Source organism: Cobetia sp. D5, from assembly GCF_035666195.1.
GTDB lineage: Bacteria > Pseudomonadota > Gammaproteobacteria > Pseudomonadales > Halomonadaceae > Cobetia > Cobetia amphilecti.
Genome location: NZ_CP142020.1, coordinates 1,553,737 through 1,611,407, shown reverse-complemented (window position 1 = coordinate 1,611,407; position 57,671 = coordinate 1,553,737). Strand labels below are relative to the sequence as shown.

Genomic DNA, 57,671 nt, shown 5'->3' with positions numbered 1-57,671 from the left:
AGATGCGCCGCCTGCAGCATGTGCTCGGCCATGGTCACCTCCTCGCCCAGATAGGAGTCCGCACCGTGCAGGGCGAAGATGTCCTCGATCAAGCCGACGATGCCCTCGGCGTTGGCAGGCTGCGTGATCATCGGGCGTTCTCCAGCAGATTGAGGGTGGAATACAGGCTGTCGAGATCGGCGTAGGCGCCCTGCAGATGACGATTGCCACCGGCCACGAAGGCGGTACGGGCATGCATCACGCGACTGTTGTCGAACAGCAGGCAGTCCCCCGGGGCAAGGCGCAGGCGCGTGGCCTGCTCCGGCTGACCGATCACGCGCGCCCAGTCGTGATAGGCACGATAGAAGGCGCGTTGCGCCTCAAGCGGCAGCGGCAGCGAGGCGATGGAGCGGTTGTTGTAACGCACCTGGCGGATGTTGCCCTTGTGGTCGGTCTCGATGAACGGCACCCAGCTTCTGAGATCGGCATGGTCCGCGTCATGAAAGCGGAACGGCACCCGCGTGCGCGTCAGCAGCGCGAAACTCTCGGGCGCCAGTTCGCGCAGGCGCTCGGCGGCGGCGAAGCCATCCACCAGCAGGGTCTGGCCGCCTTCCACCTCGTTGCTCAGGCAATGCAGCAGCTGGATGCTTGGCGCCGGGTCACGATAGGGGTTGTCGGTATGCGCCCCGAGTCCGAGATTGCTGAAGGCGAGATTGCTCGGCGAAACCTCGGTGCGGACATCGAACAGCTTGCCGTAATTGGTTTCGCGCACATACCCGAACTGCGCGATCACCTCGAGCACCTTGCCCGGCTCGACAGGCACGCCACGCAGGCACACCACCCCGGTGTCACGGACCCAGGCCAGTGCCTCGCGCCGCGCCTCTCCCCCGGCGATGACATCGGCCCACTCGACCCGGGCGACCGAGAACTCGCTGCCCTGCCACAGCGTCTTGTGCGCACTGCTGCGCTCATCGGGAAAGCCGGTACTCAAGGCGGCCAGCTCATCGACGCCGTAGCGAATCTCGCGTGCATTGCTCAGTGTCACTCGCAGGACGTCGCCCTCCTCAAGCGCCGCCTCGCTGATGGCGGCGTCCCAGTCGAGGTCGAGCACACTGTCCAGACGCTGGCCATTGGCATGGCGACGGGCGGGGTCATGGTCTTGCAGCCACAGCACATGCTGGGCAAGGGTCTGGCCATCATCCAGAGTCAGGTGAAGCTGTTCGGCGTCAAACGCGAGGCGAGGCATGCAGAGTCTTCCTGTCTGTCGAGTGCGATCACAAGCCGCAAGGCACGGCATGACGAACGGGTGTGGCTGGCGCTCATGTCAAACGAGCGATCCGCCAGTGAATGCCCGCCATGCTAGTGAACGCAGACCCGTGACCATAGCGAGACTTTCTGGCGGCGAGCCTTAGTTTTTATATGCGCACACTGTCACGTCATCGTCATGCACGGCTGCAAGAATGAGCGCCCGGCCGCGTGCCGCGGCAGGATCTGCAGTCATGGCTTCAGCACCAGCCGCCGATGCGGCGACTGGCTCAGTCAAGCTGGAGTTCTGCATGTCGCGTCCTGCCTATCACCCTTCCCAGCGCCTCGCTCAGCGCCTGCCCCCATTCAATGCCCTGACCGCCTTCGAGGCCACCGCACGCCTCGGCAGCCTGACCCGCGCCGCCGCCGAACTGTGCATTACCCAGGGCGCCGTCAGTCAGCGCGTCAAGCAGCTGGAAGACTTCCTCGCGGTCAGCCTGTTCGTGCGCCGCGGCAATCGCATCGAGCTGACCGACGAGGCGCATGCCTATCTGCCGCTGGTCAGTGGCGTGTTCGAGACCCTCAAGCGCGGCACCGCCACCCTCTTCCAGCACGATGAGCAACAGAGCCTGACGCTGCGCTCCAATCACAGCTTCGTCGAATACTGGCTGATCCCCAGGCTCAAGGACTTCCAGCGCCTGCATCCGAACATCCAGGTCACGGTGCTGCCGCACAACCAGGTACTCCCGGACGAGCAGCCCGATGTCGATATCGAGATCATCAATGGCTACGGCGGCTGGTGCGGGCGCGAGTACGAGAAACTGGCCGATGAGCAGTGGGTCGTCGTGGCCAGCCCCACCTTCCTGCATCACTCCCTCGCCCCCAATGCCTCACCCGCGAGTCCACTCGACGAGCTGGCCCGCGCGCCACGAATCGAGTGCATCGGCTACCGCGAAAGCTGGCTGGACTGGTTCCGACTGCAGAAGTTTCGCGGCCACATCCCGCCGGCCGGCCTCAAGTTCGGCAATGCCAGTCTGGCGATTGCCGCGGCACTCGAGGGACATGGCTTCCTGCTCGTCCGCCAGTCCTTCGTGATGGACCTGATCAAGAACGGACGCCTGCAACTGGCGCACGCCTTGCGCATGCCCAGCACCAGCAGCCAGTACCTGCTGGTGTCTCCGGAGCGCCGCCATGCCCCGGCGGTCAACGATTTCTGTGCCTGGTTGCGCAGCACCATGCACACCTCTCAGGCCAATCCTGTCACCAGCGAGATGCCCTCCCAGCCCCGCTAGCACGGGCAGGAAGACGCGAGCCTCAGAATTTCTAAGGCACAGTCGCAGTTTTTGTTACGGCCAACGGCCGGCATCTGTCACGGAAACGTCATCATCTGCGCCAAAGATGACGCCTCAAGACGACAGCGTTGACGCAGTTCGACCGTCCCGGCGGGCTGCGCCACGAGCCATCCAACGGCCTGCCTGTCGGCCTGACCCGGTTTTGCGGAACCTGCTTGCTGTCACTGATGACCGTACCTGACGACCGCCCCTGACCACTGTCCCTGACCACTGTCCCTGACGACCGTCCCTGACTATCGTCCCTGACCGTTGCCCTTGCCTGGAGCCTGACATGAAGAAGCCCTTGATCGCCGCCATCGGCCTTGCCGCCTTCGCCCAACTGGCCGTCCCCCAGCTGGCCCATGCCGAGACACTGCGCACCCCGCATTGGGTCGAGTTCAGTGGCAAGGAGTCGCTGGACCCCATCTCCCCGACGCGCTTCTACTCGGCCAACCAGCTGATCTACAGCCGCCTGGTCCGTCAGGGCAGCAAGGGCGAGCCGGTGTCGGACCTGGCCTCCGAGTGGCAGGCCAATCCCGCTGCCGATGAGTGGACCTTCACGCTGCGTGACGGAGTCAGCTTCCACAACGGCAAGGCGCTGAGCGCAAATGACGTCATCTACAGCTTCACGCGTCTGCTCGACCCCGAGCGCGATGCCCCGGCACGTGCCGCGCTGTCAGTCATCGAGGACGTCAGCGTCAATGAGGCCGGCCAGATCGTGTTCCGTCTCAGCCAGTCCCATGCTGACCTGCCGATTCTGCTGATGGATTACCGCGCCAAGATCGTGCCGGTCGGCTTTGATGACGACACCTCACTGCAGGGCATCGGCACCGGCCCCTTCAAGCTGGTCAAATTCGATCCGCAGGGCACCACCACCTTCGAGGCCTTTGCTGACTACTGGGAAGGCGCACCGAAGCTGGATGGCATGGACCTGATCGGCATTCCCGATGACAACGCCCGCACCCAGGCATTGCTGGCCGGCCAGATTGACTGGTCGGGCTGGAATGGCGTCAACGCCCAGCAGCTGCGCCTGTTCTCCAGCAACCCGGCCTACCACTACGACTCCATCGCCACCGGCGACTGGCGTGGCATGGTGTTCCGCGCCGACGACGAGGTCTTCCAGGATGTGCGCGTGCGCCGTGCGCTGCGTCTGGTGGCTGACCGTGAAGAGATGGTCAACCTGCTGTTCGGCAAGGGCGGCGCCACCATTACCTGTGACAATCCGGTCTGGAATGGCGATCAGTACAAGCTGGCGCAGCAATGCCCGCAGGACCTCGACACCGCTCGCAGCCTGTTGAGCGACGCGGGGTATGCCGATGGGCTGGAGATCGACGTTTACACCAGCGGCGTCGACAACTACTTCCGCCCGATGACGGAGCTCTACCAGCGTCAGGCAGCCGAGGCCGGCATCACCGTCAACGTGCACAACGTGCCCGCGGCGGATTACTGGAACACCGCCTGGATGAAGAAGCCGGCCTTCACCACGGCCTGGGGCCAGCGCCCGACAGATCAGGTGCTCAACGAGATCTTCCAGAGCGAGGCCAACTGGAACGAGTCGGCCTACAAGAATCCCGAATTCGATGCCCTGCTCGCCAAGGCGCGCGCCACTCTGGATGACGAAGCACGCACCGAGCTCTATCACCAGGCCCAGGCGCTGCTGACCGAGACCGGCGCGACGCTGATCCCCTTCCACCTCAACAACAACCGCGTCATGAAGCGTGAGGTGCATATCCCGGCAGTCGAACACTTCGCGATTCGCTGGCACCAGGTCGACAAGCAGGGAGAGAGCTGATGTCCCGCCCTGGCCTGATCCTGATTCTGATGGACGGCATCAGCAGTCAGCGCTTCGCCGAGACGCGGGCGCGCCTGCCGCATCTCGATGCCCTTGCCAGAGACGGCCTGCTGATCGAGCGCCTGGGTGCCGACACCAATGCCAATTCGATGCCCGCGCGAGCGGGCATCCTGACCGGGCAACCGGCTCAGGTGCACGGCATCTACTCAAACGGTATCTATTCCAACGGCATCCATTGCCCCGGTGCTGAGACGGAGACGGAGTTTGCGTCTGCTACAGGGACTGAGACGGATCGCGACAGTCACGCCTCAGACGCCAGCGCCACTGCAGGGCATTTTCGTCCAGCAGCGGTCGAGGACCTGCGTGGCGAGACACTGCTCGAGGCCGCGCGCGCGGCAGGACTGCGGGTGGCCAGCATCGGCTTCGGGCTGGCCCGCCCCGAGAGCTGTGACTGGTATCTGTCGCCCTGGTGGGAGGACGGCGACCTGCGCGCCAAGGGCATGACCGCACCGCGTCTGAATCACTGGGATGCCCGCAATGACGCCCTGATGCGCGCGATGAGCAATGACCAGCAACTGCTCAACGAGGCACTGTCGCTGATCGAGCGCGAAACGCCAGAGCTGGTGTTGCTCGAACTCAACACCCCCGATTACTGCCTGCATGTGCATGGCAATGATGACGCCCTGGTCGATGGTGCCCTGATGATGGTCGATGCCCAGCTCGGCAGCCTGCTGGCCGGCCTTGAAGCCATCAACAAGCGCGAGGCCTATCACCTGTGTGTCTTCAGTGATCATGGTCATGCCCCGGTCCAGCGGGCGCTGGTGGCAGACCGCCTTCTACCGGATGTCGCGCTGCAATGTGATGGTGGCCTGTTGCTGGTGGCCTGTGATGATGACGAACGCCAACGCGAGCAGGCCGCACGCCTGGCCGAATTCGGCGTCACGCCGCTCGCGGCATCCGACTTCCTGCCCCCGGACGTGAAGCATATCCAGCTCTATCAGGCGCCGCCGGGCATGAGCTTCGAACCCGCCTGCAAGCATGCCCATCACGCAGAGCTGGTGGCAGCCCCCAGCTATGTCTCCACGCACGGTTTCGGCCCCGGTGCCACGTCGGACCAGCGCTTCGCCATTCTGCACGGCCCGTCAATCACTGCGGGCGAGCGCCTTGAGCTCGAGTCACTGGCCCTCCACCCGCGCCTGCGTCAGGTGCTGGGCCTGCCGCCCCTCGGTGAGGCTTCGACGCCACAGCGGGCACCTGATCTTCAAGAGGTGAACTGAGATGTGGGCAATGCTGTTGCAGCGCTGCCTGTACGGCGGCTTCACGCTGGTCTTCGTGGCCTGCGTGGTGTTCTGGGTGATCGAGATGCTGCCCGGCGACTTCTGCGTCAACTATCTGGGACGCAGCATGACACCGATCAATCTCGCCCAGTGTCGCGCCGAGCTTGGCCTGGACACGCCGGTGACGACACGCTTCGTCAGCTGGTGGGGGCAGTTGCTGAGTGGTGATTTCGGCACCTCGCTGACCAGTCGCGCACCGGTCAGCGATACCTTGATGCCGCGTCTGGCCAATACCTTGCTGCTGGGCGGCATCGCGACCGTGATGGCCATTCCGCTGGCCATCCTGCTGGGACTGATCGCGGCGCTCAAGCGCGACAGCTGGATCGACTCCAGCCTCTCCAGCCTGGTGCTGATCGCCATGACGGTGCCGGAATTCATCAGCGCCACCCTGCTGACCCTGGCCTTCGCCATCTGGCTGCCGTGGTTCCCTGCCATCACCGTGGCCGGCGCCAATGAGAGCCTGTGGAACCTGCTGCCCGGTGTCTGGCTGCCCGCCATCACGCTGGCGCTGGTGGCCATGGCACACATGATGCGCATGACCCGCTCCAACACCATCAGCGTGATGAACAGTGACTTCATGAACATGGCGCGTATCCGCCAGCTGCCGCGCTGGCGACTGGTGATCCGTCATCTGGCACCGGCCGCCCTGCTGCCGACCATCAGTCTGGCCGCCATGACCATCGCCTGGCTGCTGGGCGGCGTGGTGATCGTCGAACAGGTCTTCAACTATCCGGGGCTGGGGCGCCTGATGATCTCGGCCATCAATGACCGCGACATGCCGGTGGTGCAGGCCTGCGCACTGGTGCTCTCCGTCACCTATGTGCTGTGCAATCTGGTCGCCGACATGCTGGTCATCGTGCTCAATCCCAAACTCAAGACAGCCTGAGTCACTCATGAACGCTTCTTCCTCGACGACCGCACGCGGCCCGCGACTGGCCCTGGCCAGCCTGCCGGGTCAACACACCCTGGCGCTGCTGTGGGCCAATCGCCAGGGCCGCCTGGGCCTGGTGCTGATCGGCCTGCATCTTCTGCTGGCCGTCGCTGGCCGCTGGCTGGCGCCCCATGACATCTCTGCGGGTGACAGTCTCGCTTCACTGCTGCCCCCCAGTGCCGAACATTGGCTGGGCACCGACCAGCTCGGCCGCGATGTCCTCAGCCGCACCCTGGCCGGGGGCCGCGAGGCCATCTATACCTCGCTGCCGGCCGCCGTGCTGGCCGTGGTATGGGGCAGCGCCTGCGGCATGCTGTTGGCCATCATCGGTGGGCGGGTCGAGAACATCGCCATGCGTCTGGTGGACGCCCTGCTGTCGATTCCCTGGCTACTGTTCCTGCTGCTGGTCATCGGCGTGATGGGCCCCGGCCCGCTGGTCTTCATCCTGACTCTGGGCATCTTCTATGGCGTGGCGGTGGTGCGCGTGATGGTCACGGCGTGCCGCGAAGTGCTGTGCCTTGACTATATACAGGCCGCACGACTGCGCGGCGACAGCCTGATGCGCCTGCTGTGGCGCGAGATCAAACCCAATGTGCTCGACACCATCCTCGTCGAGTTGGCGATGCGCTGGTCCTGGGCATTGCTGGCCTTCAGCTCGCTGTCGTTTCTCGGCTTCGGCGTCTCCCCGCCGACCCCGGACTGGGGGCTGATGGTCGCCGATGGCCGCGGCTTCATGTCGTTTGCGCCCTGGGCCGTGCTGCCGCCCATCGTGGCGCTGTCCAGCCTGATCATCGCCATCAATCTGGTCGCCGACACCCTGGCCAAGACACTGGGCATCGACCGTGCGGGGCGCCCCGAATGATTCCGAACTCCAAAGGTGACGCCATGACGGACAACGCCGTGATCCGCGTTCGCGATCTCAACATCGGCTTTCATGATCGCCAGCAGACCTGGCGACCCGTGCTGCGCGGTATCGACCTGAGCCTGGGCCAGGGCGAGATTCTGGGTCTGGTGGGCGAGTCCGGCAGCGGCAAGAGCACCTTGGCCACGGCCATGCTGGGCCTGTTGCGTCGGGGCAGCCTGGTGCGCACCGGCGAGGTGAGTGTCGCCACACCTGCGCCCGCCTCTGGCTCCACTTCTGCCACTGCCTCCACTTCTGCCACTGCCTCCACCTCTGCCATCGCCTCTACCTCTACCAGTCATGACCCTCTTCACGACGAGCACCGCCAGCTGAGTTTTCATCATCAACCGGGGCGCTGGCTGGGCGAACTCAGGCTCGGGCTGGTGTCTCAGCATGCCGAAAAGGCCATGACGCCCCATCTCACGCTCGGCAGCCTGCTGTGCGAGACGCTGCTGTCACAGGGCGTGAAAGGCAAGGCGGAACGCGAACAGCAGGCCGTGGCATGGCTGCGACGCGTCCACCTCCCTCACCCCGAAGTGCTGATGCAGCGCTATCCGCACCAGCTTTCCGGCGGACAGCAGCAACGCGCCAGTCTGGCGCTGGCCCTGGCGCAACGCCCACGAGTGCTGGTGATGGATGAGCCGACCACCGGCCTAGATGCCAGCACCCAGAATGAGATTCTGGCGCTGTTGGCCTCGCTGCGCGCTGAGCTGGGCATGAGCATCGTCTTCGTCAGTCATGATCTGGGCGCGGTATCTCACCTGTGTGACCGCGTCGCGGTGATGTACGCCGGTCAGCTGGTGGAGGTCGCCGCGACTCGCGACTTCCTGAACGGCCCGCGCCATCCCTATGGTCACGCGCTGCTGGCCGCGACGCCGGGCAGTCAGTGCTATCGACCTGACGCTGCGCTGGAAGGTACGCCGCCCCTGGTGGGAAGCGCCATCAAGGGCTGTGCCTTCGCACCGCGCTGTCCGCGCGCCAGCGAGACGTGCCGTGACAGCGTGCCGAGTTGGCAAGGGCGCTACGCCTGCCATCATGCGCTGGAGGGTCATGAATCAGTGGACAGAGCGCATGCGGAGAGCGGGGAAAGTGCGAAAAGTGACGCAGCAACCGATGAGCGGGCGGATAGCGTAAAGAACGACTCGCAGCCAGCCGCGTCGCTGGACGTCGCGCCGCTGCTGGACGTCGCGCCGCTGCTGGCGGTGGAATCGCTGAACCTGTGCTATCGCATGCCCGGCTGGCTGGCGCGCCTGCGCGGTGAAACGCCGGTGCTTACCGTCAGCGATGTGGCATTCTCGCTCCAGCAAGGCGAGACGCTGGCCTTGATCGGCGAATCCGGCAGCGGCAAGACCTCGATCCTCAAGGCGCTGGCCGGCCTGCTCTCCCCCGTCTCCGGACAGCTCAGTCTGCGTCAGGAGTCCTTGGCGGGATTGGTCGCCGAGCGGCGTCCGGTGCAGCGTCAGAAGATCCAGTACATCTTCCAGCATGCCAGCACGGCACTGAATCCTCGTCTGACCGTGTTCGAATCCCTCGCGCCGGTGCTGTCTCGCTGGTTCGATCTCAAGGGCGATGGCGCCCGCCAGCGTGCCCAGTCGCTGTTGGAAGAGGTGCGCCTGCCCGCGCTCTATCTCGACCGTCTGCCCAGCCAGCTGTCGGGGGGCGAGCAGCAGCGCGTCGCCATTGCCCGCGCGCTGGCCGCCGAGCCCGACATCCTGCTGTGTGACGAGATCACCTCGGCGCTGGATGTCTCGGTTCAGGCCGCCATCATCCGCCTGCTGCAACGCCTCAAGCGTGAGCGCGGCCTGAGCCTGGTCTTCGTCACCCATGACCTGGGGCTGGTCAGTCATTTCGCGGACCGCGTACTGGTGCTGCGCAATGGCCGCACCGAGCACCTGGGAGATGTCGCAAGCCTCGCCACAGGGGACCTGCCGCCCTATGTGCAAACCCTGATGGAGGCCAAGCTGGTCGCGGCATGACCCGGCTTTCTGTCCCACCATTCTGTCCCGCCCGCCTGTCCCGCCTGTCCCGGCTGCCTCTCCCAGCTGCGGATCATCGCTGCTGATTACCTTCATGCAACGAAAAAAGCCCACCAATGGCGGGCAGGGAATGTCGGGACAGGACATTCAGGACAGGAAAGCGTTTGAGCAAGGGCTCTGCAGTTGACGACGAGTGCGCATTTCCACACTGGCTTCCACTCAGCCAAAACACTTGCTCAAGCGTTCTTCTCTCTCACGTATTCTTCTCTGGGACACTGACCATCATGACGCGACACGATGGTCAGTGGGTCCATTCAGCAACTGACAGGGGCAAGTCGATGGCATATCGGCATCCTTGGCTGTCTTGCAGAGTCGGAGGATGTTCATCCGCCGACGAGAGATCATGCGCTTTCGTTCAAGGCATGCTCGACGCGTGTAGCAGAGACACTCTTGCCGGCATCGTTGACGTAATCAGCCGAATCGCTCGCCAGTGCACGGGTGGTGCCCTGGATGCCGGCGTTGCTGATGGACTTCTGGACGCGGCTGGCAGCGACACTCATGCCGGTTTCCACGGCGTCATCGTGATGCAGTGCGGCTTGCTGAGTCACCGGCTGTGCCTGGCCCATGATCACGCGATCACTGAGGGTGGCACGGACGCGGGCATCGGCTTCGCTGTCATTGGCAGAAGCCACGCCAGTGGCGGCAACGGACAGTGCGGCAATGGCAAATAGAGACTTGAGGGATTGCATGGGGGTTCTCCTGTCGAAAAAGGTCATGTCAGTGCAGACACCTGGCCTGCAAGCGCCTGACGCAGACGTCGGGCGTCTCAGACGTTGACGTCGCTCACGGCGTGACGAACACGGGTGCCGGCAACGCTATCGCCGGAATCATTGGCGACATCGAATTCCTGCAGATGGATGGAGCGATCATGGCCACGGATCTCGTCATCACCGGATGCCACCTGGAAACGGCCAGCAGCGGTGCTCATGCCGGTTTCCGCGAAGGTCGCCTGGGCGGTCGGAGCTTGCTGGGCAGAGCCATGGATGACGCTGTCACTGACGTTGTGCTGGACGCGCTTGGCAGCCGGGCTATCGTCGGCGGCGAAGGACGCAGTGCTGACGGTGGCGAGTGCGGCAGCGGCGATCAGAGTCTTGAGAGTGTTCATGGTGTATCTCCTCGATAAAAAGCAAAGCGATGATCAGACCCGGCAACCCAGGTCAGGCTTGACGATGGTTCAGACGTTGCTGTCGTTCAGGGCATGCTGGACGCGAGTCGCTGCGACACTCTTGCCGGCATCGTTATCGAATGCCTGGCTGGCAGTGGCCACGGTGTGCGAATGACCATGGATGCGATCGGCACTGATGGACTGCTGAATGCGACCTGCCGCGACGCTCATGCCGGTTTCCGCGAAGCTGGCTTGCTGGGTAGCGGCTGACTGAGCGGTGCCGACGACGACATCCTGGCTGATGGACTGCTGGACACGCTGGGCGGCCGGGCTGTCATCCGCGGCGAAGGTGGCGGTGCTGACGGTAGCGAGAGCGGCGGCGGCGATCAGAGTCTTGATGGTTTTCATGATGATTCTCCTCGATGAACAAAGTGGTCAGTGGGCGTGAGTGCCCGGGCAAGACGACTGAATGGCTCAGACGTTGCTGTCGCTCAGAGCGTGCTGAACGCGGGTAGCAGCGACACTCTTGCCGGCGTCATTGTCGAAGGCCTGCTCGCGGCTGACGGTGGCAACACCCTTGCCTTCGATGGCGGACTGATTGAGGGCAGTCTCGACACGACCTGCGGCAACGCTCATGCCGGTATCGGCGAAGGTGGCCTGGGCAGTCGGTGCCTGCTGGGCAGTGCCGACGACGACGTCCTGGCTGACGGACTGCTGAACACGCTGTGCGGCCGGGCTGTCATCCGCTGCGAAGGAGGCAGTGCTCACGGTAGCGAGAGCGGCGGCGGCGATCAGAGTCTTGAGGTTCAGAGTTTTCATGATGATTTTCCTTTGCTTGTCCTGGGCGATGTTGCCCTTGTGATGTCGTGTGCAGTCTCGGCTGCACCCGCCTAACTTGTTAACAGACTAATTATTATTGCGCTATCACACTAGCCATGTCGCTGGCAGCTCACTGTTTCCATCAAAGAACCAGATTGCGATGCCTTGTCATTGCCTCGGTACCCGTAAGTGGTTAAGTCCCTCACCACGCAAAACCCTTGCAAGCTTTTTGCATCACTTCTGTACAACCATGAAGGTGCATGTCGCCAGTGATCGAATGTCGATCAGTCACTCAGGTCTGCTCCGGTACCGCTGCCTGACACTTCAACTTTGGTCGCGATCATGAGGAAGGCATTCCTCAGCAGTATGTCTTTCTACCCTGCTGAAACCCTCACCGTTGTGCTTGTAGAGTCTTACGCTTGCGCCAACGGGTTGGATGCATGCCATCTTCAAAAAAGTGGAAGACGTCTTGACAGGCGCCAGCCATCGACCGAATCCAGACTGCCGTTTCGTGCAATGTGGAATGAGCGCATTGTGGACGAAACCCGCCACGCGAGATATCCCTCCACTGGAACAGCATTGATTCCAATCACGAACCAATGCGTCACTCACCTGACCCGCTGGACAGACGCTCATCTACGACTTTGGTAATAAGCATAGTATTATCAACCGCTTACGAAGCCCGTGGACGCCCTCTCAAGTCACCTGTTTCAAGCACTCCCTGCGCCTCTGCGCTCCCCTTGCATCGCGACGGGCGATGAAAATTGTTGTCCAGACACGAAAACGCGGAGCCATTGGAAGATGGCTCCGCGTTTTTTCATGCTGCTGCACCGCGCCTCAATAGCCCGGGTATTTCTCCCAGGCCCACTTTTCATCCTTGCCCCCACCATCGGTGTAGAGCTCCCAGCGGGGGCAGTCGTGCAGGTCTTTGGCGATCTCGCCGATGACGTCACGCAGTTCAAGGGGCGCCAGCCAGTCACTCGGTATCGCCTCCTCGCCCCATTGCGCCCCGAGCAGATTGCCCGTGATGGCCCCGGTGGAATCCGAATCCCCATCGTGATTGACCGCGAGCTGAATCGCAGAGCGGTAATCCCGGGCAGTGAGCGCGCAGTAGACAGCGATTGCCAAGGCTTCTTCCGCGATCCACCCCAGCCCCAGCAATACCACTGCGGCCGGCGCCGACGTTTCGGACTCGGCCAGCGCGCGGGCTTGCTCCAGGGCCTGCAGAGTGTCATCACAGCTCGGCTTGCGCTCGAGAATACGCAGAGCATGCGCGAGTGCCTGTGCCATCGAATCCCCCGCCACCAGACACTGGATCATCACCGCCAGCACGCCGCCGGTCAGCTGGCCGGTCACGTGCCCATGGGTCAGCGCACAGACCTCTTCTCCGAGTTCGAAGCACATCTCATGGGAGGCTCCCATCGCATGCGCGAACAAGCCGACAGGTGCCACACGCATCACCCCACCACAGCCCTTGCTGTCGTTTTGCGCCTTGTCACCGTAGGCACGCATCTGCTTGAGCGCTGACAGGCATGTCATGCCCGGGGCGCGCCGCGAATGGAGCTCGCGCTGCTTGATCAGCCAGCCACTGTCCAACCATTCCTGCTCGGTCTCCTGCCGCGAGCGTTCGCCTTGGGTGTAAAGCCAGCGCTCGTAGGCGCTGCTGACCAGACCACTTTGCGTCGTGATGCCTCTCAAGCAGCCACGCACATGACTGCGCAGCAGGCCCTCGGCAGTAAACAGCGTCATCTGCGTATCATCGGTAATCCGCCCCAGCCCACCATAGGCCGGTGCATAGTCGGCTATTCCATCACTGCCGAAGCGCGCCTGGATCTCCTCGTGCGACAGGAATTCCACCGCCGCCCCCAGGGCGTCACCCACCGCACCGCCCAACAGGCAACCACGAAACCGCGATGTCATCTCAAGCGTCATGTGCCTCTCCCCTGCGTGACCTTCAGGTGGCGTCAGCCACCCTCAATACGTCTTACGCTATCAGCATCTGCGCATTTGCTGAAAAGCAGGCTCAACCAGTGGTGCGCATAATCAGGCAGAACTGGATGGGCGCTCAGTATCGGCAGGCGTGAGGTTGGCAGCACCGATGACAAGGCCGATGACAAGGCCGACGATAGAGACCCTCATACAGGAACGGCCGCCCAGGGGCGGCCGTTCTTCTTCATGCAGTTGTGACTTTCCGCGGTGTGCTCTCAGCGATCACTCTACTGCTCGATCTACACGGAGGTTCAGTAGGCCAGCTTGAGGATATCTTCATACAAGGCTCTCGAAAGCGTGACGCCCTCTTCTTGATGCTTCTGGCGAGCTTTGAAGCGACGCTCGGAGGATAGCCTTGCGCCCTGCTGCTTCACGAGCTCGAACAGCCTTTCAGAGCGCAGCATGTGCTGCTGGGTGCTACCGCCAGTGAGGCGCACGGGATCTATCGCGATGATCAACTCCCCATGATATGGCAGGCTCCCCTTGCCCTGATCGTGTTCGCTGGACTCGATACTCAGCATGTCGCCGATCAGCGGCCCTGCAATCAACTCGATCATGATCGCCAGCGCAGAGCCCTTGTGATCACCGAAGGGCAGCATCGCGCCATGGTCCAGCACTTCTGTCGGGTCCTGTGACGGCTCGCCCGCTCGATCGACACCCCAGCCGAGCGGAATCTTGTCCCCTTGGCGACGATGCAGCTCGATATCGCCACGCGCGATGGCACTGGTGGCGAAGTCGAATACGTACGGGTTACCGTCCTCGCGCGGCCAGCCAAAGGCGAGGGGATTGGTCCCCAGCAGAGGCTGACTGCCACCATACGGGGCCATGTACGACTGGGTCGGATTGCAGGCGATAGCGACCAGCCCTTCACGCGTCAGCCGCTCGATCTCTACCCACAATGCCGTGCCATGCACGCAATGATTGATGGCCAGAATGGCAATGCCATTGGCTCGCGCCTTGTCGAGCAGCTCAGGCACGCCCTGCTGGAAGGCCAGCGACGAGAAGCCCCCCCTGGCATCCACCTTGACGATGGAGGGCGCCGTATCCTCGACGATCGGCACGGCGTCCGGCACCACACCGCCATTGTTCAGTGTCGCGACGAACCCCATCAGGCGATAGAGCCCATGGGAGCGACAACCGTCCATTTCCGCCGCTACCAACGCGTCACTCATGGCATCGACATGTGGCTCACTGAACCCATGGTGGCTCAGCACCTCGTGACATAGCGTCTTGAGCGCTGCCCGATCGAGATTGACGTCCATTCCTGTCTCTTCCTGTGTTGCATCACTCATACGAACTCATTCCTTTCCAATAAGGTGTCCATCATTTCCATGACGGTCCGCTGATGGCATCAGGCAACCACAGCGCCAGTCCCGGGAAGACCAGGATCAGCGCCAACACCACCAGCTGCAGGAAGATGAAGGGCATCACTCCCTTGTACATGTGCTTCAGCGTCACTTCAGGAGGCGTGATGGCACGCAGATAGAAGATGGAGGGCGCCAACGGCGGTGTCAGATAACTCGTCTGCATCACGATCAGGAAGGCCACGCAGAACCAGATCTCATCGAACCCGAGCAGGCCGATGACCGGCATCGCCACGGGGATGACGATCAGGACCACCGAGATCATGTCGAGCACGAAACCGGCCAGGAAGGCGATCAGGAGGATGGCGCCAAGAATCAGCCACGGGCTCAAGCCGGTATCCAGCAGCAACGACTGTACGGTGGCCATCCCGCCGGAGGCGAAGAAGACGCCCGCGAACATGTTGCCGCCCAGCACGATCAGCAGAATCATCGCGGTGATGTTGAGTGTGCGTACCGCCGCGTTCCACAGGATGGACAGCGTGAGATTGCGATACCCCAGTGCCAGCAATACGGAGCCGAGCGCCCCACAGGCCGCCGCTTCCGTCGGCGTGGCGATGCCCATCAGAATCGTGCCCAGCACCACCAGGATCAGACTCATGGTCGGCAGCAGCGCACTCAGGGTAATGGTGAGCAGCTTGCCCCACCCCGGATGCTGCTCATCTTCCTTGAGTCGCGGCGCAAGTGCTGGCTTCAGCGCACAGACCACGACGATATAGAGGAGGAACAGCAGCGCCATCAACAGCCCCGGGATCAGCAGACCACTGAACAGTGATCCGACAGAGACCCCGGCTACAGGCCCGAGAATGACCACGGTAATGGAAGGCGGAATCGCCGTGCCCAATGAGCCACTGGCACAGATGGTGCCGGAGATCAGCGACTTGTCGTAGTGATGCTTGAGCATGACCGGCACGGCCAGCATGCCGATCACCGCCTCGGTGGCCCCGACGACACCACTGGCGGCGGCGAAGATGGTGCCCATGATGACCGCACCGACGCCCAGCCCGCCGGGCATCCGACGTGTCCACAGATGGATGGCCCCGAACAGTCGCTCGGCAATGCCGGAATTCTCGAGCATCGCGCCCATGAAGATGAACAAGGGCACGGCAGCCAGAATGGAATTGGACGCCGTGTCCTCGATCTTGGTCAGCAGTTGATAGGCCGCGGCATCCCCGAACTGGGCAACACCAAAGACGGTAGCGACAACGATCATCGAGAACGCGATCGGGAAACCGAGCACGATCAGAGCGATGAGCGCAGGGAACATGATGAGGGCAATGAAGTCGCTCATGAGGACACCTCCGCGCCATGATCATGGCCCAGCAGTGTGCTCCAGAGCTTCAACATCTCCGCGATCACCTGCAGCGTCAGATAGACGAAGCCCAGCCACCACACGCCGAAGACCGGCCAGATCACCGGATTCCAGGCAGAACGTCCGGAGCGCTCATTGCTGGAGAACGCCTCGAGCGCATAGAGCGACAGCTCCCAGACAAGCCACATCAGTACCGGCAGCAACACCGCATAACAGGCCAGATGAACTCCAGCCCTGAGACGCGGTGCAAAATTCTGGCTCAACACATCCACACTAACGTGCTGGCCGACACGCAGGGCATTTGCCATGCCAAGCATGAAGATGGCGCCCATCACCATGTAGCTGACTTCAAACGCCCATAAGGTGGGCTTTCCCAGCACATAACGACTGAAGACTTCATAGACCAACGCAAGCACCAGCGGCAGTATCAAGACTGCCCCCAGATACCCGGCCCAGCGGGTCTGGCGCTCAATGACAGCGACGATTTTCATGGCAACTCACCAGGATGACGACAAGGAGAGAGCCCGGGCGATACAGGTATCGCCCGGGCCAGAGACATCATTCAAGAGGAATCAGCGTCCCATTTCCCCGATCGGCAAACGGTAGTCCTGCCAGGTCGTCATGCTCTGTTTGAAGGTACGTTGCGACTCAAGCACACGTGCGAACCACTCATTCTCGCCCGCCTTCTCATCTTCCCAGGCACGGGTCTCTTCGTAGATGGCATCGATGAAGGATTGATCCAGCTGCACGATTTCGTTGGGGCCTTCCTCCAGCTCCTTGAAGGCCTTGAGATCGGCAAAGGAGCTATCCAGCCAGGACTCGAACACGCTCAGCTTGCCCGCGAGGCGCAACTGGTTCTGCTGGGCTTCGCTCAGCCCGTCCCAGGCATCGACATTCACTTCACACTCCAGAATGCCGCCCGACTGATGGATGCCGGGCAAGATGACGTACTGCGCGACATTCTGGAAACCCGTCGGCTTGTTGAGCTCAGGACTCCCCCACTCCGCGGCATCGATTACACCGCGATCCAACGCCGTATAGATGTCACTGCCGGCCATCACCACGGTAGAGGCCCCAAGACGTGAGGCGATTTCAGCCCAGGCACCCGAGGTTCTCAGGCGCAGTCCCTGGAAGTCCTCAAGCGTCTGCACCTTCTTGCTCGAGTGCAGGAAAATCTCGGTGCCCAGGGTCGAGCACGGGAAGGCCACGACGCCGAACACCTCGCGACGGAAGGCTTCATAGAGCTCGACACCGCCGCCCTCGTACATCCACAGCATGAATTCTTCCGGTGTCAGGCCGCTGGAGTGCCCGGCCAGCAGCGCTGCCGTCGGGTCAGTTCCGTAGTCATAGTTGATGTAGTTGTGACTGATCTGCGCGACACCGGACTTCACGGTATTGGTGACGCGCAGCGCGCCGCCCAGGGTGCCACCGGGGAATACCTGGATGCTCACGTCGCCATTCGTCAATTCGCTTGCATAGTCCGCGAAGGTCTTGGCATCCCGTTCAAGCCAGGGCCCACCGCCCCACGGGGTCGCCATCTTCCACTCGACGTCCGCCGCCTGAGTCGTGGCAGTCGCCAACAGGCTGGCAGCGATACCCATGCCGAGGAGCTGTTTCTTGAAGTCGTACATTTTTGTTTTCCCAAGATTATTTTAATTAGAGTGCAATGCCATGCGTACCTGCAGGCGAATGCCTGATACAGGCTGAGGCCTGATACACGCCCAGTGGGCGGCCACTGTCGATTGCGCATTCGCCTCCACAATTGCATATACGCAATATTGGGTCAAATGTGGATACCTGCTCGACATTTTGCTCGTGGAAGCCCTAAATGGACGCCATCATGGCGCTTACGCCTCTCTCCTGCCGTGGCATGACTTGATGACTCGCGCCCATGTGCCACACAGGCGCTGAGCAACGGCAAACGGCGACAGACGCCACCCAGCAGACAAACTCGATGGAGCACGCTGACATGACACCCCACCAGGAAACGCCGATCGCGCTGAAGCACCGAGAACGCAAGGCAGGCGCCATTGGTGACAATCTCAAGGCACTACGCAAGGAGAAGGGACTGACCATCGCGGCCGTGGCCAGCGCGTCAGGTATCTCGGCGGCCAGCGTGTCGAGAATCGAGAATGGACGTATCTCGCCGACCTTCGAGGCGATCGTGAATCTCGCTAGGGGCCTGAAGGTGGATGTCAGCGAGCTGTTCTATCACACGGAGGACGCGGCATTTCGGGGTTGGCTCGCGTTGACGCGAGCACAGGAGGGAGACGTCATCGAGACGCCCAACTACCGCTATCGACCGCTCTGCAACAATGTGGCGTCCAAGGAATACATGGTATTGGAAACCACCGTGCTCAATCGCAGTCTCGAGGAGTTCGGCGGCCTGCAAAAACATTCCGGCCAGGAACAGATCATCGTGACCAGCGGCGAGGTGACGGTCTGGACCGAACTCTACGACCCCATCAAGCTCAAGGTCGGTGACAGCCTGGCCTTCGACAGCACCCTCGGACACGCCATCACCTACAACGGTGACACCCCCGCGACCATGACCTGGGTATGCAGTGCCTACGCGTGAGGGGATCGAGCCTCATGTGGACAGCACTTTCCACTGAAGATCGGACATGAAAAAGGGGCCTCATCAGAGGCCCCTTTTTCATCGTCTTGCTTAGCGCAGCCTGTTGGCCACTAATTCAGCGATTGAGAATGATGGCCGTGATCGCGCCACCCGCCACCGCGGCCAGCACATAGCGCCCATCGATGTTCAGCCAACGATGACCGCGCGGCGGTTTGGACAGATGACGATGGTGCCAGTCCTTCACCCAGTAGCGGCTGTCGGAGTAGTAATGACGCGGCAGGTGGTCGCCACGGCGCCACTGGTGATGGCGTCGCGCCTCATGACGGCGGCGTTCATGGTGGCGCTGCTGCTTGTGGTGCTTCTTGTGCTGTTTGCCGTGATGGCCGCGGTCGTGGTGGCCATGCCCACGGTCATGATGCCCATGGCCTCTATCGTGCGGTCCTGCCTGAGCCAGCGGGGCTCCCAGCAGCGTGAATATCATCATCAGAATGGTCAGTGTGCGCGTTCGCATGGCTGGCCTCCTCGCCTTGCCCCGTCGCCAATCAAGCGCCGGGAGTCATGTTGGGGCTTCCTGGTTAGGAAACAGTGTTGCGCAACCTTAGCGAGAACTGGGGGACGCCGCAAGATGTCTCATTTTTCTCGTTCTTTGTCGTTATTTCATGCACTTTCCGTCGCATTGTGCCGAAACCGATGTCGCCACTGACCAACACCCACCTTTATATGTCGCCACCTCTATAGCGCTCTTTATAGTGCTCTCTCGCAGCGACCCGACTTTCGCTGCCCTTTCCGCTGCCCTTTCCGCTGCCCTCTCCGCTGCCCCATTTCCCCTTTCGACTCCCGGGCCTCGATCAGGAGACTGCTGAGGCATGGCAAGAAAGCGACGATGCCGGGTACGCCGATCGCACCACATCGGTGCAAGACCACCCTCAGAGTTGTGAGATATCTGGCCCTGGATCGTTGGCCGTTTTAGCCAGGACACAATGCTTCAGGCGCCGAACGGGGTGTGAGAACGGAAAAATTCATTTTGCTGAATCGTGTCATTGAATCGAGACACCCTCGCGCAAGCCCTGATTTCATGCGGCCTTCAGCGCTTTCCTGACTTCCATAGCCATGATCACTCGAGGTCATAGCCCAAAGTTCAAGCACGCGGGCTTTGCGTTTTGATGACCATTCACCGATCATTTGCACCACACCTGAGTCATTTGATCGATAATAGACGATCTACCCTCGTCATCGCCGACAGGATCGCCAAGGCGGCTGCGTGACATCTCGGGTAGGAGCAGCAAGACAAGCCGTAAAAAAACAGGAGCCAATCATGGCCAGTACTGCGCCAGATTTGGATCGGCAGATCGCCCATATGGACGATGAGCTACTGCCGGTGCCACGTCATAAACTGCACCGGTGGCCACACTTTGCCGGTCTCTATGCCGCCGAGCACGTTGCCGCGACCGAGTTCGTCATCGGTGCCACCTTCGTGGCGCTCGGTGCCGGTATCTGGGATATCCTGCTGGGCCTGCTGATCGGTAATGGCCTCGCAGTGCTCAGCTTCTGGTTGATCACGACGCCAATCGCGATCGAGACCCGTCTGAGCCTCTTCACCTATCTTCACCGTATTGCCGGTGATTCGATGTCACGGCTCTACAATTGGGCCAACGTGGTCATATTCACCGCCATATCGGCGGCCATGATTACCGTTTCCGCCACGGCGGTCAGGCTGCTGTTCGACATCCCGGCCCAGACCCAGGCCTATCCCACCAGCTTCGAGTTCATCCTGCTGGCACTGGCCGTGGCGGCCATTGTGGTGCTGGTCGCGGTCTATGGCTTCAACGCCCTGACCGAATTCGCCAGCATCTGTGCCCCGTGGCTGATGCTGATGTTCACCGTCGGCGGCATGGTTCTGCTGCCGGAACTGGCGGAGTCCGTCACTGGTGAAACCAGCCTGAACAGTTTCTCGAGTTTCATTGATGTCGCCGGCAGTACCGTCTTCACCGGGATCAACTCCCAGGGCGAAGCGGGCATCGGCATCTGGGAAGTCATCGGCTTCTCCTGGGCGGCCAACACCTTCTCCCACTTCGGTCTGATCGACATGGCGCTGCTGCGCTATGCCAAGCGTATGCGCTCCGGCCTTGCGACCAGCACCGGCATGATGTTCGGCCACTATGTCGCCTGGATCTCCGCCGGTCTGATGGGCGCGGCCACCGCAGCCGTCGCCGGTATCAGCATCGATGTGCTGGAACCGGGCGAAGTGGCGTTGCACGCCCTTGGCGCCGCTGGCTTCGTTATCGTGGTCGTCGCAGGCTGGACCACCGCCAACGCCAACCTGTACCGCGCGGGCCTTGCCGCCCAGTCGGCCATGCCGAACCTGTCGCGCAACAAGGCGACGCTGGCCGTGGGTATCTGCGTTGCCGTGCTCAGCTGCTTCCCGTTCGTCTATCGCAGCATGCTGCCGCTGCTGACCTATGCGGGCCTGGTGCTGGTGCCGGTCGGCGGGATCATCTTCGCTGAGCATCACCTGTTCCCGAAACTCGGCTTCAGCCGTTACTGGGCGCGCTACAAGGGCGTGAAGCACAACACGCCGGCACTGGCAACCTGGGCGCTGTCACTGATCTTCGGCTTTGGCCTCGAGACGGTCGACGTGATCCCGTTCTACTACCTGTTCCTGCCGACCTGGTTCGTCTCCATCATCCTCTACACCCTGATGGCCAGATCTGCCGGTGCAGCCGACTCCTACCCGAAAGCCGAAGCGGCCGAGCGGGAATTCCAGGAGCGTGTCGAAGCCCTGCACGCCAAGCAGGCCGAGACCACCAACCACGCACCGGTCAAGGACACTTCGGGTCTGACCAAGGCCATCAAGGCCGTCTGGATGGTGCTGGGCCTGGCGGTGCCGATGGTCCTCGCGCTGCGCGTACTCTTCGGCAGCCCGGACCTGGCCAGCTACGAAGCGAATCGTGAGTTGTTCTATGACGTGACCATCTGGTCGACGATCATCTACTTCATCTTCGCGTACTGGGAGCTGCAGCGCAGCAAGGCGCTGTTCAACAAGCAGTCCCCGAAGCAAGCGGCCACCGCTAGCTGAGTCGGCAGGGGCTAGCCCCCTGCCATGCCAGCGGCGAAGGAAGCCTGAATCACACGGGTGACCTTCGCCGCTGGCCGTTACGACCTACCCTTTCTTTACCCATCTCGACTCGACCGCGACACGCGGCAGGAGACCTCCCATGACCCGTCTCTCCAATGCCAGTCTGACTCAGCTGGACGCCAAGGTAGCCACTCCGAACTATGATCGCACTGCAGTCAGCGCCGGTATCGTCCACTTCGGCGTGGGCGGTTTCCATCGTGCGCACCAGGCCATGTACCTCGACGAGCTGATGAATCAGGGCAAGGCGCTGGACTGGGGCATCGTCGGCGTCGGCGTGATGCCGGGTGATCGCCGCATGCAGGAAGCCCTGGCCTCGCAGGACCACCTCTACACCGTGGTACTCAAGCACCCGGACGGCAACTATGAGCCGCGCGTGGTGGGCTCCATCATCGATTACCGCTTTGCCCCGGATTCTCCGGAGGCCGTCATCGAGCTGATGGCTGACCCGGCGATCCGCATCGTCTCGCTGACCGTCACCGAAGGGGGCTACAACTTCCACCCGGTCACCGGCGAATTCAATCTCGAGAATGCCGACGTCCAGCACGACTTGGCCAACCCGGGGGAAGCCAAGACCAGCTTCGGCCTGATCACCGAAGCCCTGGCCCGTCGTCGCGAGCGTGGCGTCGCCCCGTTCACCGTAATGTCCTGTGACAACATCGAAGGCAACGGCAACGTCGCTCACAAGATGTTCACTGCCTACGCGCGCGCACGTGATGCAGAACTGGCGGCATGGATCGAAGCCGAAGTGCCCTTCCCCAACTCCATGGTCGACCGCATCACGCCGGTGACCACGCCGGCTGACATCGAAGAGCTGTCCTCACGTTTCGGCGTGGAAGACGCCTGGCCGGTGGTCTGCGAGCCCTTCACCCAGTGGGTGCTGGAAGACCACTTCGCCAATGGCCGCCCGGCCTTTGAAGATGCCGGCGTGCAGCCGGTGGAAGATGTCGAGCCCTATGAGCTGATGAAGCTGCGTCTGCTCAACGCCGGTCACCAGGCGCTGTGCTACTTCGGCTACCTGGCCGGCTATCGCTACGCCCATGAAGCCTGCAACGACCCGCTGATCGTCGACTTCCTGCTCGGCTACATGAACGAGGAAGCTCGCCCGACGCTGGCTCAGCTGCCGGGTATCGATCTCGACGCCCATTGCCGCACGCTGATCGAGCGTTTCGCCAACCCAGAAGTCAAGGACACCCTCGCGCGTCTGTGCGCCGAGACCTCCGACCGTATTCCGAAGTTCCTGATCCCGGTGGCACACGCACAGCTCAAGACCGATGGCGAACTGCGTCGTACCGCAGCCGTCGTGGCCAGCTGGGCACGTTATGCCGAAGGCGTGGACGAGCAAGGCGAGACCATCGATGTGGTCGACCCGCTGAAGGACGAGCTGATGGAGCGTGCCAGCCGTCAGCGCGAAGAGCCGACCGCCTTCCTGGACAACCGTGAACTATTCGGTGACCTGGTCGACCAGCCGCGCTTCCGCGATGCCTACCTCAAGGCCCTGAAGAGCCTGCACGACAACGGTGCCCGCGCCACGCTGGAAATGCTGGTGGCAGACGCCAAGTAAGCATGGCGGTGCAGGGGCTCACGACAGCGTGATGCCCCGCCAGCGCCCGCAGAAAGACAAAAGCGAGACAGGCAGCCGCCTGTCTCGCTTTTTTTGTGCCTCATGCCACGCCTTTCCTCACACCAGCGCAACGGTCCACAGTCCCGCCAGCATGATGACGATGCCGATCCACTTGGCGATGGCCGCTCGCTCGCGCAACCAGAGCACCCCGAGCATCACGCCCAGCGGGATCGACAGTTGACGCATTGCAACGACGAGGCTGACCTCCGCCGTCAGCGTCATGGCAACCAGCACCAGCCCATAGGTCGCCATCACCATCACGCCGGTCAGCACCATGCTGCCCCGCTCCCCCCGCCATAGCGCAGGCAGGCGGCGACGCTCTGCCGGCAGCAACATCACCAGCAGCGCGCCCCAGGCGACGGTCATGATGGCCTGCAACACCAGAAAGACAGCGCCCGCCGAGGTGGGCGAGTAACCGACACTCACCATGATATCCAGCGCCTGCTTGTCGATCAGCGAATAGCCGGTGGTGCCGACTGCTGCCAGCAGCGCGAACCCCAGTGCCGGGGTCAGGTAGGTCGAGGGGCGCAGGCCCTGCGGACTGCTCAAGGGCAGCACCAACGCGCCGAGTACGATCAGCCCCATGCCGACCAGATCCAACGCCGTAAGTGCCTGACTGCTCAGCAGACTCAGCGACACCAGCGGCACCAACACCACCGGCAAGGCCCGCGCGATGGGATACAGCACACTGACCTCGCCGCGCGCATAGGCCCAGGCAAGTCCGCCCATGTAGAGCACCTGACAGAGTCCGGTGGCCACCAGCCAGCCCCAGAATTCAGCGGGCAGCACGGCAAACGACGGCCCCAATCCCAGCAGCGGCGCAAAGATCAGCGCACCACTGGCCATGGCCAGCATGAAGAAGGCCAGCGACGGCGCCCGCCCCTTGCCGAGCAGATTCCAGCCCGCATGCAGACAGACCGAGATCAGGATGAGTCCCAGCGCCAGTGGGCTCAAGAGGCACTCACGGCAATCGTGTGGCCTTGAGCTTGAGCTTGAGCTTGAACATGAGATTGGGCCTGAACATGAAATTGGGCTTGAGAGTGAGCTTGCCCGTGCATGGAGACGGGCATGCGGACAGGCATGCGGAAATTACGGGCTTTCAGGGCAACCAGGCGGCAATCGCCAATGAGCATATGTCCTTACCTTTTGCGAGAAGACGCCAGCCTCAAGGCCTTGTGCAAGGACCCGAGGCTGGCGCCTGAAGGGGTGGAGTGAAGTGGTGGGGTGAAATGGTAGATCAAGGTGGGCGAGCGAGGTGACAGGCAGTGCAGCGTCAGGCCCGGCGTCACCGCCCCGCCACCAGGCTGTCAGGGGCGCTCGCCACGCGCCAGACGCGCCTCGATCTCGGCGATCACCTCGGGCAGCTGCGCGATGGTGTCGATCATGAAGTGCGGACCGGACGGCGCGAACTGGGCTTCGATGGCGCTGCGCCTTTCATTGAGCTCTGCCTCTGACAGGGCCATGAACACCGCGTGATCCAGCCCCATGGCGTTGCCGGAGCAGGTCAGCGCGACCGTCCACATGCCGGCGCTGCGACCTTCCAGCAGCCCCGGCGCCGTGTCATCCACCTTCACACAGGCCGCCACGTCAGTGATGCCCAGCGCGATGACATTGGCCAGAGACTGCGCCGGAGAGGGTCGCCCCTTGGGCACCTCATCGGTGGCCACGACATGGTCCACCACCAGCCCATTGCCCTTGCCCCGTGCGACCACCTGCTCGAGCACCTCGCGGGGGTAGCCGGAGCAGGAGCCGATCTTGATGCCCTTGTCGCGCAACCCGTTGATGACCTCGAGCGCGCCGGGAATCAGTGCGGAGTGCGCCCCGATCTTGTCGATCTGCAGCGGCATGAAGCGCTCATAAAGCGCCGTGACATCGGCATCACTGGGGGCGTGGCCACGGGCCGCCTCGAAACGGGCCGCGATCGCAGGGTCATCACACAGGGTGCGAATGTGTTCCCATTTGCCCATGCCCATCGGGCCGCGCGCCTCTTCCAGACTGATGGCCACGCCGATTTCCGCGAAGGCCTCGACGAAGATCTGGGTCGGCGCGAAGGAGCCGAAATCCACCAGGGTGCCGGCCCAATCGAAGATGGCAGCCTGCAGACGATCCGGGGTGTGATATTGCATGACAGTTCTCCAGTCAGTTGAGTGCGACAGCGTCAGCGCACGGGCGGGCATCGTCGACACCCAGGGTGGCCAGCGCGTCATCCACGGCGGCCAGAAGTTGATCCATCACGCGGACATCCAGCTGGCCGATGCTGCCGATGCGGAAGCTCTCCACGTCGGTGAGCTTGCCCGGGTAGATGATGAAGCCACGCGCCTTGAGCTCGGCGTAGAAACGTGAAAAGTCGAAGTCCGGGTGTGCCGGGCTCAGGAAGGTGGTGATGATCGGCGACAGCCAGGCATCGTCGAGCAGGGTCGTGAAGCCGCGCTGACGCATGCCTGCCACCAGTCGCTGCATGTTGGCGTGATAACGGGCGTGGCGGCCCGCGACGCCGCCCTCCTCGGCGTGTTCCTTCAGCGCCTGGTGAAACGCCGCCACCACGTGAGTCGGCGGGGTATAACGCCATTGCCCAGTGCGCTTGAGGTACTGCCATTGATCGTGCAGGTCCAGCGACAATGAGTGGCTACGCCCCTGTGCCGCCTGAAGCGCATCGCGCCGGGCGATCACGAAGCCGAACCCCGGCACCCCTTCGAAGCATTTGTTGGCCGAGGAGATCAGCGCCAGAAACGGGGTACGTTGCGCATCGATCTCCAGCGCCCCGAAGCCACTCATCGAATCGAGGATCAGCTCACGACCGTGTGCTGCCACCACCTCGGCGATATCCGCCACCGGATTGAGCATCCCGGAGCTTGTCTCGCAGTGAATCATGGCGACATGGCCGATCTCGGGCCTTGCCGCGAGTCTGTCGGCCACGGCCTTGACACACGCCGCCTCGGCGTCGCCCCACGCCAGCACGTCGCAGTCACGCCCCATGCGGGTCAGCAGACTGACCAGCCGCTTGCCATAGGCGCCATTGACCAGCACCAGCGTCGTACTCTTCGGCTCGATCAGACTGCCCAGCGCCGCCTCGACCGCGAAGGTACCGCTGCCCTGCATCGGCACGCACTCATGGTGCTCACTGGCATTGGCACAGCGGAGCAACTGCTGGCAGATCTCGGCGGTCTTGGTGTTGAAGTCCTGATCCCAGGAGCCCCAGTCCTTCATCATGGCGGCCTTGACGCTCTCACTGGTGGTCAAGGGACCGGGAGTCAGCAGGTACGGATGTTGAATACTCATTGGTATATACCAGTTAATTTGCACAAAAAAAAGACGGCCAACGGCGTAATCAGGTCGCCTGTCGCCAGCGTTGGGCACGGGTCAACAGCAGATGACTGACCACCGCATGCAGCAGCTTGACGCCCAGACAGGTGAAGAAGATCAGCACTGCCATGGCGGCCGCGCTGGCGAAGTGCCCGGCTTCGTCGAGATGCATCACCGCGATGGAGGCCAGTCGGGTATCGCTGTTGTAGAGAAATACCACTGCCGAGACGGTCGTCATCGCGTTCATGAACAGATAGGCCGAGATATCCAGCACTGACGGCAGAGACACCGGCAAGGTGATGCGGCAGAAGGTCTTCCAGAACGGCACCTTGAGTGAGGCTCCGACCGCCTCGAATTCCCCATCAAGCTGCTTGAGCGCAGTCACCGAGGTCAGGTGGCAGACGGTATAGAAATGCACCAGGGTATTGAGCACCAGAATCGCGAAGGTGCCGTAGATCCAGTTCAGCGGGTTGTCGGCCTGGTTGAAGTAGAAGATGTAGGACAGACCCAGCACCATGCCCGGCACGGCCATCGGCATCATCGCCATGAAGTGAAGCCCCTGGCGCAGCGGGCGATAGCCCTGACTCTTCTCGGTCAGCCAGGCATTGAAGAAGATGACCAGCGTGCCGATCAAGGTGACCCAGAAGGCCAGCGTCAGCGAGTTGAGCCACGCGTCCCAGCCACCGCCCGCCAGCGCCTTGAAGGCGTAGTGATCCAGGGTCAGGCTCAGGTTGTAGGGCCAGAACTGCACGAGCGAGGCATAGATGGCGGTGCCGATCACGGCCAGAATCGCGGCGGCCACGCCATAGCAGAGCAGCGCAAAGACCCAGTCACGCAGCGGGCTTGGTGTCGGCTGCCAGGGCACGGCGCGCGTCGAGAGCTGCGCGACCTGACGGCGCTGGATCCAGCGGTCCACCGCGAAGGACAGCAAGGCCGGCAACAACAGTATGACGCTGACCACCGCGCCCATCTGGAAGTTCTGCTGCCCCACCACCTGACGATAGACATCGGTGGCCAGCACACTGAACTGCCCGCCGATGATCTTCGGCACGCCGAAATCGGTGATCGCCAGCGTGAAGGCCACGAAGGCGCAGGAGATGATGCCGTAGCGCGCGCCCGGCAAGGTGATGGTCAGAAAGCTGCGCCATTTGGGCGTTCCCAGCGCATCCGCGGCTTCATAGAGACGGGCATCGCTGTTGCTGAGCGCCGTCATCATGATCATCAGCGCATGCGGGAAGATCCAGAAGGTCATGCCCATCACGATGCCGATGGGGCCGTAGATGCTCTCCCCCAGCAGCACATCCTTGAACCAGCCCTGATTGCCGAACAGATACACCAGACTGATGGCTGGCAGCAGTGACGGAGCCAGTAGCGGCAGGATGGACAGCATGCGGAAGACGCGCTTGCCCGGCATGCAGGTGCGGGTGATGCCGTACGCGCACAGGAAGGCCAGACTCACCACCGTCAGGGTACTGATCAACGCGATGCTGACGGAATTGATGATCGAGCCGACCAGCGCCGGCGTCTGCACATAGCGCGCGAAGTTGGCCAGGCCGACGAAGTCGCCGCTGCGGTCCTGCACGCTCTTGATCAGCATGGTGGCCAGCGGCAACAGCAGCCCGATGACCAGCAGCGCCAGGGCCAGCAGCAACATCAACAGACGCAAGCCGGACTCGCCTGACAGCCGACCCGACAAGGGCAATGCGCGCGCCATCATGCCTGCGCCTCCACCAGCGGGTACAGGCGGATCGCCTCGGACGGCAGACGCACACCCACCCTGGCGCCGACCCGCACGCCCAGTGACTCGCTGTTCTGTAGCGCCACATCCGCCGACAGTGTCTGCCCACAGCCCTCAAGCGTCAGAGTGATGCGCAGGAAGGCGCCGAGAAACTCGACGTGCTCCACCTGCGCCGACAACCCCTCACCCACTGCGCACAGCGAGACGGCTTCCGGGCGAATGGCCAGACGCGCCTGATCCAGCCCCTCAAGATCATGCGCCGCGCATACCAGTCGCTGCTGGCCCAGACGCAGAGTACTGGCGTTCTCGGGACAGCATTGCAGGAAGTTCATGCTGCCGATGAATTCGGCCACGAAGGCGCTCGCCGGCTGACGGTAGATCTCGGCGGGGGTGCCGATCTGCTCGATCACGCCATGGTTCATCACCACGATGCGGTCCGCCATGGCCAGGGCCTCTTCCTGGTCGTGGGTCACCATGATGGTGGTGACGCCCAGCCGTGCCTGCAGTGCCTTGATCTGACTGCGCAGATGCAGACGTACGCGCGCATCCAGTGCCGAAAGCGGCTCATCGAGCAACAGCAGCCCCGGCTCGGTCGCCAGCGCCCGCGCCAGTGCCACGCGTTGCTGCTGGCCCCCGGACAGGGCCGCCGGATACTTGCCTTCACTGCCGGCCAGGTCCACCAGGGTGAGCAGCTCCGTCACGCGACGGCGCATCGCATCACGCGCATCGCGCCGATTGCGCAGCCCATAGGCCACGTTGTCGAACACGGTGAGATTGGGGAACAGCGCATAGGACTGGAAGACGATGCCGAAGTCGCGCGCCTGCGGCGGCAGCCGCGAGATGTCCTGGCCGCGCTGGTGGATGGTGCCTTCGCTCTGCGGCGCAAGCCCGGCGATGGCGCGCAGCAAGGTGGTCTTGCCACAGCCGGAGGGGCCGAGGAAGCACACGAATTCGCCTTCGCGGATCGCGAGGTCGATCTCGCTCAGGGCCGTGAACTGGCCATAGCGCTTGGTGAGGCCACTGATCTTGAGGTGGATGCTGCCTGACGACGCAGAACGCGTGGTGAGTGCCTGAGGCACTGCGTCACGCGCAGGCGCCCGGGCTGCAGGGGCGGATACCGCGCGCGGCGAGGCGCCGGCAGTCGATGGCGACGCTTGACGCGAGGCGTGATGACGCGGAGGTGCGGTCACAAGAGACATATGAGAAACTCCCGACCCCGGCGCAAGGCGCCGGGGCAATGACGAAGGTGGCTGGGCGTGACTTACTGACTGTCGGACTTGCCGTCGTAACGGCGCTGCCATTCGGCGAGCACTTCATCCCGCTGGTTGGCCGCCTTGGCAAAGTCAGCCTCGATCATCATCTCGGTGATATTGGCCGGATAATGCTCGATCGGCTTGGCCACCCCCGGATAGGCCATGACCGCATAGCCTTCGTTGTAGAGTTCATTGGCCGGCTTGGAGACTGCCCAATCCATCAGTGTCTGCGCCGCCTCACGCTTGTCGGTGCCCTTCATGATCGCCGCGGCTTCCATGTCCCAGCCCAGCCCTTCCTCGGGGAAGACCAGGTCCACCGGTGCGCCCTGCGCCTTGAGACGTGCGCCTCGGAAGGCGAAGGACACACCGACCACGGCCTCGCCGGAACCGGCCAGATTGCAGGGCGCGGAGCCTGAGTGGGTATAGCGGGCAATGTTGTCGTGCAGGCGGTCCATGTACTCCCAGCCGCCCTCGTCACCCCACAGCTGCAACCAGCTGGCGACATCCAGATAGCCGGTACCGGAAGAACTCGGGTTGGGCATGATCACGTGGCCCTTGAACTCGGGACGCGTGAGGTCTTCCCAGGACGTCGGCTTCAGCACTCCCAGTCGCTCACCTTCGACGGTGTTGTAGCAGAGCGAGGCGACCCAGGCGTCCATCCCGACCCAGGACGGGTCCTGGCCATCACGGTAGGCGGGGTCGACGAACTTGGTATCCAGCGCCTCGACTCCCTTGGGGGCATAACGCAACAGCATGCCTTCCTTCTCGAGCACCAGCAGGCTGGTCGCGGCCAGGCCCCACACCACATCCGCCTGCGGGTTGTCCTTCTCGGCCAGCAATCGTGCGGTGATCACGCCCGTGGAGTCGCGCACCCATTTGATGTCGATATCCGGATGCGCCTGTTGGAAGCGCTCGGCATATTTCTGCAGATCATCGGACTCCACCGCGGTATAGACGGTGAGCTCGGTGGCCGCCTGGGCTTTCAGGGAAACGACCAGACCAACGGCACTAGCCAGCAAGGAACGGGTCAAGAAGGACATCGGGACTCTCCAACGCTTGGAATGAATGGCTCTCGCCATCTGGTATATACCAAGAGTATGGGCGGGCCGAATGACACCCCCGTGACAGTCAGTTGAATGCCCAGTGAAACAGTGTTACCTCATATAGTGTCTCTGCAGCGCGGGTTCAGGGCTTGTTCTTGAGCGTGACGGTGATGCACAGCGCATTGTGCAGCCAGCGCTCTTCGTCATAGCCGATGGGACGATGCTGCTCATCGAAGGTAGCGCGACGCACGGTCAGACCGGGGCTACCCATGGCGACCCCCAGCTCCCGGGCGGCCTGCTCCCCCAGCGACTCGGAGTAGAAGCGCAGCTCACGGTGGGCCAGCGTCAGGCCATAGCGCCCGCGCAGCTCCGCCCACAGTGACACCCCGAACTGGCCCTCCTCGAGCAGTCCCGGGGCACGCTCCGGCACCACCCACATCGACTCGCTGAGCACGGCGCGCTCATCCACGAAACGCCGGCGGCGAATATGATAGAGCGGTGTCTGGGCCGCCAGGCCCAGCGCTTGCGCAGCCGGTGGGTAGGCCTGAACATCGGTCAGCAGCACTTCCGTGCGTGGCCGCCGCCCCTGCGCCGTCACATAGTCATTGAAGCCGGAGTCACGCGTGGGGTCGTAATCCAGCCGCGGCGGCGACACAAACCACCCACGCCGATTGCTGCGATGAATGCGCCCTTCTCCCTCCAGCTGCCCCAACGCCTGACGCAACGTCACGCGCGTGGTATCGAAGCGCTCGGCCAGCACTCGTTCAGAAGGCAAACGCCCCTCTTCAAAGGCATCAGGGTCCTTCAGCTGTTCGCGCAGGCGATCGGTAAGGTGGAGGTAATACGCATCACGCATGACGAGGAGTCCTGACCAAAGATGAAGAGGGTTGCCACTACCGGGTAATAACACGGCGCCGCTTGCCCCGCCGGCGAAGAAAATGCCCGGGACTCTGCGCTGCCAAGCGGCTGGATGCTCCAGAAACTATCACATTCGCGTGACTCGCACTGGCCCGTGCCGCTGGCGTTGCAGGATTTCATGACAGCTGCCTGGTTGAGCTCACAGGCGTGGATGGCGGTGGGATGGCACGCTGATGTTCAAGGGGGGTGAACGCACAATGCGCAGCCTCTAAAGGCTGCGCATCGCATGGGCAAACAGGAAACGAATGACCGGCGGGAGAACTCAGAACTCGCTGACGATATTCAGGTACTGCTTCATGTCACCGACCATGGCCTGCTCCAACAGCTTGCCTGTCTCGATGGCATAGGGCTGCTGGAAGTGAATGTCCCACAGGTCTGACTCCGTGCGCCAATGCTCGTATATCACCAGCGTGTCGTCCTGCCCGTCGATGGTATACAGATCAAACACGAGATTGCCCGGCTCCTCACTGCGCGTCTTCGCCACATGCGTGGTGAATTGTTGCAGCAACCGAGCGCGATATTCTTCCTTGATCTTGAAGATGAAGAAGATACTGAATACCTCATCTTCCGGCTGCACGTGCCTGGGGTTCGCCTCATGCAATGGCGCCGGGGCAGTATCGTTCAAGGGCATCACCTCGAATGGCGATGCCAACGCCGAGTCAGCCAGCTTCAGCAGGGCTTGCGCGTAGGGCTGATTCACATGTGCCTGATGCGCCTCAGCACTTGCCCAGCGCTCGTAGGCGAAGATGGTGGTGGGAGAATCCTTGGCCGCGAAGAAACGCATTTCCAGCATCCCCGGTTCAGCCGCTGAGCCCAGCTTGTTGTCAGCCAAGGCCTGCTTGAAGGTAGCGAGTTGTTCGGGCTTGACGTCAAATTTCACGATCAAGGTGAGCATGGAGATGCCCCTTATAGTCAGTGGTTGTCATCGGCCCAACGGCAAGAGCTGCTGCGTCACGTGGCAGCAGGTCTGTCTCGGGAAGTGACTGACACTATCTTTCGCTGCCTGGCTGAAAAACCCGCGGCACGGAGAAAGACTTTCAATGAAACCTTGAACACGGAAACGTTGGAGTACCCGGCAACAAGGCTGACCAGTTGGTGCTGAACGCACTGCCAGGACGCTGATTTCCCTGTTTCCAGACTGATGGCCATGGGTAGGCAATGGCGTACGAAATCACCCTCACGCCATTCCCACCAGTAGCACTCGCCCAACTATAATTCCCAAACAAAATTCTATATACGGAAATCTATTTCTACATGTGAAAAACAGTTTGACACCTTTGGCGTCACTTCATAGCCTGTAGGCCAAATTCAGGAGGAGTGATGCATGCGCACTGACAAGAACTTCATCAACAACGAATTCGTCGCCTCATCCCAGGGCGAGATGATTTCGGTCTACAACCCGGCCACCGAAGCACTGGTAGGTCAGGTGCAGGCAGCAACCACTGACGAAGCGCTTGAAGCGGTGAGCATTGCGGCCAAGGCGCAGAAGGACTGGCGTGCCAAGACCAGCACCGAGCGTGCCGGCTACATGCACAAGCTTGCCGAGGCGCTGATGGCGCGCAAGGATGCCATCGGCCAGGCATTGGCAGATGAGTCCGGCAAGAGCCTGGAAGACGCCACCAATGAAGCCGTCTACGCCGCCGACATCACGCGCTACCACGCCGAGTGGGCACGTCGTATCGAGGGCGAGATCGTCCCCAGCGACACTCCCAATGAAAGCCTGCTGCTGCAGCGTGAGCCCATCGGCGTCGTGGCCTGCCTGATTCCGTTCAACTACCCGGTGTTCACCCTGCTGCGCAAGATCGCCCCGGCGCTGATCACCGGCAACGCCGTGGTCGTGCGTCCGAGCAACAACACACCGACCTCCGCCTTCGAGATCGCCAAGGCGATTCAGGATGCCGGCATTCCGGCAGGCATCGTCAACATCCTGGCGATGGACCACGGCACCGCAGAAGCCGTCTGCACGCACCCCAAGGTGGGCATGATCACCCTGACCGGTAGCGTCGGCGCCGGTCGCAAGGTGCTGGAATATTCCCAGGTCAACATCGCCAAGTCCTCGCTGGAGCTGGGCGGAAAGTCACCGGCCATCGTCGAGCCGGATGCCGACCTGGCCAAGGCAGCGGCACAGATCGCGGCCTCTACCCTCACCAACTGTGGCCAGCTGTGTACCGCCATCGAGCGTGTCTATGTGCACGAATCCGTCTATGACGATTTCGTCGCCCAGCTGAAGCAGCAGATGGAAGGCGTCAAGTTCGGCAACCGTCTGGAAGATGCCAGCCTGATGGGGCCGCTGATCAACGAGAATTCCCGTCTCAACATCCATCAGATGGTGGAACGCGCCATCGATGACGGCGCCACTCTGGAAATCGGCGGTTATATCCCCGAGGGCAAGGGTCACTTCTACCCGCCGACCTTGCTGACCGGTTGCCGCCAGGACATGGAGATCGTGCAGGAAGAGATCTTCGGCCCGGTACTGCCGGTGCTGACCTACAGCGATGTGGATGAAGCGCTGGCACTGGCCAATGACCACCAGTTCGGTCTGGCCTCCGTGGTCTTCACCGAGAACTATCGCACCGCCATGAAGGTCGCCAACAACATCGAAGCCGGCGAGCTCTACATCAACCGCACCCCGGCGGACCCCTACCAGGGCTACCACGCCGGCTGGAAGCGCTCTGGCCTGGGCGGTGATGATGGCAAGCATGGCATGCTCGACTACACCCAGACCCGTCTGGTCGTGATGAACTACTGATCACGCCATTCCGTCTTACCTGTCACGCCTTCGGGGAACCCTCTCCCCCGGAGGCGCTGACGCCCTACCCCATTTCTTTCCGGAAGCGCGCTGTTGGCGTCGAATGACGGCATGCCAGGCAGTGCGCATCCACAATCTCCTGCTAGCCAGTGACCACTGAAAGGCCTGCCACCATGAAAGTTGTCAGTTGCGAGACACACATCGTCGCCACTCCGCCGCCCCACGTCGGCGGCATGTACTGGATCTTCGTTCAGCTACGTACCGCTTGCGGCATTGAAGGGGTGGGTGAAGTCTATGCCGCCACCTTCCACCCGGAAGTCATGAGCAAGGCGATCGCCGATGTCTTCTCGCGTTATCTGGAGGGCAAGAACCCGCATCATATTGAACGTCTGTACCGCGAAGCCTTCTCCAGTGGCTTCACCCAACGCCCTGACCTCACCATGATGGGGGTGCTCAGCGGTCTCGAGATGGCCTGCTGGGACATCGTCGGCAAGGCGGCCGGCCTGCCGGTGTATGAGCTGATCGGGGGCAAGGTCCACAACAAGCTGCGCTCCTACACCTACCTGTATCCCAAGGATGCACGCGGCAACTACGACTATGACAACGTCGAGCTGGCCGTCGAATGCGCACTGGAAAACCGCGAGAAGGGCTTCACCGCGCTGAAGTTCGACCCGGCCGGCCCCTACACTGCCTACTCCGGCCAGATGCTGTCTCTGGAAGGCATGGACAAGAGCGCCACCTTCTGCCGCCGCATCCGCGAAGCGGTCGGCAACAGCTGTGATCTGTTGTTCGGCACCCACGGCCAGATGACACCGGCGTCTGCCATTCGTCTCGCCAAGTATCTCGAGCCCTATGACCCGCTGTGGCTGGAAGAGCCGATACCGCCGGGACAGAGCGAGGCCATGGCGCGTGTGGCAGACCACACCTCCATTCCGGTCGCGACCGGCGAGCGCCTGACCACCAAGTACGAATTCCACGATGTGCTCAAGAACAACGCGGCCTCCATCCTGCAGATGAACCTGGGACGCGTCGGCGGCATTCTGGAAGGCAAGAAGATCGCGGCGCTGGCAGAAGTCTATTACGCCCAGATCGCCCCGCACCTCTACAACGGCCCAGTCGGCGCCGCGGCCAGCATCCAGCTGGCGACCGCCACGCCCAACTTCCTGATTCAGGAAAGCATCGGCACCTGGGATGGCTTCCACGCCGATGTGCTCAAGGAGAAGATCGAGTGGCGTGATGGCTACATCATCCCCTCCACCAAGCCGGGCCTGGGGGTCGAGCTGAACATGGACGTGGTCAAGGCCAATTCGCCTTACACCGGTCGAACCCTGCACCTGAGCATGGACCCGAGTCCCTATGACGTGAAGGAACAGTCCAGCACCGACTGGAAGCGCAAGCCGGAGGCGTAATACCGATGCAATACGATTTCATCATTGTTGGTGCCGGGTCGGCGGGGTGCATCCTCGCCAACCGGCTCAGCGCCAGCGGACGCCACAGCGTGTTGCTGCTGGAGGCCGGCGGCAAGGACACCTCGCCCTGGATCAAGGTGCCGGTCGGGTTCGCCAAGACCTACTACAACCCGACCTACAACTACATGTATTACAGCAAGGAAGAAGCCGCGATGGGGGGGCGCAAGATCTATACCCCACGCGGCAAGGTGCAGGGTGGCTCCGGCTCCATCAATGCGATGATCTATGTCCGGGGCCAGGCCTCGGACTTCGATGACTGGGCGCGCGCCGGCAACGACGGCTGGTCCTATCGCGAGGTACTGCCCTACTTCAAGCGCCTTGAATGCCACCCGGATGGCGACACCGAGTATCGCTCCGGCCGGGGGCCGATCGGCATCACGCCGCTGAAACATGGCGCGCACCCGATCTGCCAGTCGTGGCTGGAAGGGGCCCGCGAACTGGGTTACACGCTCAATGATGATTTCAATGGCGAACACTTCGAGGGTGCTGGCATCTATGAGGCCAACATCCGCAAGGGACAGCGGGACTCCAGCAACACCGCCTACCTGAAGCCGGCACTGTCACGCGACAACCTCACGCTCAAGCATATCTGTCGGGTGGAGCGCGTGACGCTGGAAGAGGCGCCCGACGGCGGCAAGCGCGCCACGGGTGTCGTCTACCGGCTTGATGACGAGGTCATCGAGGTGACGGCACGGCGCGAGGTCATTCTCTGCGCTGGCGCCGTGGACTCCCCGAAGCTGCTGCAGCTTTCGGGGATCGGCGAGCGTGAGGCGCTGGCCACGCATGGCATCCAGACGCTGGTAGACCTGCCGGCCGTCGGGCAGAACCTGCAGGACCATCTGTGTGCCAGCTACTATTACCGTGCCAATCGCACCACGCTGAATGATGACTTCGCGTCCTTCTGGGGCCAGGCCAAGGCGGGACTGCAGTATCTGGTCAATCGCAGCGGGCCACTGGGCATGAGCGTCAATCAGGCCGGGGGATTCTTCCGCGGCAGCGACGCGGAGTCAGAGCCGAACATCCAGCTCTACTTCAATCCGATGTCCTACCAGATTCCCAACGACCCGAAGGCCAAGCTGACGCCGGAGCCGTATTCCGGCTTCCTGCTGGCCTTCAATTCCTGTCGACCGACCAGCCGTGGCAGCATTTCACTGTCCTCGGCAGACCCGGCAGACCCGGCGACGATCTGCCCCAACTACCTCAGTACCCAGAAGGATATCGATGAGGTCATCCAGGGCAGTCGTCTGGTGCGCAAGCTGATGGGCGCGCCCGCGCTCAAGGCCATCACCGAGTGCGAGGTCGCCCCGGCCGAGACGGTCCAGGATGAGAACAGCATGCTGGCGTACTTCCGCGCTCAGGGAGGCTCCATCTACCACCTGTGCGGTTCCTGCGCGATGGGCCCGGACAAGGCAAACGCCGTGGTCGACAGCCGGCTGAAGGTGCATGGTGTGGCGGGGCTTCGCGTCATCGATGCCGCCATCTTCCCCAATATCACCTCCGGCAATCTGAATGCGCCGGTGATGATGGTGGCGGAAAAAGGCGCGGACCTGGTGCTGGCCGATCACGCCGAGTGAGCCGAGGTCAGTCACCAAACAACCCGCGCACGGCCCATGGGTCTGGTACCCTATGGGCCGTTTTATTTTCAGCGCATGAGAGATGCCGTGTGTGGCATCGTTCATCCGTCGTCAAAGTGTCACAGCCCCGGATGCACGCCGCCTGTGGCCGAGATTCGCGTTTCGGAGTGTCCCCGCGTTCATGAATCACGAGAAGACCAAAGCCCCTGCCGTCGACCACAGTGTCATGATTCTGGATCTGCTTGCGGCAGCCTCCTACCCGCTGACGCTCTCGGAAATCTGCGAGTCCACCGGCATCTCGCCTGCCACCGGACACCGCGTGATCAACTCCCTGCTGCACCATCAGCTGGTCGCCCATGATCCCGGTCGCAAGAAGTCCTACTGCATCGGCTCGCGCATATTCCAGATCTCCTCGACGATCTACAACAAGCAGAGCCTGATTCCGGTCTTCTACCCCATCGCCGAGATTCTCAAGAACGAGATTCACCGCTCGATCTTCCTGTGCATCCCCATCGGGGATCAGGTGGTGGTGATCTCGAAGGTCGATGCCTCCGGCAGTGGCAGCTACAACCTCTATATCGGCAAGACCATGGCCCAGCACGCCTGTGCCGCCGGCAAGGCGATTCTCGCCATGCGCCCCGAGGCCTCATGCCAACTGTATCTGGAAGCTGCGACGCGGAGCACGCCCGGCCTGGCCGAACGCCGTGACGAGATGGATGCCGAGCTTGAACGTGCACAACGCCTGGGATATGCGGTGTCCAGCGGCGAGGCCGAAGGACAGCTGAGCTGTATCGCGGCGCCTGTGCTGAACATGCGCAACGAGCCCATTGCCGCCATCAGCGCCGTCATCAGCCAGGACTGCTTGAATCCGCAGCAGGCTCGCGCCTACTCCAAGCATCTGGTTCAGGCGGCGCGTCAGCTCTCCTCGCGCATCATCTGAGGTCCAAAACGGCACCTGGCGAGCCAGTCATGCTGCACCGCACAAAGTCTTGCCACTATATATAGGTATTTTTCAGCACTCAGCGATGTGACAGACGCGATGGGCGTTGCTCTGATAGCGAAGCGCATCCGCGACAGCCGACAAGCGCCTTGAGGGTGTCTTTTGTCGATGGCGCGAATGGTCGATGGCGCGAATGCAAGATACCCGTGATTCACAAGGCCAGCCTGGCCTCACGAATCACGGGTATCTTGCGTGGCATCACGGCGGCGTCATGCGCCTCCTGTCAGGAGATGACCGGCGCGCCGAGCAGTGCCTTGACCTCGACATATTCTGCCAGGCCTTCGTCGCCCCATTCACGGCCGTTGCCAGAACGCTTGTAGCCACCGAAGGGCGCATCGAAGGAGAACTCTGCCCCTTGCAGATAGCATTGCCCTGCCTGCATGCAGCGAGCGATCGGCAATGCTGCCTCGGCGTCACGCGCATAGACCGCAGATGACAGGCCATAGACGCTGTCATTGGCGATGGCGATCCCCTGCTTCACGTCGTCGTAGGGCAGGATGCACAGCACCGGGCCGAAGACCTCCTCACGGGCGATCTCCATTTCATTGCTGACATTGGTGAAGATGGTCGGCCGCACATAGCAGCCCTTCTCGAGCCCTTCGGGCGGCTCGACGCCACCCAGCGCCAGCTCGACACCATCGTTGATGGCCCGCTGCACCAGATCAAGCACCCGCTCGCGCTGACGCTGAGAGACCAGCGGCCCCATGGTGGTCGCCGGATCATTCGGGTCACCCACCACCTGCTCATTGGCGATCTCGACCGCCAGACAGGTCGCCTCTTCCATGCGCGAACGCGGCACCAGCAGACGCGTGAAGGCGTCGCAGGTCTGGCCGGTGTTGGCCATCACGTTCTCGACGTTCAAGCGCACGGCTGCGGCCAGGTCGGCATCTTCCGTCACCAGCAGCGGCGACTTGCCGCCCAGTTCCTGACAGACCCGCTTGACGGTGGGCGCGGCACTCTCGGCGACCTTGCTACCGGCAATAGTCGAGCCGGTGAAGGACACCATGTCGACCTGCGGATGGCCGGACATCACCGGGCCTATCTCACTGCCCTCTCCCGTCACCACATTGAAGACGCCAGCAGGCAGACCGACCTTCTCCAAGATCTCGGCCATGATGAAGTCCTGCAGCGGCGTCTGCTCCGCCGGCTTGGCGATCACGGTGCAGCCTGCCGCCAGCGCCGGGGCCAGCTTGCCGATCAACTGATGCAGCGGATAGTTCCACGGGTTGATAAGCGAGCAGACACCGATGGGCTCGCGCATCAGAGTCACATCGCCCTTGCGCTCGTCCTCTTCCATCTGGAAGGCGCGCTCGGCGTAGTAACGCATGCCTTCGATTGGGCCTTCCACGTGCAGCGCGCCGGCCAGTTGCACCGGGCAACCCATGGTGAGCACCTGCACGTCGCGCAGCTCATCGAAGCGACGCTGCATCTCATCCGCTGCCGCCATCAGGATATCGTGGCGTTCCTGCGCGGATGTCGTGGACCAGGCAGGCAGCGCCTGACGTGCTGCCATGATGGCAGCCTCCACATCCTGCTCACCGGCGCGCGGCACACTGGCGCACAGCTCGCCGGTGGCCGGATTGATGACCTCCATGCGCTCGCGCCCGAAGGCTGCCTGCCAGTGACCATTGATGTAGAAGTTGTCGTAATGTTGCATGCCAGACCTCTCGTTGCTGGTGGGAGATAACACTTTCCCTGAGGGTGAGTCTCAAGCGCAAATGCCCCGGAGGCCATTCGCACGGCGCTCCGGGGCAGTCTTCACGGCTCAGCTGCGGCCGGTAACGCCGACTTCGTAACCGACTTCTTCCCGCTCGTCATCGGTCAGCTCTGCCGGGAAGCCGGTGCCGAGCACACGGACATCGGCGGCTTCCTCGAGACGACGGATGATGTTGGAGGACCACTCACGCGGACCGAAGCGTTCCTGACCATCGCGGAAGATGTCCATCAGCATCGGGGAGATTTCCAGCGGCACATCCAGGTTCTTGGCCAGGGTGTCGAACAGGCCGACATCCTTGAGCACCAGATCCATGGTGAAGCTGATGTTGCGGCTTCCGTTCAGGATGACCTGGGACTCGGTCTCGTGGACGAAGGAGTTGCCCGAGGAAATCTTGATCGCCTCGTAGGTGGTATTCATGTCCATGCCGGCCTTCTTGCAGACGGTCAGGGCTTCGGCGACGGCACACAGGTTGGCGGTGGCCAGATAGTTGGTCATCACCTTGAGCACAGAGGCGGTACCCAGCTCCCCGGTGTGCAGGACACGACGCCCCAGATTGGTCAGCACCGGCAGCACCTGCTCGAAGGATTCGCGGTCACCGCCGACGAAGATGGAGATATTGCCGGTGGCAGCGCGGTGGCAGCCGCCGGAGACCGGCGCTTCCAGTGCCTTGGCACCGGTGGCCAGCACCTTGTCGGCGATGCGACGCAGTTCGCCGTCGTCGGTAGTGCTCATCTCGAGCCAGATCTTGCCTTCACGCAGACCGGCGATGATGCCGTCGTCGCTTTCCATCACGGCGCTGCAGGCAGCCGGAGACGGCAGACAGGTGATGACCATGTCGTTGGCTTCGGCGAGTTCCCTGGCGGAATCCGCCCACTTGGCACCCTGCGCGAGGAAAGGCTTGGCGGCTTCCGGGGCAAGGTCACGCACGGTGACGTCGTGTCCATTGCGCAGCAGACTACCTGCCAGCTTGCCACCCACGTTACCGAGACCGATGAATCCGACTTTCATGTGCTGTCCTCTTTGCTGTCTGCCTGCTGGCTGTCCGGTGTACTGCACAGGGCCGCTTGGGACGGAGTGGAATCCTGTCCGTCGTGGCCCATGTCATCTTGAGGCTCACCCTACTGGCCGACCTGCCTGCCAACAATTCATAAGAATTTGGCGATTGGTAACAATTTTTGTGAGTCCCCCCAGACCCCGCGCCTCCGAACAGCAAACAGCGATCAACCGGCAGATGCCAGATGCCAGATGCCCAGAACACAGAACCCGGAAACAAAAAACGCCACCCGAAGGTGGCGTTGTCACGTAACAGCTCTCGCTCTGGCGGATCAGGTGGGCACGCTGCGACTCTGTGCCTCCAACCAGCCAAGAAGGGTCGCTACACGCGGGTCCCGCTCCAGCTCGCGATGACAGACAGCCCCCCATTCACCGCGCCCGGTCGTCACCTGTCCGATCGGGTTGATGAGTCGACCGTTCGCCAGGTCATCGTCGGCAAAGGGCCCGTTGACCAATGCGACGCCCTCCCCGCGCGCCGCCATCTCCAGGGCGACGGCCAGGGTGTCGACCACGATGCAATTGCGGGTGGGGCACGGGCCTAGCGACAATGCCTCGAAGTAACTCTCCCAATTCCAGCCCTCGGTGTAGACCCCGATCAACGGCAGCGTCTTCAAGGCATCCGCGGGCACCGGGCGTGCGTCGTCGTCCAGCAGCTGGGGGCTGCACACCGGGAGGAGGCGTGACTCGAACAACGGCTGCCAGTGCAGGTGGTCCGCCAGCGGCGCATCGCGAAAGACGATACCGACATCGGCATTGGCCTCATCGAACTCCCAGCCGAGACTGCACGTCATCAGCTTGAGCTCGACTTCAGGATGCATGGCCTGGAAATGCGACAAGCGAGGTGCCAACCAGCGAATCGAGGTCGTCACATAGACCTGAATCGTCAGCGGCTGGGCATGCTGCATCTGGCGCAGAGACTCGGCGCCTTGCACCAGGCCCGCCAGCGCTTCACGCACTACCGGATAGAAACGCTCGCCAGCCGCCGTCAGCACCACATGACGGCCTTCACGAGCAAACAGTTTCACCTCCAAACTCTCTTCGAGACGCTGAATCTGGTTGGCGATGGCCGGATGCGTCAGGTTCAGCTCTTCGGCGGCCGCGCGGAGACTCAGCAGACGCGCAGCAGCTTCAAACCCTTTCAGCGAACTCAAGGGCGGCAGTTTCTGCAGTGGCAGAGGGGTTGGCATAGACGACACTCACGAAAGGCAAAAGGCGAGCAGGAAGCAACCGGTATCCCATGAACGATAGACGTTCTCGACACTCTCTCCCGTTCACGGCACACGGCTGCCATCTGGCCCTCTTTCGCCATGAGACAATGGCAAAGCGGGTGACCGTCGCTGACAGCCACCCGCACAATTGACCTCATGTTACCAAAGCCGCCATGCCGCGTAATGCCGATGCGCGTAGGCAAGCTACCCGTGGCCGGCTCAACCGGCCCGGCTCAACCAGCCTGACTCAGGCAGCCTAGCTAAGCAGGCGCTCGTCGAAGGGGTAGTCGGACAACAGCTCCACCTGACCATCGTCACGAATGTACAGCTGCTCTTCGAGCTTGACGCCTTCACCACCGGACTCATGCCCGATATAGCTCTCCACACACAGCGTCATCCCCGGCTTGAGGATGCCGTCGTAACCCTTGTCCTCGATATCCTCGCGATGAACGATGTAGGGATACTCGCCGTTCATCCCGACACCATGCGCCAGGGCAAAGTAACGACGCGCGCGGTAAGCGGGAGGGATTCGCCAGGCGCGTTCGGCGTATTCCTTGAAGCTGACCCCGGGCTTCAGATTTTCCATGTTGGTCTGGATCTGGTCATACGCCATGCGATAGAGCGATTTCTGCTCGGCGCTGGCCTCCCCCGAACCACACAGGAAGGTTCTCGAGAAGTCCGCATAGTATCCGTAACGCCCCACCACATCGGTATCCAGTGCGACCAGTTCTCCTGCCTGGATGACACGGTCGGAACATTCCTGGAACCAAGGGTTCGTACGCGGCCCGGAATTCATGAGGCGTGTCTCGATGAAATCGGCGTCTGTCTCGATGATGTGCTGGTGCAGCCGCGACCAGGCGTGATTCTCGGTGACGCCAGGACGGATGGAGGTCTCCAGTTTGCGCACCCCCTCCTCGACCGCTCTCAGGGAGGAGCGAATCATCTTTATCTCGTTGGGTACCTTGATGGCACGTGCCTGCTCAAGGGGCTCATGGGCATCCAACACCTGATAGCCACGCTGCTCGAGCATGAAAGCGGCTTCTGCAGTCGCGCTTTCGAGGGCGATCCGCTCACCTCCGCCGCAATGACGCACCAGATCGATGATTTCATCCGCCCAGGCTCTGGTGACGGCTTCCGTATTCTTCTCATTGAAATAATAGGAAATCGCCTTGGCCGGACGAATCTCGTCCACGGTCGGCAGATGGCTGGCCAGGTGTTCACACCCCGAGAACTCGAACAGCACGACCGGCCCTGCCGCGGGGACGAATACGTAGCGAGCGGGATTGCGCGAACTGTATACCTGCATGTTGCGAGACCCGGTGGCATAGCGGACATGTGCCGGGTCGAATAGGACTGCCGCCGTGATATCGCGACGAGCCAGCTCCTGGCGAACACGCGCAAGTCGGTCGCATTGGATCTGCGCAATCTCTTCCGACGTCGGTTCGCAGTCTTCCAGTGCATGGGTCGGGGCCAGAATGCCCATCGCTGTCAGGTCCATTTTCATGTGAAGTGCTCTGTGGGAAGTGTTCGATCAAGCGCTCAAAAGGCGCATGCAAGTTGAGAAGGCATCACGGGAACACCGGTCGTCGATCAGTCGAGCAGACCGTCGGCGCGCTGGACGTGCTGGGCTTCCGCCAGAATGTGCTGCTCCGAGACGCGTCCATACAGCTGACGCGTACGCTCAAGCCGGCCGACCACTCCCGGCGTTTCGGAATACGCGAAAATCGCCGTCAACCGTGGGACCTCACCCGATACCTGAGTGACGCGGTGCAGACTGAACCGCCCCTTGAACAACTGCAGATCGCCCGGGTTGAGGCTCAAGGTCTTCACCGCTTCACGCGACTCTCCCCGGATCACTTCGCCTACGGCAGCGTAGTGTTCATCGTTGGGGGTGCGGATGCCGGGGCAATACTCGAACTGACCACCGCTCTCGGGCTGTTGCGTCATCATGGTGACGATGAATTCGTTGGTGTCGTAGTGCCAGGGTTGCTCGGTGCCATCTGGCAGCACGTTGAGCACGAGCCCGGCAAAGGGGTCGGCATACTCGTACACCCGCTCACGACCAAGACAGGCCGACACCAGTTGCTTCATGGCCTGCGAGACGTACAGCCGCTGCATCAGGCTATCGGCAGGGATCATGTCACGCGTCACGAAGCCACTGGTGCGCGTCATGAACAAGCGACGCGGGTCCTGTTGGGGCAAGCGGTCGTCATCGGCCGTGAAATAAGCATTCACCTCGCGGGTGTTGTAGAACGCGGTCTCGGCGAGACGGGCCGTTTCCGCTTGCATCTGCGCAAGGCGCTCCGGACGCAGAAATCCTCTCAATACGGCGCAACCCTCACGCTCGAGATCTTCACGCGCCTTGGCGATCGTGGCCTCAAGCGCTGGAGATCGGGGGTCATGCAGGGGGTAACGCTCGGTATCGACCAACGCGGAGAGATCGACGGTCTCGGCATCGGCCAATTGCGGGGGCATCGCGGAAGTCAGGTCAGTCACGGAGGTATCCTCACGTCGTGGGGCTGGGGGACAAGACAGCTCGTGGGTCAGGTACTATGCTGGCCAGAATCCATGCATTTGAGAAACGAGTCATTCCAATGAAATCCATCGGCAAACCCGATACATCAAGCACAGACGCCCCTCGCCCGCTGCCATCGCTGGATACGGATCTCCTGCTGGCATTCGTGACGGTGGCCGACAGCGGGAGCTTCACTCAGGCATCGCGGCATCTGCATCGCACGCAGTCCACTGTCAGTCTGCGCATCAGCACCCTCGAGGAGCGTCTTGGCTATCGACTGCTGATGCGAACCAGCCGTCATATGGAATTGACCAATGCCGGCCGAACGTTTCTGCGTTACGCACGACGCATCCTGCAACTGCAACGCGAAGCCGTGGCCGCCCTCAGCGAAAACGACCACCCGATCACGTTGCGCCTCGGCTTGCCGGAGGATTACGCCACCACCTGGTTGCCACAGCTGCTGGCACATCTCGGCGAGCGCCATCCCCAGATCCGTCCGCACATCCACTGCCGGATGTCCACGGAACTGCTGGAACAGCTCGATGCCGGCCAGCTGGATCTGGTCATCGCGGTCAGCCACAACCAACAACGCCAGGGGGAACTGCTGTCTCGCGAGCCTGTCGTGTGGGCGGCGCATCAACGCTTTGTGCTGGACCCCTCCGCTCCGCTGCCGTTGGCGCTGTTCCCCGAACAATGCATCTATCGCGAAAGGGCATTGTCCGCCCTGACCCAGGCAGAACGCAGCTGGCGTATCGATTCCACCAGTCAGAGCCCCAGTGGCTTGAGAGTCATCGTCAATCAGGGCCATGCCATCACGGTGGCAGATCGACGCTCGTTGCCTGAGGACTGGTGCGAGCTGGGCACCGAGGCAGGGCTTCCGGCGCTACCCACTGCCGAAATTGAACTCCATCGTTCCCCCAGCCTGACGCATCCAATCTTCGATACTTGCGCAGAGATGATTCGCGAATTGTTGCGAGAGAAACCTCAAGTGCGATGAGCCCTCATCAGGATCACTGGTCTTGCTGCTTATACGGGCGTTTTTACTATCTCCATTACGACCCCTGACATTCTGTCTGCGACAGGATGGAAGATTTTCCGATCTGCCCTGCAATACGCTGCACGGCAGTTCGCTGCATGTCACAGGGAGCCCGGAAAGCTGACGTCATTCCGCCTCCTCCTCGAGCACTGACGTTGCAAGATCAGATGATCGTCCCTACATGATCAGACGCTCATTCCCCCCCTTACCGATGAGGCCCCTGATCGGCGCAGACAAGACGTCAAGCGCCACCCCGAGATGATCGGTAACACCTGACAACAAGATGATCGGCTACACCCGACAACAAGATCGAGGAGTATCAAATGTTCGGAGCATCCGTGCGCCCACTGGTCTTCTGGCCACCTTTCATTCTGCTGTTCGCCTCCGTATTGGCGAGCTTGATCGATCTCGACAGCTTTCTGGCTGTCACTACCAATCTCAACAACCAGGTACTGAGCAAGTTCGGCTGGTTGTTTTCCATCACGGCGCTCAGCATGGTGGTGGCCTGCCTCATAGCCTATCTTTCGCCGCTGGGCCGCACCCGTATCGGCGGTGAGAACGCGACGCGACTGTTGTCCCCATGGCGTTGGTTCTCCATCACGTTATGCACCACGCTGGCCGTGGGCATCATGTTCTGGTCGACCGCAGAGCCGCTTTATCATCTGCACTCGCCACCCACCTCGCTGGACATTGCCGCCAATAGCCCGGAAGCCGCGCGGTTCGCGCTCTCGACCATGTTCCTGCACTGGTCGTTCACGCCCTATGCGATCTACACCGTCCCTGCGCTGATCTTTGCCCTGATGCATTACAACCTCGGCAAGCCCTTCTCGCTCGGGACCCTGTTCGTGCCGCTGCTGGGAGATCGACTGATCGGTCGCAAGGGACGTGCGCTCGATGCACTCGCGCTCTTCGCACTGGTCTGTGGCATGGCATCGTCCCTCGGCACAGGGGCCATGACACTGGCAGGCGGTATCGACCGCTTCCTCGGCACTGGCTCGGGCCCGCTGATGCTGGGCATCGTCACCCTCGCGATCGTGCTGTGTTTCACCGCTTCGGCGGCCAGTGGTCTGCAAAAAGGCATCGCACGCCTGTCCGCCATCAACGCCAAGGCCTTCTTCGCCTTTCTCATCTTCGTGTTCGCCTTCGGTCCGACGCTGACCATCCTGGGCTACGGCACGGAAGCGGCTGGCGATTACTTCACCAATTTCATGAGCAAGAATCTGTTCACCGGGGCCTTCGACAATGACCCCTGGCCACAGAGCTGGACCATCTTCTACTGGGCCAACTGGATGGCATGGGCACCGATTTCGGCCTTGTTCCTGGGCAAGATCTCACGGGGGTATACCGTGCGGCAGTTCATGCTGATCAACATGGTGGCGCCCTCGCTCTTCTCGATCATCTATGTCGCGGTGTTCAGCAGCACGACATTGAAGCTCGACATGGATACCGCCGGGGCACTCAACACGATTCTCAGCGAGGCCGGGGCTGGCTCGGTGATCTACGCACTATTCGATGAGCTACCGATGAGCTCTCTGGTGGGGGGGATCTTCCTGGTTATCGCCTTCCTGTCCTTCGTGACAGCGGCCGACTCCAATACCGACGCCATCAGCCAACTCTGCAGCTCGGATAGCCAGGCGGCCCTGGCAGGCAACGAAAGCGAAGAGCGCAGCAAGGGCCGACTGATGATGAAGATCGTCTGGGGCTCGACCATCGGCGCCGTCGCCTGGATCATGACTTCCTTCGTCGGCATCGACGGCATCAAGATGCTCTCCAACCTCGGCGGGGTACCAGCGCTCTTCATCGTGATCGGTGCCACGGCGTCACTGATACGTTTAGTCTCGATCGGCACCGCCAAGATCGGCCTCGAGCACACGCCGTCACGCAGTTATTCGGCAGAAGCCCATCAGCGTTGGCAATCTTCCCAGTCCAGCTGAGTCAGCTCGAGATGGCGTGATACTCAAGTCCTCTAGGAGAAACCACGACACCCCCGGGCCGAGAGGCGACGGGGGTGTCGTGGTTTTCTCTTGAGTGTCATGGCCCGCACAGTGGCATGGGCCATGCAGCCTGCGTGACGGCTAGGGTGCGTTAGCCACTGAAGCGATTTCCTGACAGAACCCTCAAAAAATAACCCAGATTCCTTACCTGAACGCGCGCGTGTATACCCATACAAGGCTGAAAGCACAACGCTGACAAAACAGAATTTTATGGGTTAGCATCCTCAGACACACAAGAAAATTATAGGAACGCGTATGTTTAGTTCTTCCATCCGCCCCCTCGTCTTCTGGCCACCGTTCATCCTGCTGATAGTCGCAGTGGCAGCAAGCCTTATCAATCTCGAAGGCTTTCTCGCCACCACGACGGCCTTGAATGACTGGGTACTCAACAAGTTCGGTTGGCTGTTCTCGATTACGGCACTGGCGATGGTGGTGACATGCCTGATCACTTACCTGTCACCACTGGGCCGCACGCGGATCGGTGGTGAAAATGCCACGCGAATCCTGACACCCTGGCGCTGGTTTTCCATCACGCTATGTACCACGCTGGCCGTCGGCATCATGTTCTGGTCGACCGCAGAACCGCTCTATCACTTACACACTCCGCCCGGCTCACTGGAGGTGACGGCGAACTCTCCTGAGGCAGCACGCTTTGCACTCTCGACGATGTTCCTGCATTGGTCATTCACGCCCTATGCGATCTATACCGTCCCGGCATTGCTGTTCGCTCTGATGCATTACAACCTGGGCAAGCCGTTCTCGCTCGGCACGCTCTTCGTGCCGCTGTTGGGTGATCGCCTGATCGGCCGCAAGGGCCGCGCGCTGGATGCACTGGCATTGTTCGCACTGGTCTGCGGCATGGCATCGTCATTGGGCACCGGCGCCATGACACTGGCCGGCGGCCTGGACCGCTTCCTGGGGACCGGCACTGGCCCGCTGATGCTGGCACTGGTGACTCTCGCCATCGTGGCCTGCTTTACCGCCTCCGCGGCCAGTGGTCTGCAGAAAGGCATTGCGCGTCTGTCCGCCATCAACGCCAAGGCCTTCTTCGTCTTCATGGCCTTCGTCTTCCTGTGCGGCCCGACCCAGACCATTCTTGGCTATGGCACCGAAGCTGCGGGTGAGTATTTCAACAACTTCATGCAAAAGAGCCTGTTCACCGGGGCCTTCGATGACGATCCGTGGCCGAAAAGCTGGAGTATCTTCTACTGGGCCAACTGGATGGCATGGGCACCGATTTCCGCCCTGTTCCTGGGCAAGATTTCCCGTGGCTATACCGTGCGACAGTTCATGCTGATCAACCTGGTCGCGCCGGCACTGTTCTCGATTACCTACGTGAGTGTCTTCGCAAGCTCCACTATCCAGTTCGACATGCAAAGTGGCGGTGCGCTTTACCAACTGCTGAATGAGTCTGGTGCAGGCTCCGTCATATATGCCCTGTTTGACGAACTGCCGATGAGCACCCTGGTCAGCGCCGTCTTCCTGATCATCGCCTTTCTGTCCTTCGTGACGGCAGCCGACTCCAACACCGAAGCGATCAGCCAGCTGTGCAGTACCGACAGCCAGGCCGCCATGGCCGGTGACAGTGATGAAAATACCCATGATCGTCTGCTCATGAAGATCATCTGGGGCTGCACCATCGGCGCCGTCGCCTGGATCATGACGGCCTTCGTGGGCATTGATGGCATCAAGATGCTCTCCAACCTCGGCGGTGTGCCGGCGCTGTTCATCGTGATTGCCGCCACGGCGTCCCTGCTGCGTCTGGTGTCGATCGGTACCGCCAAGATCGGTCTCGAGCACACGCCGTCACGTAGCTATTCTCCCGAAGCGCACCTGCGCTGGGAAAGCACTCGCAAGACGGCAGAAAGCTCTCGGTAAGCCAAGCCCTGCGCCGAGCATGCCTGCCTTGGGCATGTTTAAAACGCCCTGTCTTCGGACAGGGCGTTTTACTGTAGGTAGGCCGCTTTGAAGACTCGCTCTCCCATGGGTCAACTCCCCCTCCAAGCCGAGTCAGTCGTTGCCTGAGCCATTGAGGGAGTCTTTTCCTCAAGCATTGGACAAGTAATACGCATGACGTAATGACAACGATTTATTCCACTTTCTGGCACCATTCAGAACACTCAGCAAATAAACACAACTCATGCCGAGTAATATTATTTATATAATACGTCATGTCTTCCATGCTGCTCTGGCACGTGTCACGCAACTGAACATCGTCGAACCCGCTCGTCCAACCACCGTTGACGTGAATGAGAGGCAAGCTTTCCCCGCCAGGGTGTGGACATTGACATGCGCATAATTTATCGTTGCCAACGAATTTGATAACGAGAGAAAATAAAAACACCGTTTTGCCAAGCTTGGGGCTGACCAACAACTCGCATCAGCGCCCTTGCAAGGCTTGACCGATAACAAGGACGCGTATGCGATATCATTATTCCGATGAAGGCAGATGCATGCCACGCCGCCCTCCCCCAAGCTCCCGCCTGACCGGGAAGTGCCACCAACTCCGTCTTCATTGACCGAGATTGCCGATTATTGATGACGCGGCCCATGTGCTGCGCTGGATGCCATTTGCTTGAGCAAATGACGCAGAACTACGTCCACGGCTAAGAACCTTCCCCTCCTTACTCGTCGCTATCGACAACCGTTTGCCCTCGGGCAACTGCGTTGCGTAGCGCCCTGTTTCCCTACCGAGGGCCAGTTCTTGAACAACGAATCGCTATATCAATTCTCTACCCTGACTGTCGTACTGCTGCTGCTTGCCTTCTATGGCGGCACCTACCTGATGACGCTGGGGATCCGCAAGAAAAATGAAGATGCCGATGCCTTCATGGTCTCCAACCATCGCGTTGGCTTCGGCATGGGCGCGGCGAGCATGACGGCTACCTGGATCTGGGCGGCCTCCTTCTATGCTGCCGCCACCTCCGGCTATACCTATGGTGTCTCAGGGCCGATCCACTATGGCCTGTGGGGTGCACTGATGATTCTGTTCATCTACCCCTTCGGCCGCCGCTTCCGCAAGCTGGCGCCCAATGCGCATACACTGGGCGAGCTGATCCATGCGCGCCACGGCTCCTCCAGTCAGCTGATTCTGGCGCTCTCCAACCTGCTGGGTAGCGTGATCAGCCTGATGGTCAACTTCACTGCCGCCGGGGCGCTCGTCTCCGTGCTCTCGCCGCTGTCCTTCCAGGCGGGCGTGATCATGGCGGGCGTGGGGGTGCTGTTCTATACCCTGTGGTCGGGCTTCCGCGCCTCGGTACTGACCGACTTCGCGCAACTGGTTGCCCTGATGGCGATCGCCATCGTGATCATTCCGGCAGTGTTCTTTGCGATGGGTGGCCCGACAGAGCTGGTCGCAGGCCTGGATAACCTGACGCCTGAGCAGGCCGACTTCTTCTCGACGGATGCCATCCTGAATCAGGGGGCGCCCTTCTTCGTCGCGGTACTGGCCTATGCGATCGGTAACCAGACCATTTCCCAGCGCCTGTTCGCCGTCAACGAAGACCACATCAAGCCGACCTTCCTCACTGCGACGCTGGGTTACGGCGCCATCGTCATCGGCCTGGGCATGATTGGCCTGATGGCACTGACACTCGGGGTGGAGCCGCTCAACGGCGACATGAACAACCTCATCCCGCAGATGGTGTCCGAGTATCTGCCGCCGTTCTTCATCGCGCTGTTCTTCATTCTGGTAATCGGCTCGCTGTCCTCCACCGCGGATTCCGACCTTTCCGCGCTGTCCGCCATCATCATGGCCGATGTCTATGGCAAGAATATCGCCCGCGGCAAGCCAGACCCGAAGCGCATGCTCTTCATCGGCCGCTTGACCATGATCATCGCTACGGTGCTGGGCATCGTCTTCGCCAGCTTCTCACTGGATATCCTGGTGATGCTGGTCTTCGTCGGGGCTCTGTGGGGCGCGATCGTCTTCCCGGTCATCGCCAGCTGCTTCTGGAATCGAGTGACCAACACCGCCTTCACCACGTCGGTCATCGTCGCGATGGTGATGTTCTGCCTGGCACGCTTTGAACTGGTGCCGCTGACGGGCATGAGCGGTCTGTTCTTCGAGCTGCTCGCCAGCATCGGCGGCGGCGTGATCATCGGTCTGATGGTATTCGGCTTCCTCGGGCGCATTCTCGGCATCCTTGCGGGAATCGCGGCCATGATCGCCATGCTGATCTTCGCGACTGACTTCCTGCGCGACTACACCGTCCTGCTCGCATCACTGACCGCTTACGGCACCAGCACCCTGGTGTGTGTGGTCATGAGCCTCGCCAGCCGCCAGGAACGCTTCGACTTCGACACCATCACCGCACGTGTCGGCAACTATGACGAAGCACTCGACTCAGGCGGTCGTGATACGACAATACCGATCCAGACGCAGCCTGCTGCCTCCACCGGCGCATGATTCTGGATAACGTCCGAGACAGAACAGGGAGACAACACTCATGACATTGCTATTTGCCACCTACGTACTGGTATGGCCAGTGCTCACCCTGGCGGTATTGATCGTCATCTGTCGCGCGGTCGCACGTGATCGTCGCAGTGCACGGCAAGAAAACCGCGAGCTGGTATGAAGCTCCTGGCGTAATGTGACGCCATGAACGCAAAAGCCCGCCTCTGGAATGTCCAGAGGCGGGCTTTTGCATAAGGCAGAGAGATGGAAAAACATGCCGAGGTCACCCAGAAGACCGGCTCGGCGATCTACTTCGCTGACCCGCATAGCCTCGGCAGCAAGATTCGAACGGGAATACCAACAGACTGTTGCGGCAGTATCTGCCAAAGGGGACGGATCTCTCCATCTACAGCCCAAAAGAGCTCGACGAAATCGCCGACCCATTGAACACACGGCCGCGCTAGACACTGGATAGACGAACCTCACTGGAGGTCTACGCCGTGGTGCTCAAGAAATCCGTCGGCGGTCCCAGCACCTTTCAATAGCGTTGCGCTTGGAACTTGAGACCGCCGTCATATGGAATATATATTAAAAAAACTTCACGAATCGGACAGTTTATTCCATTCCTTTTCAGCGTCTTCTTTGTTCATGCCATAACGCTCTTGAACCTTCCCGACAAAGTGCTCCTTGCGACCCGCAATTTCGTCGACATCTTCATCTGTAAGCTCTCCCCAACCTTCGCGGACCTTACCTTTGAGTTGCTTCCACTTACCTTCGGCGATATCACTATTCATGGCAGTCTCCTGATTAAACAGATAATGCGATAAATAAAAATCTACCAATGACCAGTCACATGCTGTGATTGAGCCTCATGGCAGGCCACGAATATAAGCTAGCACAGATATTAGGGCTCAACAACAGCCCTACCACTTCACCTCATTAGTGGTGCGACCACTGACTTTACATGAAATATAGCGCGAGCCAGCCGACTCAATACAACATCATCGACAGAAAGTTCCCTTCATCTTTCCGTGGCATACCGCCATTTCCCAGCCTTCAACAACCAATGTGACAACTGTCATTAAATGTATAGGGCAAAATATTCAGCATACCCCATCAATAACTCACTATAAGGTGCCGGATGATCGATTTTTACAACGAATCTATCCTTTATTAGCCTCTCGTAAGCCCATCAAGCAATCCATACAGAAAAGGCATCATGGGTATCAAGCTGCACAATCAAGAGACAACGACACCGAAAATTCATGCCGACTTCCTAAGCAGCTCCTTCCAGCATTACGAACAAGATCTCGCTCGTCAGTTTGCGGTCAGCGTCTCAACCATCCAGCGATGGCGTTACAAAAAACCCGCGGCTAACCGCGGGCAAGATCGAAACACTGGCAGGCGATGATCAGCTTGGCATCCTGCTCCTAGAACCATACCTCGCTCTGGACACCGAAGGCCCATTCGCCTCCCGTGAAGCCTGCACTCCCGAGGGCATCGTCTTCGGAGTAATCATTGAGCTCCTCATCCCAGTCACTCCAGGACGCGAACAGGCGAATTTCCGGACGCTTCCAGAAGCCACCGACCTCAGGCTTGAAGGTCGGTGCAATGGTGAACTTGCGATACCCGCCTTCCACGGCATTGCCGGTCGAGCCGGGGTCCAGGTCCATCCATTGATAGCTCAGCTCGTACTGCATCTCGAAATTCGTCGTCAGCTCATTGGCCAGACGCGCATTGAAGGTCGCCCAGGAATACTCATCTCCGTCGTCGTAGCGATCTTTGCTCACCTCTGCCAGAACGGCTGGTGCGAAGCGCCACTTGGGTGCGAGATAGGTCGTGCCGTAAAGCCCCAGGCGAGTAGAGGTGGCGTCATCCGTCAGGTTCCCGTCAGCCCCGATGACCTTGGTCTCCGCGCCGAGCCCGCGGCCATGCAGCACGGCGGCCTTGAAGCTGCCATCGGCGAGGCCAAAGAAGCTGTCGCCATGGTAGGCCAGCATGGTGTGGAAGCCGGAATCGGCCGCTTCGGCCCCCGTGTCCATGGCGCGCTCTTCATTGTCTGCCGCCGACAGGGCACTGACCATCCACTGCCAGTGGCCGACATAGTTGTTCATGGTGAACGTCAGGTTGTCGGTATTACCGCCAGTATCGGAGTCCTCTGTCGGGTATTCACTGTAACTGCGCCCGTAGACCGAGAAGTTGGCTTTCCAGTCATCGGCAAGCTGGACGTCGTAGATACCTGCGCCGGTCCCGGCGAGGAAGATGAAATCGCTGTCTAGCCAGTGGATATCGAAGTTGTCCCGATCGAAGCGCTTGCCCGCCCAGATGGAGGAATTCTCGAAGGCGCCGGTAAAGCTCGGCAGATCGCTCAACTCCACGAAGACCTGTCGTACGTTCAGACTGGACTCGTCCGAGGTCCAGTCGTTACTGGTCTCTACTCCGTCGGCAATCATGGTGCGGTAAAGCGCCTTCGTCCCGTTGTCGTAGCGGGTCTTGTAGTTGAATACCGACTCGACGTAGGTGTCGGGCTCGTTCCCCAGCCGCCCGACCGCCCCGCCCACCGAGCCCGCCGGCGTGAGATAGGGGCCGCCTTCGATGCTCTTTCCTCCTTCGCCGATCAATAGCCCGGAGCGGGCATAGGCATTGAAGGAGAAACCTTCTTCGCCACTGGCCTGGCGCTCGACGGCCGCCAGACGCTCTTCGAGGTCCTCGGTCTGCGCGGTCACGCGCGCGGGTTGATCAGCCGCATTCGACTGGCGCTGAACGGCCATCGCGCGCTCTGCCTCGGCGGCGCGACGCTCAGCCGCTCTGGCCCGTTGTTCGGCGTCATCGATACGCTGTTCCAGCTCTGCGAGCCGCGCCTCGATATCGCCTGTCCCGTCGGCATTGGCGAGTCCACTGGTGCTCATGACCGCTATGGCAACGGCCATGACGAGTGGGGTCTTGAGCGGGTGCTGAGGGGGAGTTGTCATGTTGAAGAGAGCCTTTGTTGTTGTTGACGAATCACTCGCTTGGCGATGATCAGCGAAGTGGCGCCCGAATCATTGGCGTTGGCGTTGGAGGGGTGGCCACATTCACTTAATCGTTTAAGACCCTAGTGGCAATCTGGCGCTCCAGACACACGACTTATGTCGAAATTCGACCAAAGGGGAGCGATCACCGCGTAAAACTCCCATTTCTGGCGACATATCGGTGACAGCAAGACCAAAGTTCAGGTTGCGGATGTCGACGCCAATCGCTTGACTGTGACTACGCCTTAATCGATTAAGAAACCACCATCAGACGACGTTGTGACTCTCCCCCACCCAGACGTCCGATGCGGGTCAAACAACAACAAGTGACGAGGATCCACCATGCAACGCAAGACGCTAATCGCCTCAAGCTTCGCCCTGCTGGGAGCAGCCACCACCGCCCCTGCCATGGGCGCGGACCTGACCATCTCCTGCGGTGCGGTCGGAGCCGAACTGGAACTCTGTGAACAGGGCGTCGCTGCCTGGGAAGACAAGACCGGCCATGAGGTCGATATCGTCTCCACGCCCAATTCCTCGACGGAACGCCTCTCGCTCTATCAGCAGATTCTGTCAGCGCAGTCCGGTGACATCGACGTCTTGCAGATCGATGTGGTCTGGCCGGGCCTGCTCGGCAATCACCTGCTTGATCTGCACCAGACGCTCGGCGAAAAGTCAGCGCAGGGCCACTTCAAGACCATCATCGACAACAACACGGTCGATGGCCGCCTGGTGGCCATGCCCTGGTTCACGGATGCCGGGGTGCTCTACTACCGCAAGGACCTGCTTGAGAAGTACGGGTTCGCACCGCCCGAGACATGGCAGGAGCTGACAGAGACTGCCACGCAGATCCAGGCCAAGGAACGCGAGGCCGGCAGCGAGAAGATGTGGGGTTACGTCTTCCAGGGGCGTGCCTATGAGGGCCTGACCTGCAATGCGCTGGAATGGGTCGCCAGCAACGACGGTGGCGCCATTGTCGATGCCGATGGCGAGATCACCGTCGACAACCCCAATACGGCCTCCGCTCTCGACCTGGCCGCCAGCTGGATCGGCGAGATCACCCCGCAAGGGGCGCTCAATTATTCCGAGGAAGAAGCCCGCGGCATCTTCCAGTCTGGCAACGCCGTCTTCATGCGCAACTGGCCCTACGCCTGGTCGCTGACCCAAAGCGATGACAGCAAGGTGGCTGGCAAGGTCGGGGTGGTCAAGCTGCCCCACGGCGCCGAGGGAGAAAGCGCGGCGGCGCTGGGCGGCTGGAACCTGGCGGTCTCGAAGTACAGCGAGAACCCCGAGCTCGCCTCGCAGCTGGTGGCCTTCCTCACCGGTGAGTCCGAGCAGAAACGCCGGGCCATCCAGGCCGCCTACAACCCGACCCTCACGGCGCTGTATCAGGACGAAGAGGTGCTCACCGCCGTGCCCTTCTTCGGCACGCTCTACGACACCTTCACCAATGCCGTGGCACGTCCGTCTGCCGTCACCGGTGACAACTACGGCCAGGTCAGCAACGCCTTCTTCAATGCGACCCACAGTGTGCTGAGCGGCGAGCAGAGCGGCGCCCAGGCCGTGGCTCAGCTGAAGGGCGAGCTGGCTCGCATCAAACGTCGTCGCTGGTAACCCGGGAGGTTTCGCATGACAACCACGCTCAATGAGTCAGTGCCGACGGACACGCCCTCGGCCCGGATCCGCAAACGCGGCACCAAGGTCAGACGCCAGCGGGTACGTGCGGCCTGGACCTATCTCGCGCCGATGCTGGTCGCGCTGGCCCTGGTGGCCGGCTGGCCACTGCTGAGAACCTTCTACCTCAGCCTGACCGATGCCTCGCTCTCGGACACGACCGGCGCCGCCTTCATCGGCTTTGAAAACTATCTCGTGAAAGACGACGGGGTCTGGTACGGCCTGCTGGCTGACCCGGTGTGGTGGAATTCCGTCTGGAACACCGTCTATTTCAGCGTCATCTCGGTGTCGCTGGAAGTCGTCTTCGGCATCATCGTGGCCCTGCTGCTCAACGCCGAATTCAAGGGGCGCATGCTGGTCCGCGCCGCGGTGCTCATCCCCTGGGCCATCCCGACCATCGTCTCCGCCAAGATGTGGGCCTGGATGCTCAATGACCAGTTCGGAATCATCAACCATCTGTTGATGGGGCTGGGGCTGATCGATGCGCCACTGGCCTGGACGGCGGATGCCGATCTTTCGATGTGGGCCGTGATCATGGTCGATGTGTGGA

47 protein-coding genes and 1 pseudogene (2 of these 48 only partly in view) are annotated in these 57,671 nt (G+C 61.4%); 21 read left to right on the top strand and 27 right to left on the bottom strand.

Annotation, left to right across the window (positions count from 1 at the left end):
- Both U0O11_RS06790 and U0O11_RS06785 read right to left on the bottom strand, forming a co-directional pair.
- Positions 1–131, bottom strand: the start of a protein-coding gene (locus U0O11_RS06790) for an HD domain-containing protein (RefSeq protein WP_225347909.1). It extends 445 nt beyond the left edge of the window; only the first 131 of its 576 coding nucleotides appear in the window; the start codon lies at positions 129–131; its stop codon lies off the left edge, out of view.
- Positions 128–1,225 (bottom strand): TauD/TfdA family dioxygenase, encoded by a 1,098-nt coding sequence (locus tag U0O11_RS06785; protein ID WP_175090541.1) that lies wholly within the window; start codon positions 1,223–1,225, stop codon positions 128–130. The genes U0O11_RS06790 and U0O11_RS06785 overlap by 4 nt, the downstream gene beginning before the upstream one ends.
- 310 nt (positions 1,226–1,535) lie before the next feature.
- Here U0O11_RS06785 and U0O11_RS06780 point away from each other — a divergent pair, with 310 nt between their 5' ends.
- From U0O11_RS06780 to U0O11_RS06755, 6 genes are all read left to right on the top strand, one after another.
- On the top strand, positions 1,536–2,516 hold the full coding sequence (locus tag U0O11_RS06780; RefSeq protein WP_064503243.1) for a LysR substrate-binding domain-containing protein: 981 nt from the start codon (positions 1,536–1,538) through the stop codon (positions 2,514–2,516).
- Positions 2,517–2,847: 331 nt separating this feature from the next.
- Positions 2,848–4,347, top strand: a complete 1,500-nt coding sequence (locus tag U0O11_RS06775; protein WP_324692297.1) for an ABC transporter substrate-binding protein — start codon at positions 2,848–2,850, stop codon at positions 4,345–4,347.
- Complete coding sequence (locus U0O11_RS06770; RefSeq protein ID WP_324692295.1) at positions 4,347–5,624, top strand: alkaline phosphatase family protein; 1,278 nt, start codon at positions 4,347–4,349, stop codon at positions 5,622–5,624. The genes U0O11_RS06775 and U0O11_RS06770 overlap by 1 nt, the downstream gene beginning before the upstream one ends.
- 1 nt (position 5,625) lies before the next feature.
- Positions 5,626–6,570 (top strand): ABC transporter permease, encoded by a 945-nt coding sequence (locus tag U0O11_RS06765; RefSeq protein WP_043332301.1) that lies wholly within the window; start codon positions 5,626–5,628, stop codon positions 6,568–6,570.
- A gap of 7 nt (positions 6,571–6,577) precedes the next feature.
- Positions 6,578–7,477 carry an ABC transporter permease gene (locus U0O11_RS06760; RefSeq protein ID WP_043332303.1) on the top strand — a complete coding sequence of 300 codons (900 nt, stop codon included), beginning with the start codon at positions 6,578–6,580 and terminating at the stop codon, positions 7,475–7,477.
- A gap of 23 nt (positions 7,478–7,500) precedes the next feature.
- Positions 7,501–9,492 carry an ABC transporter ATP-binding protein gene (locus tag U0O11_RS06755; RefSeq protein WP_052384373.1) on the top strand — a complete coding sequence of 664 codons (1,992 nt, stop codon included), beginning with the start codon at positions 7,501–7,503 and terminating at the stop codon, positions 9,490–9,492.
- Between the two features lie 401 nt (positions 9,493–9,893).
- On the opposite strand, the gene U0O11_RS06750 is transcribed toward U0O11_RS06755, so the two are convergent.
- The 9 genes from U0O11_RS06750 to U0O11_RS06710 form a co-directional block, all read right to left on the bottom strand.
- The gene (locus U0O11_RS06750) at positions 9,894–10,241 is read right to left on the bottom strand and encodes a hypothetical protein (protein WP_043332305.1); all 348 of its coding nucleotides are present in this window, start codon (positions 10,239–10,241) and stop codon (positions 9,894–9,896) included.
- A gap of 77 nt (positions 10,242–10,318) precedes the next feature.
- Entirely contained in the window at positions 10,319–10,657 is a 339-nt protein-coding gene (locus U0O11_RS06745) for a hypothetical protein (RefSeq protein WP_043332307.1), read from the bottom strand.
- 69 nt (positions 10,658–10,726) lie between these two features.
- Positions 10,727–11,065, bottom strand: a complete 339-nt coding sequence (locus U0O11_RS06740; RefSeq protein ID WP_324692289.1) for a hypothetical protein — start codon at positions 11,063–11,065, stop codon at positions 10,727–10,729.
- A 66-nt stretch (positions 11,066–11,131) separates the two neighbouring features.
- Positions 11,132–11,476 (bottom strand): hypothetical protein, encoded by a 345-nt coding sequence (locus tag U0O11_RS06735; protein WP_043334022.1) that lies wholly within the window; start codon positions 11,474–11,476, stop codon positions 11,132–11,134.
- A gap of 837 nt (positions 11,477–12,313) precedes the next feature.
- Positions 12,314–13,408, bottom strand: coding sequence for an ADP-ribosylglycohydrolase family protein (locus tag U0O11_RS06730; protein ID WP_043334023.1), 1,095 nt, complete (start codon positions 13,406–13,408; stop codon positions 12,314–12,316).
- A 308-nt stretch (positions 13,409–13,716) separates the two neighbouring features.
- Entirely contained in the window at positions 13,717–14,757 is a 1,041-nt protein-coding gene (locus U0O11_RS06725) for an Ldh family oxidoreductase (RefSeq protein ID WP_324692287.1), read from the bottom strand.
- A gap of 31 nt (positions 14,758–14,788) precedes the next feature.
- A complete protein-coding gene (locus U0O11_RS06720; protein ID WP_240548741.1) occupies positions 14,789–16,117 on the bottom strand; it encodes a TRAP transporter large permease in 1,329 nt (442 codons plus the stop codon).
- Positions 16,114–16,629, bottom strand: coding sequence for a TRAP transporter small permease subunit (locus U0O11_RS06715; protein WP_043334025.1), 516 nt, complete (start codon positions 16,627–16,629; stop codon positions 16,114–16,116). The genes U0O11_RS06720 and U0O11_RS06715 overlap by 4 nt, the downstream gene beginning before the upstream one ends.
- An 81-nt stretch (positions 16,630–16,710) precedes the next feature.
- Positions 16,711–17,769, bottom strand: a complete 1,059-nt coding sequence (locus tag U0O11_RS06710; protein WP_043334026.1) for a C4-dicarboxylate ABC transporter substrate-binding protein — start codon at positions 17,767–17,769, stop codon at positions 16,711–16,713.
- Positions 17,770–18,107: 338 nt separating this feature from the next.
- Between U0O11_RS06710 and U0O11_RS06705 the strand changes: the two genes are divergently transcribed.
- Complete coding sequence (locus U0O11_RS06705; RefSeq protein ID WP_052384620.1) at positions 18,108–18,716, top strand: helix-turn-helix domain-containing protein; 609 nt, start codon at positions 18,108–18,110, stop codon at positions 18,714–18,716.
- Positions 18,717–18,831: 115 nt separating this feature from the next.
- On the opposite strand, the gene U0O11_RS06700 is transcribed toward U0O11_RS06705, so the two are convergent.
- Entirely contained in the window at positions 18,832–19,227 is a 396-nt protein-coding gene (locus U0O11_RS06700; RefSeq protein WP_043334027.1) for an RcnB family protein, read from the bottom strand.
- Positions 19,228–20,031: 804 nt separating this feature from the next.
- Between U0O11_RS06700 and U0O11_RS06695 the strand changes: the two genes are divergently transcribed.
- A complete protein-coding gene (locus U0O11_RS06695; protein ID WP_153635513.1) occupies positions 20,032–21,792 on the top strand; it encodes a purine-cytosine permease family protein in 1,761 nt (586 codons plus the stop codon).
- Positions 21,793–21,931: 139 nt separating this feature from the next.
- On the top strand, positions 21,932–23,413 hold the full coding sequence (locus U0O11_RS06690) for a mannitol dehydrogenase family protein (RefSeq protein ID WP_043334029.1): 1,482 nt from the start codon (positions 21,932–21,934) through the stop codon (positions 23,411–23,413).
- Positions 23,414–23,530: 117 nt separating this feature from the next.
- Here U0O11_RS06690 and U0O11_RS06685 read toward each other — a convergent pair whose 3' ends face one another.
- The 8 genes from U0O11_RS06685 to U0O11_RS06650 form a co-directional block, all read right to left on the bottom strand.
- Positions 23,531–24,427, bottom strand: coding sequence for a drug/metabolite transporter (locus tag U0O11_RS06685; protein ID WP_043334030.1), 897 nt, complete (start codon positions 24,425–24,427; stop codon positions 23,531–23,533).
- Between the two features lie 353 nt (positions 24,428–24,780).
- Positions 24,781–25,599 (bottom strand): phosphonoacetaldehyde hydrolase, encoded by an 819-nt coding sequence (gene phnX, locus U0O11_RS06680; RefSeq protein ID WP_324692282.1) that lies wholly within the window; start codon positions 25,597–25,599, stop codon positions 24,781–24,783.
- Between the two features lie 13 nt (positions 25,600–25,612).
- Positions 25,613–26,752, bottom strand: coding sequence for a 2-aminoethylphosphonate--pyruvate transaminase (locus U0O11_RS06675; protein WP_324692280.1), 1,140 nt, complete (start codon positions 26,750–26,752; stop codon positions 25,613–25,615).
- A 49-nt stretch (positions 26,753–26,801) separates the two neighbouring features.
- Positions 26,802–28,490 (bottom strand): putative 2-aminoethylphosphonate ABC transporter permease subunit, encoded by a 1,689-nt coding sequence (locus U0O11_RS06670; RefSeq protein ID WP_442872647.1) that lies wholly within the window; start codon positions 28,488–28,490, stop codon positions 26,802–26,804.
- The gene (locus U0O11_RS06665; protein ID WP_324692277.1) at positions 28,490–29,713 is read right to left on the bottom strand and encodes a putative 2-aminoethylphosphonate ABC transporter ATP-binding protein; all 1,224 of its coding nucleotides are present in this window, start codon (positions 29,711–29,713) and stop codon (positions 28,490–28,492) included. Before U0O11_RS06665 ends, U0O11_RS06670 begins: the two co-directional genes overlap by 1 nt.
- A 62-nt stretch (positions 29,714–29,775) precedes the next feature.
- Entirely contained in the window at positions 29,776–30,807 is a 1,032-nt protein-coding gene (locus U0O11_RS06660; protein ID WP_324692275.1) for a putative 2-aminoethylphosphonate ABC transporter substrate-binding protein, read from the bottom strand.
- 145 nt (positions 30,808–30,952) lie between these two features.
- Positions 30,953–31,666 carry a UTRA domain-containing protein gene (locus U0O11_RS06655; RefSeq protein ID WP_324692273.1) on the bottom strand — a complete coding sequence of 238 codons (714 nt, stop codon included), beginning with the start codon at positions 31,664–31,666 and terminating at the stop codon, positions 30,953–30,955.
- 324 nt (positions 31,667–31,990) lie between these two features.
- Positions 31,991–32,623: a putative quinol monooxygenase gene (locus U0O11_RS06650; protein WP_324692271.1), complete on the bottom strand. Its 633-nt coding sequence runs from the start codon at positions 32,621–32,623 to the stop codon at positions 31,991–31,993.
- A 429-nt stretch (positions 32,624–33,052) separates the two neighbouring features.
- Here U0O11_RS06650 and aldA point away from each other — a divergent pair, with 429 nt between their 5' ends.
- The 4 genes from aldA to U0O11_RS06630 all read left to right on the top strand — a co-directional run bounded on the left by aldA (position 33,053) and on the right by U0O11_RS06630 (position 38,460).
- A complete protein-coding gene (gene aldA, locus U0O11_RS06645) occupies positions 33,053–34,477 on the top strand; it encodes an aldehyde dehydrogenase (RefSeq protein ID WP_054555865.1) in 1,425 nt (474 codons plus the stop codon).
- Between the two features lie 173 nt (positions 34,478–34,650).
- Entirely contained in the window at positions 34,651–35,886 is a 1,236-nt protein-coding gene (locus U0O11_RS06640; protein WP_324692269.1) for a mandelate racemase/muconate lactonizing enzyme family protein, read from the top strand.
- A 5-nt stretch (positions 35,887–35,891) separates the two neighbouring features.
- A complete protein-coding gene (locus tag U0O11_RS06635) occupies positions 35,892–37,520 on the top strand; it encodes a GMC family oxidoreductase (RefSeq protein ID WP_324692267.1) in 1,629 nt (542 codons plus the stop codon).
- A 181-nt stretch (positions 37,521–37,701) separates the two neighbouring features.
- Positions 37,702–38,460 (top strand): IclR family transcriptional regulator, encoded by a 759-nt coding sequence (locus U0O11_RS06630; RefSeq protein ID WP_107335081.1) that lies wholly within the window; start codon positions 37,702–37,704, stop codon positions 38,458–38,460.
- Positions 38,461–38,743: 283 nt separating this feature from the next.
- On the opposite strand, the gene U0O11_RS06625 is transcribed toward U0O11_RS06630, so the two are convergent.
- The 5 genes from U0O11_RS06625 to U0O11_RS06605 all read right to left on the bottom strand — a co-directional run bounded on the left by U0O11_RS06625 (position 38,744) and on the right by U0O11_RS06605 (position 44,994).
- A complete protein-coding gene (locus U0O11_RS06625; RefSeq protein ID WP_324692265.1) occupies positions 38,744–40,177 on the bottom strand; it encodes an aldehyde dehydrogenase family protein in 1,434 nt (477 codons plus the stop codon).
- A gap of 108 nt (positions 40,178–40,285) precedes the next feature.
- Positions 40,286–41,245, bottom strand: a complete 960-nt coding sequence (locus U0O11_RS06620; RefSeq protein WP_324692263.1) for an NAD(P)-dependent oxidoreductase — start codon at positions 41,243–41,245, stop codon at positions 40,286–40,288.
- A gap of 317 nt (positions 41,246–41,562) precedes the next feature.
- Positions 41,563–42,477 carry a LysR substrate-binding domain-containing protein gene (locus U0O11_RS06615; RefSeq protein WP_324692261.1) on the bottom strand — a complete coding sequence of 305 codons (915 nt, stop codon included), beginning with the start codon at positions 42,475–42,477 and terminating at the stop codon, positions 41,563–41,565.
- 277 nt (positions 42,478–42,754) lie between these two features.
- On the bottom strand, positions 42,755–44,002 hold the full coding sequence (locus U0O11_RS06610) for a M24 family metallopeptidase (RefSeq protein ID WP_324692259.1): 1,248 nt from the start codon (positions 44,000–44,002) through the stop codon (positions 42,755–42,757).
- A gap of 86 nt (positions 44,003–44,088) precedes the next feature.
- Positions 44,089–44,994, bottom strand: a complete 906-nt coding sequence (locus U0O11_RS06605; protein WP_324692257.1) for a HalD/BesD family halogenase — start codon at positions 44,992–44,994, stop codon at positions 44,089–44,091.
- 56 nt (positions 44,995–45,050) lie between these two features.
- Here U0O11_RS06605 and U0O11_RS06600 point away from each other — a divergent pair, with 56 nt between their 5' ends.
- From U0O11_RS06600 to U0O11_RS17630, 6 genes and pseudogenes are all read left to right on the top strand, one after another.
- Complete coding sequence (locus U0O11_RS06600) at positions 45,051–46,010, top strand: LysR substrate-binding domain-containing protein (RefSeq protein WP_084589473.1); 960 nt, start codon at positions 45,051–45,053, stop codon at positions 46,008–46,010.
- 362 nt (positions 46,011–46,372) lie between these two features.
- Positions 46,373–47,983: a BCCT family transporter gene (locus U0O11_RS06595; RefSeq protein ID WP_324692254.1), complete on the top strand. Its 1,611-nt coding sequence runs from the start codon at positions 46,373–46,375 to the stop codon at positions 47,981–47,983.
- A 315-nt stretch (positions 47,984–48,298) separates the two neighbouring features.
- Positions 48,299–49,921, top strand: coding sequence for a BCCT family transporter (locus tag U0O11_RS06590; RefSeq protein WP_284891712.1), 1,623 nt, complete (start codon positions 48,299–48,301; stop codon positions 49,919–49,921).
- An 826-nt stretch (positions 49,922–50,747) separates the two neighbouring features.
- Positions 50,748–52,451: a sodium:solute symporter family protein gene (locus U0O11_RS06585; protein WP_324692250.1), complete on the top strand. Its 1,704-nt coding sequence runs from the start codon at positions 50,748–50,750 to the stop codon at positions 52,449–52,451.
- A gap of 40 nt (positions 52,452–52,491) precedes the next feature.
- Entirely contained in the window at positions 52,492–52,620 is a 129-nt protein-coding gene (locus U0O11_RS06580; RefSeq protein ID WP_233593508.1) for a putative transporter small subunit, read from the top strand.
- Positions 52,621–52,694: 74 nt separating this feature from the next.
- Positions 52,695–52,984, top strand: a pseudogene (locus tag U0O11_RS17630) (IS30 family transposase); the annotation flags it as partial.
- Positions 52,985–53,038: 54 nt separating this feature from the next.
- Here the strand turns inward: U0O11_RS17630 and U0O11_RS06570 are convergent.
- Together U0O11_RS06570 and U0O11_RS06565 are read right to left on the bottom strand one after the other, a co-directional pair.
- Entirely contained in the window at positions 53,039–53,233 is a 195-nt protein-coding gene (locus U0O11_RS06570; protein WP_043334054.1) for a CsbD family protein, read from the bottom strand.
- 636 nt (positions 53,234–53,869) lie between these two features.
- On the bottom strand, positions 53,870–55,411 hold the full coding sequence (locus tag U0O11_RS06565; RefSeq protein WP_324692246.1) for a carbohydrate porin: 1,542 nt from the start codon (positions 55,409–55,411) through the stop codon (positions 53,870–53,872).
- Positions 55,412–55,792: 381 nt separating this feature from the next.
- On the opposite strand from U0O11_RS06565, the gene U0O11_RS06560 reads away from it, so the two are divergent.
- Both U0O11_RS06560 and U0O11_RS06555 read left to right on the top strand, forming a co-directional pair.
- Complete coding sequence (locus U0O11_RS06560; RefSeq protein ID WP_324692244.1) at positions 55,793–57,061, top strand: ABC transporter substrate-binding protein; 1,269 nt, start codon at positions 55,793–55,795, stop codon at positions 57,059–57,061.
- A 15-nt stretch (positions 57,062–57,076) separates the two neighbouring features.
- A protein-coding gene (locus U0O11_RS06555; protein WP_324692242.1) for a carbohydrate ABC transporter permease crosses the window boundary here: on the top strand, positions 57,077–57,671 show its 5' portion. 380 nt of this gene lie beyond the right edge of the window; only the first 595 of its 975 coding nucleotides appear in the window; its start codon is at positions 57,077–57,079; its stop codon lies off the right edge, out of view.

Bases quoted from the DNA above. Each gene is read 5' to 3' on its own strand.
- U0O11_RS06785 (WP_175090541.1), bottom strand. From the start codon at position 1,225: ATGCCTCGCCTCGCGTTTGACGCCGAACAGCTTCACCTGACTCTGGAT.
- U0O11_RS06780 (WP_064503243.1), top strand. From the start codon at position 1,536: ATGTCGCGTCCTGCCTATCACCCTTCCCAGCGCCTCGCTCAGCGCCTG.
- U0O11_RS06775 (WP_324692297.1), top strand. From the start codon at position 2,848: ATGAAGAAGCCCTTGATCGCCGCCATCGGCCTTGCCGCCTTCGCCCAA.
- U0O11_RS06770 (WP_324692295.1), top strand. From the start codon at position 4,347: ATGTCCCGCCCTGGCCTGATCCTGATTCTGATGGACGGCATCAGCAGT.
- U0O11_RS06765 (WP_043332301.1), top strand. From the start codon at position 5,626: ATGTGGGCAATGCTGTTGCAGCGCTGCCTGTACGGCGGCTTCACGCTG.
- U0O11_RS06760 (WP_043332303.1), top strand. From the start codon at position 6,578: ATGAACGCTTCTTCCTCGACGACCGCACGCGGCCCGCGACTGGCCCTG.
- U0O11_RS06755 (WP_052384373.1), top strand. From the start codon at position 7,501: ATGACGGACAACGCCGTGATCCGCGTTCGCGATCTCAACATCGGCTTT.
- U0O11_RS06750 (WP_043332305.1), bottom strand. From the start codon at position 10,241: ATGCAATCCCTCAAGTCTCTATTTGCCATTGCCGCACTGTCCGTTGCC.
- U0O11_RS06745 (WP_043332307.1), bottom strand. From the start codon at position 10,657: ATGAACACTCTCAAGACTCTGATCGCCGCTGCCGCACTCGCCACCGTC.
- U0O11_RS06740 (WP_324692289.1), bottom strand. From the start codon at position 11,065: ATGAAAACCATCAAGACTCTGATCGCCGCCGCCGCTCTCGCTACCGTC.
- U0O11_RS06735 (WP_043334022.1), bottom strand. From the start codon at position 11,476: ATGAAAACTCTGAACCTCAAGACTCTGATCGCCGCCGCCGCTCTCGCT.
- U0O11_RS06730 (WP_043334023.1), bottom strand. From the start codon at position 13,408: ATGACGCTTGAGATGACATCGCGGTTTCGTGGTTGCCTGTTGGGCGGT.
- U0O11_RS06725 (WP_324692287.1), bottom strand. From the start codon at position 14,757: ATGAGTGATGCAACACAGGAAGAGACAGGAATGGACGTCAATCTCGAT.
- U0O11_RS06720 (WP_240548741.1), bottom strand. From the start codon at position 16,117: ATGAGCGACTTCATTGCCCTCATCATGTTCCCTGCGCTCATCGCTCTG.
- U0O11_RS06715 (WP_043334025.1), bottom strand. From the start codon at position 16,629: ATGAAAATCGTCGCTGTCATTGAGCGCCAGACCCGCTGGGCCGGGTAT.
- U0O11_RS06710 (WP_043334026.1), bottom strand. From the start codon at position 17,769: ATGTACGACTTCAAGAAACAGCTCCTCGGCATGGGTATCGCTGCCAGC.
- U0O11_RS06705 (WP_052384620.1), top strand. From the start codon at position 18,108: ATGACACCCCACCAGGAAACGCCGATCGCGCTGAAGCACCGAGAACGC.
- U0O11_RS06700 (WP_043334027.1), bottom strand. From the start codon at position 19,227: ATGCGAACGCGCACACTGACCATTCTGATGATGATATTCACGCTGCTG.
- U0O11_RS06695 (WP_153635513.1), top strand. From the start codon at position 20,032: ATGGCCAGTACTGCGCCAGATTTGGATCGGCAGATCGCCCATATGGAC.
- U0O11_RS06690 (WP_043334029.1), top strand. From the start codon at position 21,932: ATGACCCGTCTCTCCAATGCCAGTCTGACTCAGCTGGACGCCAAGGTA.
- phnX (WP_324692282.1), bottom strand. From the start codon at position 25,599: ATGCAATATCACACCCCGGATCGTCTGCAGGCTGCCATCTTCGATTGG.
- U0O11_RS06675 (WP_324692280.1), bottom strand. From the start codon at position 26,752: ATGAGTATTCAACATCCGTACCTGCTGACTCCCGGTCCCTTGACCACC.
- U0O11_RS06670 (WP_442872647.1), bottom strand. From the start codon at position 28,490: ATGGCGCGCGCATTGCCCTTGTCGGGTCGGCTGTCAGGCGAGTCCGGC.
- U0O11_RS06665 (WP_324692277.1), bottom strand. From the start codon at position 29,713: ATGTCTCTTGTGACCGCACCTCCGCGTCATCACGCCTCGCGTCAAGCG.
- U0O11_RS06660 (WP_324692275.1), bottom strand. From the start codon at position 30,807: ATGTCCTTCTTGACCCGTTCCTTGCTGGCTAGTGCCGTTGGTCTGGTC.
- U0O11_RS06655 (WP_324692273.1), bottom strand. From the start codon at position 31,666: ATGCGTGATGCGTATTACCTCCACCTTACCGATCGCCTGCGCGAACAG.
- U0O11_RS06650 (WP_324692271.1), bottom strand. From the start codon at position 32,623: ATGCTCACCTTGATCGTGAAATTTGACGTCAAGCCCGAACAACTCGCT.
- aldA (WP_054555865.1), top strand. From the start codon at position 33,053: ATGCGCACTGACAAGAACTTCATCAACAACGAATTCGTCGCCTCATCC.
- U0O11_RS06640 (WP_324692269.1), top strand. From the start codon at position 34,651: ATGAAAGTTGTCAGTTGCGAGACACACATCGTCGCCACTCCGCCGCCC.
- U0O11_RS06635 (WP_324692267.1), top strand. From the start codon at position 35,892: ATGCAATACGATTTCATCATTGTTGGTGCCGGGTCGGCGGGGTGCATC.
- U0O11_RS06630 (WP_107335081.1), top strand. From the start codon at position 37,702: ATGAATCACGAGAAGACCAAAGCCCCTGCCGTCGACCACAGTGTCATG.
- U0O11_RS06625 (WP_324692265.1), bottom strand. From the start codon at position 40,177: ATGCAACATTACGACAACTTCTACATCAATGGTCACTGGCAGGCAGCC.
- U0O11_RS06620 (WP_324692263.1), bottom strand. From the start codon at position 41,245: ATGAAAGTCGGATTCATCGGTCTCGGTAACGTGGGTGGCAAGCTGGCA.
- U0O11_RS06615 (WP_324692261.1), bottom strand. From the start codon at position 42,477: ATGCCAACCCCTCTGCCACTGCAGAAACTGCCGCCCTTGAGTTCGCTG.
- U0O11_RS06610 (WP_324692259.1), bottom strand. From the start codon at position 44,002: ATGAAAATGGACCTGACAGCGATGGGCATTCTGGCCCCGACCCATGCA.
- U0O11_RS06600 (WP_084589473.1), top strand. From the start codon at position 45,051: ATGCTGGCCAGAATCCATGCATTTGAGAAACGAGTCATTCCAATGAAA.
- U0O11_RS06595 (WP_324692254.1), top strand. From the start codon at position 46,373: ATGTTCGGAGCATCCGTGCGCCCACTGGTCTTCTGGCCACCTTTCATT.
- U0O11_RS06590 (WP_284891712.1), top strand. From the start codon at position 48,299: ATGTTTAGTTCTTCCATCCGCCCCCTCGTCTTCTGGCCACCGTTCATC.
- U0O11_RS06580 (WP_233593508.1), top strand. From the start codon at position 52,492: ATGACATTGCTATTTGCCACCTACGTACTGGTATGGCCAGTGCTCACC.
- U0O11_RS06570 (WP_043334054.1), bottom strand. From the start codon at position 53,233: ATGAATAGTGATATCGCCGAAGGTAAGTGGAAGCAACTCAAAGGTAAG.
- U0O11_RS06565 (WP_324692246.1), bottom strand. From the start codon at position 55,411: ATGACAACTCCCCCTCAGCACCCGCTCAAGACCCCACTCGTCATGGCC.
- U0O11_RS06560 (WP_324692244.1), top strand. From the start codon at position 55,793: ATGCAACGCAAGACGCTAATCGCCTCAAGCTTCGCCCTGCTGGGAGCA.